Raw genomic sequence first — 55815 nt, 5'->3', positions numbered from 1 at the left:
GGCAGCCGTTCGATGGCGACCACGCATTCCGCCCGACGGGAGCGGATGTTCACCTCGACGCCGTAGTCGGTGGAGCCGGCGACCACGACCGCATCGGGTCGCTCGCGCAGCAGCTGCAGCGTTTCGGCCAGGGTGTCCCTCCGCAGGAACGTGGCGCCGTCCTGCGTGTACTCGGTGGCGACCGGCGCGGGCGGGTCCTGCTCGCGACGCTGCGCCAGCGGGTCGTCCTCGGTGGGCTCACCGACAGCGAAGGCGGCGTCGCGGATCGGGCGGTAGCCGGTGCAGCGGCACAGGTTGCCGCTCAGCGAGTGCAGATCGAAGCCGTTCGGACCGTGCTCGGCGTCGTGGGCGTCGCCGGTGTCGGCGGACCCGCCGTGTGCGCAGCGGTCGGGCCGGTAGTACTCGGAGGCCATGCTGCAGACGAACCCGGGGGTGCAGTAACCGCACTGGGAACCGCCGCGGACCGCCATCTCCTCCTGTACCGGGTGCAGCGTGGGCCGAGTACCGGGTTCGCCGACCGTGGCGAGACCTTCGGAGGTGATGATCTCCTGGCCGTCCAGTGCCGCGGCCGGCACCAGACATGCGTTGACGGCCACCCAGTCGGTGGGCTTGTTCACGCCGGGACGGGCCACCAGGACCGAGCAGGCGCCGCACTCACCCTCGGCGCAGCCCTCCTTGGTGCCGGTGAGGCCACGCTCGCGCAGGAGATCGAGCACACTGGTGTGGGGTGCAGCCGGGGAAAGCGGTGTCTCTTTCCCGTTGACGGTGATCCGCGCCGCTACCATGGCACATCCTCATTTCCGCGCCTGGTCGAGCTGATTTTGCCAATGGCCATTTCATGGGCTTTCTATTTCGCTGGCGCAGCCCGGGGGAAATCCGGGTGCGACTCGGCACACGACGACGTGCCGCAGGCGGTGTGAGAAATCGAAAGGTACCGGGGTCACGGAAGGACACGCCGGAGAAGAGGGCTGTTCAGCAGCCGTGTGCTACGAGACCCGGAGTCCAGGCGACCTGATGGGCGGGGCGGTGCAATTCGGAGATGATCGACATCCGACTTCGCCTCCTCCATCAGTTCACGGGCCGGTCGGCTCGAAATTACGTTGCCGCAGGTCCATCGGTCAAGCCGCCGTGCGCAGAGCATTCGGGTCCGCCCCGATCCGGGCCGCCGGCGGACGCGGCCCGAAGCCCGGTCCGATGGATCGAGAGGCTGTCCGGTCATCGACCCGAAGGCCTGGGCGATCGAGGACATATCGCTGCCCAAGGACGGACGAATGTCGGTCGCAGGGGCTCCGCGGTACTGCGGAGCCCTGGGTAGGTGCGCCAACGGCCAGGTCGCGGTCAGCGTCCATGCGGCTACCGGCACCGTCTCATGCCCGCTCCGGTGGAGGTTCTTCCTGTCTCGGTCGTGGGGCAGCGGACGACGATCGCAGGACGTTCACCCGCGTCCCACCCGCGGTCGCACACCGTGAAACGGCGGTTGGCCCTGCATGTGCTCGACGCTGATGGCACTCGTTGCACTTGGCTGTGGCGGACAAACGTGAGAACGGTGGATGCGTCATGGGTCACGGAGGCTTGGTCGTCGAGGTCACCGAGCAGCGGGAGCCCCTTACAGGCCACACCGATGGGGTCAACGCGGTGGCGGGGGTCCGTCGGCAGCGACATGACGGTGCGGACCGGTAACCCCGCCACCGGTATCGTGCACTGGTCACCCCTCACACGGCCCGCTCGTTCAGCGGTCGTTCGGTGACGGCTGCGGGGTGGCGAGACCGAAGGGGTGCGCGGGGTCCAAAGCCCTGGGGCGGAGCTCGGGGAGGCCGCCGAAGTCGCCGAGGGCGAGTGGCTCGTCGAACGCGAGGAACCGGTCCAGCAAGCCTCGTTGGGCCATGATCTCGACGGTACGGACGTGGAATCCGCGTCCGCGGGACTCGCCGGTCGGTACGGTCAGCTTCTCCAGGACGACCGTCCGCACCCCGGCCAATCGCAGCTCGGCGGCCAACATCTGACCAGTGGGGCCACCGCCGGTAATGGTCACAGTGTTCGTATCCGCAGGTCCGGGCTTCGATCGCCTGATTCTGCGGTAGGCGGGGGCCTTGCCGGAAGACCTCTCCCACGCCATGAATTGATCATGACAATGAGGCGGCAACCCTTCCACCGCCTGACCCCTACTCCGCGAGCCACGGCGCGTCGAGCGGCTGCGTCAGCTCCGGCGATGGCACTTGGATCAAGATTTCAAGGAATCCTGACCAACGCATCCATCGTCATCCACTCCGCGAGCTCAGCAAGGAGCCGTCAGACACTGCCCTGGACCCGCGTACTGCCGGCTTCGCGCCGGCACGCCACGCAGCGGAGCAGGGCCCAAATCGCGGCGCCGTTGACGAGGGCGCTGACCAGGACCGCACCGTAGAAGCCGACTTCGGACCACATGTCGAGCTTGCTGTCGATGGACGAGGTGCCACCCGGCCCGCAGGGAGCAGGTCCGACTCCGAGGGGTAATCCGCGGGCAGCTTCGTGGGCGGCTGCGCGCCTTCGTAGACGGGCCCCTCGACCGGGGCCGGCTCGTCCAGGGCGGCCGCAGCGGGTCCGAAGCTGCTCAGCAGGAGCAGGCTGACCGGCGCGGTGGCCAGGATCGGCCAGACTCCGAAAACCCGATGTCCCCGGTCCGGTTGACGACCGCGACGTGGACCAGCATCGCGACCACCAGCGCCAGATATCCCCCGGGCACCCACATCTCGGGCTTCGACCAGCGCCGCACCATCACGTTCCCCGTCCTGTTCCGCTTCGTTCGTTCTGGTGCCAGTCTCGAAGCTGCCGTGCCGCGCCACCTGAGTACTCCTACTTATCCTTGTCGGCTCCACGTACCTGGTCACAGCCGTGCACGGCGATCACGCTCGATGCCCGGGCAGTGGTCACAGGGCCGATGAGGTCCATCGGCGCGGGTGGGTACACGTACATCGGGTCGACGAGCCGGCGCTGCCCTTCCAAGTCGCCCCGGCCACGATGCCGATCGGTCTGCTGCTGCGGGCAACGCCCACCAGGTGCTGCGCCCGGACCCCTGCCACGCGAGGGCAGTACAACACCACCACCCGCGGTCGGCCTCCTTCGCCCCGGAGGAGGGCTGAGGCTCCCGCCCGGCCGTCGGTGTCGGTGGGGTGACCGGCCTGCCCGGCCGGCAGTGGTTCGGCACGCACGCCTGTCACGCCAGACGCCCCTGACGCAACTCGCCCTCCACCCCGAGGGGTTGCCCCCACACCCCCGCACGGATCTCAGGGTGCGCCCTTCCCTCATCATCTGGCTCCGAACATGATCCGAGAAAGCGCCTAATCACCGGCAAAACGCGACCGGACCGGACAGCCACGCGCGAAGTCCGCTACTGACCTTGAAGGCGGGTTGCCGTAGGGGCTGACGACCGGTGATCGTCGCGGCGTGCCGGGTGTATGAGGTATCCGCTGAGTGGGGTCTGACCGCGGAGAGGCAAATCCGGATGGAAGCAGCGGTGATGCTCGGTCAGGCCGGGCGGTACAAACATCGCGAAGGAGTTACGGGTCAGCGTCCCGTCGGTCCCGCAGTGACGGCAGGCGTGGAAAGCAGCCCACCCGCGCGGTTCGATCCCGTCGCCCTGCGTCCCGGCCCGACCGGGGCCTGCAGCAGGGCCGGCTCGCCGAGGTCCTGCCGGTGGTACTCGCGCTGTCGAACTCCGGAGTTCCACTGCTGCGAGGGTCCCGCTGTGACGACGTCCAGGTCGCGCTCCAGGTTTCGGGCGAATCGCTGGAGGATGGGCAGGTCGGCGGCGGTTGCGGCTTCGACCCATGCCGGCAGCTGATGGCCCTGCAATGGGTGAGCACGTGAGCGAAGGAGCGGACGTGCCCGGCGAGTGCGTCCCGAGCGCGGACCAGCAACGATCGATCCGGTCCAGGCTGCCTGATCCGGAGAACCGTGCATCTACAGGCCGGCACGGGTGAGAAGGTCCTCTGCTTGCTCTCGCGTGAGCCTGGGTGCAGCAGGTGGCGGGGACCTGTGGGTGTTCCTCTGGAACGACAGGCTCCATTCGGTCAAGGGGTCGTCAGTCGCCAGGGTGGCCACGAGGCTCTCACGCAGAGCCGAGGGGGTGTCCGGGCGGGCGGCAATTGTGTTGCGGACGAAGACTTCCACGTCTGCGGCCAGCACGTCCCGCAGCTCAGCGAACAGGCTCGGATGGGCTGCCACGGCCCTGCGAACGCCGGAATCCGGATCGCGGGCCAGCTCCGGTGACGGGTCGACATGGCGAACGGCGACAGCGCGGGTCTCCGGATCGGCAATGAGAACCGGCAGCAGGTACGCCGGCGGTGAGTACGCCGAAGCGGCAGACCTCCGAGTGAGCCGTAGCGAGGGGCACGCCTGGATCCGGTACTGCGACAACAAGACGCGGGCCTGGGCCGACGTGACGGATACCAAGGCGGACGGCAGGTGCCCGCGGCTGTCGGCCAGCGGATGTCCGGCGTGTATGCCCACTCGGCGGGAGTGGGCCCCAAGGGTCGACCCAGTACCGGGCAGTTCGCGCTTCCACCGCCAACCCGATCTACGTGGCCGGGCTCAGCTGGGCATACCGACCTCGTGGTGGCTTCCATCGCGGACACCGGGGGGCCGGCTCCAGGCATCGGATATAAGTCAGCCGGCAGTACTCACAGTTCTGACCTGGAGTGGGCTCGGTCTGCGGATCCGGCGCGCAGCGCCTTCCGTCAACCCGCCGCGAAGCCCGGTGTGGTCAACCGGGCTGAGGCCGGGTTGACGCCCTGGCGCGCGGCTTCCGTCCGAGCGTTCGACGATGATGCCCGCGCCCGCTCGTACCCGTGACCGGCCAACCGGAAGTGCCGGCAGTCCCCGAACGGGCACCGCTGGCACTGATTCACAACCGCATTCAGACTGAGTTCCTCAGGCCGCATGGTCGCGGCTTTTACCCAACATGGAGACAGGCCAACAATCTGAGTCACTTCGAGCCCTCCGGCCGCGACTTCGTGCGGAAAATCTCGACCTTGCTCAGAGCCAGAGCATAGAGACCTCCCAAAAGAAACGTGGCCAGGTATTGCGCCCAGGCCGTGTCGTGGAGGAGCCGGTTGACGAGGACGCGGACCGCGAGCCAGAAGACAGTGAAAACGAGCCCGCCCCCGAGCTCTGCGTTGGCCGGCGTCTGGCCAGGACAACGGCGTGGCCGTTCGACCAGCCGGCGTCTCGGGATCCTGTCCATCCGTACAAGATCATCTCGGGATGCGCCTGCCATAGCCTGCCTGCGGGGCACGGCAGTGGAGACTTGGGGGAAGCGCATGTTCACGGTGGTCTCGTCGGACGGCACGCCCATCGCCTGTGAGCGGCACGGCGAGACGGGTCCGCCGCTGGTGCTCGTCGGCGGCACGTTGATGACCCGGGCGCGGCACGCGCCCCTCGCCTCGCTGCTGTCGCGGGACTTCACCGTCTACAACTACGACAGGAGGGGACGCGGCGAGAGCGGTGACCATCCGCACTACGACGTACAGCGCGAGATCGACGATCTGGACGCCGTGATCGGGCGGGCGGGCGGGTCGGCGCTGGTGTTCGGGATGTCCTCCGGTGCCGTTCTGGCCCTGGAGGCCGTCGCCAGGGGCAGCGCGGTCTCCGCGCTCGCCCTGTACGAACCGCCGTTCGTCGTCGACGGGACCCGCCCGCGACTGCCGTCTGGGTACGTCGACCGCATCACGGCCCTCGTCGCGCGGGGCGACACCACGGGAGCCCTCACCTGCTTCCTGACCGAGGGCCTGGCCATGCCGCCGGCAGCCGTCGACGACCTGCGGCACACTCCCGTCTGGGCGGCGTGGGAGGCCTCTGCCCGCACCCTTGCCTACGACGGCCTGCTCATGGCCGATTTCATGTCCGGCCGTCCGCTGCCCACCGGCCGCTGGGCCGAGGTGGCCATTCCGGTCCTCGTCGGCCGCGGCGACGCGGGCGAGACGTACATGGTCAACGCGGCAAAGGCGCTCGCCTCCCGCGGAGACCGCTACACCCTCCACACTCTCGCCGGCCAGAACCACAACGTCGATCCGCATGCCCTCGCACCTGTACTCACCGCCTTCTTCGCAGCCGCGAGGCCGACGTCCTAAGGGCTGTCCCGTAAGTGCTGGTCATGGGAGATGCCGCTATGTTGCTTGGGCTGGCTGCCCTGCGGGGCTCTCTGGACGGTCGTGTTGTCAGCGGCTCGGGATACGGTGCGGCGTGATGGGTCGGACGGAGATCTTATGGGACTCGCGACCATGGGGGGTGGGTGGGAAGGTCCCCGGCATTCCGCCCGGGACTGGATTTAGTATCCGTGGTCCCACCCCCCCAACTCCGCACGCCAGTCGGGCCATGCGGTGAGGGGCCCACCGAAACGGCCGACTCAACGAACAGCCGCTCGCGGTGACATGATCTTGGTGTGGCTGGTGTGATCACGGCGTCGGAGCCGTCCTGGATAGGCCCGTTCACTGGGCTGAGCCCGCGTGCCTTCGGGAAGCTGATGACGGTTCTGCGGCGTCAGGGGGCGGATGCGGTCCGCAAGGGCCGGCCGTGGAGCCTCCTGCTGGAAGACCGAGCACTGCTGGTCGCGGCGTACTGGCGCACGAACCTGACCATGCGCCAGCTCGCTCCGCTCTTCGGGGTCTCGAAGTCGGCGGCCGACCGCATCATCGACCACCTCGGGCCGATGCTCGCCCTGCAGCCCCGCAAGCGGTTCGCCAAGGACACCGTGCTCATCGTGGACGGCACCCTCGTGCCCACTCGCGACCACGCCGTGGCAGAGCAGTCCAAGAACTACCGGTACTCCACGAACCACCAGGTCGTCATCGACGCCGACACCCGACTCGTTGTGGTGATCGGCCGCACCCTCCCCGGTAACCGCAACGACTGCAAGGCCTGGGAGGAATCCGGCGCCAAAGCCGCCGTCGGCAGAACACTCACGATCGCCGACGGCGGCTATCCCGGCACCGGACTCGTCATGCCCCACCGCCGCCGCAAAGGCGAAGACCTGCCCGACTGGAAGCAGGATCACAACAAGTCCCACAAGCAGGTCCGTGCCCGTGTCGAGCACGTCTTCGCCCGCATGAAGACCTGGAAGATCCTCCGCGACTGCCGCCTCAAAGGCGACGGAGTCCACCACGCCATGCTCGGCATCGCCCGACTGCACAACCTCGCCCTCGCCGGATAGACGAGAGGATCGCACCACGACCGACCCTGCCCACGGCGATTCAAAGAGCATTTACGGGACAGCCCTTAGCCTCGCCGCTTCGGTTGGTGTGAGACCGGTTGCCGGCCGGGAACGCGAGAGCGTTTTCTGAGTTGGGACGATGAGCCCTGTCGAGGTTCGGAAGGCGCTTTCTGCGTGCAGGGCTTCGCGTCCCAGGCTCCATGTCTCCGCTGACGGTATGGGAGTGGTGGGTCACGCCGGGGCACGGTTGCCGGCGAATCTTGCCGATGTCACGGGGCTGACCACTGCGTACTCCACCGCATTGGTACAGGGTGCAGCCCCCATGTCAGGAGGTGTGAGTCCTGAGGCCGTCGAGGATGCCTTGTCGAGTCCGGCGTCACCATCCGCAACAGCATGCTCCTACCCGGGTCCTCCGGGGAGCGGTGCGGTATTCGGTCGGGCGCTGTAGGGAAATGCCACGAACACGGTGCCCGCGATCAGGAGCTTCCACCTGAACGTCGACTGAACCCCAACGGGGGCCTATAGGGCGGTCCGGCCCCCACATGAACTACACGCCGAACTCGACGCGGCGGCGATGGAAGAGTGCGAGCGCCGCGACGGACGGAGCGTCGCGGAACTCGCCCTCCGCGATCAGCCGCCACACCTCATCCTCGCTGAACCAGCGGCTGATCAAGTCACCCTCGGCTTCCTCCGGGCTCTCCTCGCCTGCGGCCAGGCTGGTGGCGAGGATGATGTGGACGCCCTGGTCGCAGTATCCGTATGCCTCGTACAGGTAACCGAGCCGGGTCATGGTGGCGGCGGTGAGAGCAGTTTCCTCTGCGAGCTCGCCCCGGGCGAGATCCAGCGGGTCGGCGTCCGGCCGCTCCTCCCACGAACCCTGCGGGAACTCCCAGTACCGCCCCTTGACCGGGTAGCGATACTGCTGAACGAGATGAAATCCGCCGTCAACATAAGGAACGATCAGCGCGAAATCTGGTTTTTCCACCACGCCGTAAATTCCGGTGGCCCCGTTCTGGCGGATGGTCTTGTCCTCCCAGACCGTCATCCAGCGGTTCTCGTGGACGATCTCACTGCTGGTCGCGCGAATCTCGGCATCGATATCTTCCGCACTGCTGGTCATATTCATGCGCGAAGATTGTCCCGGGGCCGCAAGACGGCCACGCTCGAAGCTGCGCAGCGGGTCTCGGACCTGTTCTTGTCGAGCGACCCGTGCCGGCTGCTGCGTACTCCCTGTCAGGACGAGGTGCAGATCCTGGTCTACGCGGACGTCGACCGGCGGCCCGACGAGGGCGGCTACCTCGGCCTGGCCGACGGGGAGGGCGCAGGCGCGTTTCTGCGGTGAATCCGGCCGTCCGCACGGGTGGATTGGCCACCGAAGTCCTGTCGGAGCGGGTGTCCGCCCTGCGGCATGCGACCGACCTCGACCGGGCGAACGGCCCGCGGCTGACGGACATCCGCCCTCCGGCCGGTTCAGGAAGGCGCAGGACTGCGCGGGCCGCGGCCGGAGCAGCTCGCGGTCACCCCGAACTGAAAGCCCGGATGAAGGCGAGTGGCCTTTCGACTGGTAGCGGCCCTACCGCCACCTCACCCAGCTGCTCGCCGACGCCGCTCTGCTCTGCGACGTCGTGCCCAGGTCACCCGGCACGACGATGACATCGGCCGCCGGTTTCGGCGCCCAACACCGGGACTTCAGCAAGAGGGACGCTGAGCAGCAGCACCTACTCGGCGAGCTCGTGGGCGAAGACGGCGTGGTGCTACGGGTGTGCGCGCAAGTTGTCCACACTCCGGCGGCGGCAAGCGCGCCGCCTGCGCTCCGGACCGCAGAAACGGGCGTCCGCACGGCCGAGCGCGCCCCCTCTTCCGCGGCCCTTCACGGAAGAGACCCCGAACCCGATAGCATGATCAGGCCATGACAGGCATGGACTGGTAAGGCCGGTACCGACAACTCCTGGCCGTCGTGGCGCTGCTGGCCGCCCCCGCACCCAACCAGTTGGCATGGCTGGGGAAGCACGCCGTCCCGGTGGACGAGATCGCACTGGACTTCGACGACGCGGCCGTGATGGCACGACATCTCAGCGACGAGGGCTGGCTCACTCCCAGGGCGCTGGCCAAGATCCGAAGGGTGGACGACCTGCTGGGCCGCCCGATGGCGGCCAAGAGTTCCGCCAAGTGGACCGTGCGGGGGCTGAGGACTCAGGAACTGTGGGCACAGGTCCGTCAGGGAGCCGACCGGTTCCTGCGTGCAGAAGGCGAAACGGAACGTGCACTGCCGCTCACCGAGACGATCCGCTGACCGAATCACCACTGTCACCCGCCTTTCCCGCGAAGTGGCCGGACCCGTCGATGTCCTTGTGAACTCGCATGCCCATGGCAGGCAGCCGGCGTCCGATGGCGGGAGCATCGTCACGGCAGGGCAGGGCAGGGCAGTCATGGTCACGGCTTTCCCACGGCCATCCCGGCCGGAGCCACCGCGGCCGATAGACGTGCGACCCGGCCCGGTGCCAGGAAGGGGTGACTGGGCGGGCTGGGGGGCGCCCCACGCTCAGGTGCGGTTCTCGTCGACGAGCCCGATCAGGGCGTCCATGTCCGGTACGTCGAGTGCCGGTATGCGCAGCCAGTGGAACGGGAACCCGTACGCGCCACCCTCGGACGCCCGGTACTCCATGCGCAGCAGCGCGCCCAGCTCGTCCTCGTCCTCGTCGGCGATGACGACGCTTTAGCGGCATGAGGTGATGCTGTGCCAGGAGATGTCCTTGCCGTCGTGGCGCAGCCCGTCCGCGGTGGCGGTGAGCGGGCCGAACTCAACCTCCTCGCCGGCTGCGAGGGACCCTCTGGCCCGGGCCAGGTGCAGCGTGGTCACCGGGCCCCTGATCCGGTCCACCAGGGTTGCGATGGCCGAGGGCGGAGACGGGGACATGCGGCCCGAGAGGAAGACGGCCTCCGGTGTGGCGATGGGGGCCGGTCATCCGCGAGGCGAAGACCGTGCCGTCGGTGGCTCGGGGACGGAGGCTGAGCCGACGGCGCGGGGTGGGTGCGATCCGGTGTTCTGATCCCGGACGGCGCGGGTAGCCGGTGCTCCGCGCCACGGGCGAGCGCGGGGGCGGAGAACGACGAAGGCGGCGACCACGGCTCGCGCTGTGGTCGCCGCCTTGATGTTGAGGCCGACTGCGGCATCCCCGGCCGCCTACAGGTCGATGGCCGGCTCGACCGCGAAAGTGGCACCGGACACGCAGGACAGCGGGGTGTGTCCGTCAACCGCGGGGACACCTTGCTCACGGCCCCGATCACCTCGGCCCACTCCGATGCTCAGCGCTCCCCTGCGATAAACGCGGCCGGCAAGCACACGAGAGAGCGGCGAACAGCCATGCGGTAAAGCCTGCGTGAGGACGGAAGGAGGGGGCACACGCCCCTCACCTACCGAAAGGAACAGTGATGCTGGGTATAGCGGCCGCAGTCCTGTTCTTCATCGCGTTCTTGATCAACGCGGCGGAGATCTCGACGAACCACGTGTTCTCATCAGGCAATGTCATGATCCTCGGACTGATGCTACTGGCCCTCCACGTCGCCGGCATCGGCAGCGGCTGGAGCACCCGCTCCCGTCGTCGCTGACGATCCGGGCTGTCCCGCCCCGCGCGCGGGACAGCCCCTTCGGCTCCCCCGGGAGCGGACTCGCCATAACGACAGTTCGGATGGCGGCCGGACGCTCGTCCCCGTTCTGCCGCAGCGCATCGCAGACTCCCCGTGAGGAGACCCGGACTCGCAGATCCGCCGGACCGATCTCGCCCTGGCGAATACCCCGCAGCTCGTGCACCCCGAGGTCGTGCACACCCCCCCCGTACGGCACTGTCCGCCGCCCTACGATCGCGCCGCGGTGCACCGCTGCACGGGGTGAGCGGAACCGAAGTTGCCGTACTCCCCATCCCAGAAGGAGACTTCATGCTTACTACCGTCCTGGCCGCCGAGAACGAGACGGGCCCCCTCCTGCTCATCATCATCGGAGTGGTCGTGGCCGCGCTCCTCCTGGCCGGCTTCTGGTGGGGCAGCAGGCGCGCGGCCCGACGACGCAAGCCGCCCGTCGAACCCCTCCAGGGCACCCAGCCCCGCCAGGCCTCCTGGCAGACCCCGCAGGACGACCCGGCGCAAGGCCACCCCCGGCGCTGACCACCCCATCCGCACCACGCTCCATCCGTCATGCCGATGAAACCCCTGTTCGGGCGGCACGATGCACGGAACAGGACGTCTCCTACCCGCCCTCGAACAGCACGCGTCGCGCCGCTCTGCGGGGTTGCGGTGACACCGCTGTCGACGCCGGCCAAACCGGCAGGTGGACAGCTGAAACCCGTCCTGCGCGAGACGCCGGTGTGGGGGGGTACCACCAGGAGACCTCGGTGTGCGGCCACTCGTCACCCACCGGGTGTACCGGGGCGGTGGTCGTGCGGGGCGGTGATCGTTGCGGGGCTCGGGTCGGCTCGGACGGCCCAATCCAGCGGGCCATGCGGGGCCAGTACCCGTTACGTCTGTCTGGCGGTGCGCGGTGCGGGTACACGCCTGCGGGGCGGCGCGGCGCCGCCCGAGGGGTGACCGAGGCGAGGAATGCCCGTGGACGCAATCGTTCTGCTCAAGGAAGACCACAAGACCGTGGAGAAGCTCTTCAAGCGCTTCGAGAAGGCGGGCAACAACGCACACGCCGAGAAGCGGAAGATCGCCGATCAGGTGATCGAAGAACTCACCACCCATACCTGGATCGAGGAGAAGATCTTCTATCCGGCAGCACGCGAGGCCGCCCCGGATACCTCGGAGCACGTCCTCGAAAGCGTCGAGGAGCACCACATCGTGCTGTGGATGCTCTCCGAGCTCAAGGACCTGGACGCGGCCGACGAACGTTTCGACGCCAAGATGAGCGTCCTGATGGAGAACGTGCGCCACCACGTCGAGGAGGAGGAGAAGGAGTGGTTCCCCGACGTCCGCAAGGCCATGGGGCGCAACCGTCTCACCGAACTCGGCGACCGGATGGACGCCGCGAAGAACAAGGCCCCCAACGAACCCCTCGCCGTCCCCAGCGCCCACCAATAGCAAGTCAACCCCTTGTGCCCGGGCCGCCCGATGCCCGGCACCCACCGGCAGGAGAGCCCCATGGCTGTTCGTCACCAGCTTATCCGGCGCGCACCGCAGGCGGTGTGGGCGGTCCTGGCAGATCCCACCCGATACGGGGAGTGGGTGGTGGGACCCTCGCAGTCCGTGCCCCTTGACGAACACTGGCCCGCTGTCGGGTCTCGGCTGCGGTACATCGTTCGGCTGGGGCCGTGGTCCGCGAAGGGCGTGACCACCGTCCGGCACAACGAACCGGGCCGCGAGCTGGAACTGGAAGCCATGGCCAAGGGCCTGGGCACTGCCCGGATCTACTTCCAGCTGAGGCCCTGGGGAGAGGAGACGCTGGTCGTCTGCGACGAACACCCGCTGCGTGGACTGGGCGGCACCCTGCACAATCCCGCGAGCGAGGCACTGCTGCAGCTCCGCCACCGCGGCATGCTCCCCCGGCTCGCCAGGACCGTCGAGGCCGACCACACCACTGCCGGAACACGCCGTGCCTGACGCAGTGGTCATCGGCTCCGGCCCCAACGGCCTGGTGGCCGCGAACCTGCTGGTCGACGCGGGCTGGAGCGTGGAAGTACTGGAGGCCCAGCCCGAGCCCGGCGGCGCCGTACGCAGCGACCGGGGCGTCCACCCCGACTTCGTCTCGGACCTCTTCAGCGCGTTCTATCCCTTGGCCGCCGCCTCCCCGGTCCTCGCCGGGCTCGGTCTCGCCGCCGAAGGGCTGCGGTGGAGCCATGCGCCACGCGTCCTGGCCCACCCCCTGCGCGATGGGCGATGCGCCGTTCTGGAGCGCCGGCTGGAGGAGACCGCGGCCGGACTCGACGGATTCGCGGCGCACGACGGGTCGGCGTGGCAGGGGATGTACGACGCGTGGACGCGCGTGGGGCCGGACGTGGTGGGAGCCTTGTTCACGCCGTTCCCGCCGGTGAGGTCCGGGTTGCGCCTGGCGGCGGGACTACGCGCCGCGGGCGGACTGCGACTGGCCCGCAAGCTCGCTCTTCCCGTGCGGCGGCTCGGCGAGGAGGAGTTTGCCGGAGAGGGTGGCAGGCTCCTGCTCGCGGGTAACGCACTGCACGCGGATCTGGCGCCCGAGGCCGCCGGAAGCGGAGGATTCGGATGGCTGATGTCGATGCTCGGCCAGAGCCACGGCTTCCCGGTCCCCGTCGGCGGAGCCGGCGCTCTCATCCAGTCGCTCGTACGCCGTTTGGAGCGCCGCGGCGGCGTGGTGCGCTGCGGGCAACGGGTCGTCTCCGTCGTCGTGCGCAACGGGCAGGCGGTCGGGGTCCGTACGGCCGCCGGGGAGGACGTCACCGTACGGCGGGCTGTCCTCGCGAACACCTCGGCTCCCTCCCTGTACCGGGAACTCGTCGGCGAGGAACACCTGCCCGGCCGTCTGGTGCGGGATCTGGAACGCTTCCAGTGGGACTTCGCGACCTTCAAGGTCGACTGGGCGCTGGCCGGCCCGGTGCCCTGGACCGCACCGCAGGCAACCGGGGCGGGCACGGTCCACCTGGCCGACGGCGTGAACGGGTTGACCCGGTTCGCCGCCCAACTCGCCTCGGAACACGTCCCCGACGAACCGTTCGTCCTGATGGGGCAGATGACGACGGCGGACCCCAGCCGCTCCCCCGCCGGCACCGAGTCCGCCTGGGCCTACACGCACGTCCCGCAGCACGTTGTCGCGGACGCCGGACCGGACAACATCAGCGGCTGCTGGGACGCCGGGGAACAGGAAGCCATGGCCGATCGCGTCGAGGCACAGGTGGAACGCTACGCGCCGGGCTTTCGCGCCCGGATCATCGCACGGCGCGTCCTCGCACCCCCCACACTCCAGGCCATGAACGAGAACCTCCACAACGGCGCCATCAACAACGGCACCACCGCCCTCCACCAGCAGCTGATCTTCCGCCCGACCCCCGGCACCGGCCGCCCCGAAACCCCCATCAGGGGCCTCTATCTCGCCTCCGCGGCCGCCCACCCCGGCGGCGGCGTCCACGGCGCACCGGGCGCGAACGCCGCCCGCGCCGCCCTGCGTGCCGACGGCCTTCGCGACCTCCTGCACCGCGCCCAGCGCATGTGACATGAAGGGGTCCGACGTCCGGCAAGTGCCGACGGGTCGTCCGAGAGGGGCTGCGCCGGTGAGCGGGCTGAGCAAGGCTCGAAAGGTCGCTCGGCTGATACGGCGTTGAGAATCGGGCCCGCGTCGAGGTCGAGTCCGTCGGCTCGTGTGGGCCGGCTCCGCACGGGGTTAAGGCTGTCGAGCCTGCCCTGGATCCGGGTGAGCAGGGTTGCGACGTGGTCCTCCACGTGCCAGTCCGCCTCGGCGTACATGCGCAGGAGGCCCGCAATGATGCCGGCCTCCGGCTCGGTGATCAGGGGAAGGACGGGTCCGGGGGTTTGCCTGAGGTCTTCGCGCTCTCCTCGGGTTCCGTCTCGGTGCGGAGCTCGGCCGCGATCTTCTTGCGCATCGACCGTGACGGGATGTGGGGGCCGGCCCGGTTCATCTCGAAGCTGCGTCCGCCCCGGTGGTGGACGAGGGTGCAGTCGTCGTCGGGTCAAGGGGATGGGTTTCGGGGCAGGCCAGCCAACTCTCAGTACGTGTCCAGGATTCATTCACGTGTGCGGTATGGCAGGGCATGCTGCCGGACGCCTCTGACATTCGCGGCTTGCACCCGCCTGACCCCGATCGGCATTCCAGCGGCGGGGCGGCATTGTGAGGCGGTCGAAGCGTTCGCGACGGCGCGCCGACCGAAAGCGCCCGTCGCGGGTGTGGGGTCGGTCCTTCGGCAGCGGGCCGGAGCCCTGCGATGGACGTCGTTGCGTATCCTCCTGGGGAAAACAGCAGAACAGCCGCCCCGGACTGCGCACACTCCGCCCGGTCGGCTCAAGGGCCGCCGTCGAGGGCTGGAGGCCGTTGCCCGTCCGCGCGGTTCGCGATGGCCGTCGCCCACGCACGGAAAGCCTCCCGTTCCGGCGGCGGGATCCGCAGCTCCTCGGGGACCAGCGTGCCGAAGGCCGCGTCCAGCAGGTCGGCCAGGCCGAGATGGTGGTAGTCCCAGTGCACGCAGTTGTAGGCCCTCATGAGCGGTCCGACGAGTTCCCGGATCCGGGCCGTCTCGTCGGCGTCGAAGCCCGCCTGCGCCAGACGCTCCAGCGTCGCCGCCCGCTCCCGATGGGTGAACGAGCTGTCGAGGAACGGTTCGAGCAGGTCGCCCCACACGTCCGGGCGGGCCCGCACAGCAATACTGTTCGCCGCGCAAAATCGCCGCAGACCGGCCAGATGGACGGCCGAGACGAACACGACCTCCCCGGCCGGCGTGCGGATCTCCGGCGGCACGGCATCCGGATCAGCTTCCCGTACGGCTGTCGCACTCAGCACCCGGGCAGGCACGTCAGGGTCCCGCCCCGACAGCAGGACGCGATCACCGTCGAAGAAGAGGTCGTGAATCACCAAGTCATCCTCCTTGACGGCGTCCCCGACCGGAAGGGACCGCCGAACACGGTGGACTCCCGAACGTCCCCAGCCATATCGCGGGCAGGAGATCCCTGAAGGTCCTTGGTGTCCCGTCTCTGGGATGCAGGGACCCTTCGAGGCAGCAGCCGCATCACGACATCTTGAACCCCGTTCACCCCCTGACGATGCAGAAGGGATGCCCTGCCGGATCGGTGAGGACCCGCCACCTGCTCTCATGTGGCTGGTGATCCGACCTGGCTGCGCCCAACTCCAGCAACCTCGCCTCCGCCTCGTCCAGGTCCGCGACGTCGAAGCAAAGATGAAGCTGCTGGGGAACCGCCGGGTCAGGCCAGCTCGGCGCCCGGTAGTCGTCAACCCGCTGAAAGCCGATGAGGAGTCCATCGTCACGGCTGAGACCGGCAAAGTCGACGTCCGACTTCGGGTGGGGTTCAAAGCCTGTCGCCTGCTGATAGAACGCCGCCAGAGCCAGTGGATCCGGGCAATCGAGTGTTATCGCGCTCAACTTCATCTGCAAGTGAATGGCCTCTCCGAGCCGATGAACGATCTTCCTGACAGACACCCTAGGAGGCTCTGGCGCAGTCGGTTCCTCAAAATGGCCTGTCAGGCCCCGCCGATGTCCCACTCGCCGGGCCTCGTCAGGACCTCAGCCCGGAGTATCGAATCGATCAGCGGCTCGAACCCACTCGCCGGCCTCGAAGCGGCGCGAACCTACTCGCCGGCCCCGAAGCGGCGCGGCAGGCTCATGGCCGCAACTCGGCCGGGACGGCATGGGCCACCGCCCACGCCTGCTCGTACAGCACGTTGGCGGGCGCGATCAGTCTGCCCATCCAGCAACTGTTCGTCCCCGACCCGCAGAACGGCCCCGGAACGTTGCGCCAGTCGCGGTTCTCCCGTCGGTCGGACCACGGCCTCCACACACCGCAAGGCGGCGGTGCGGAGTCCACGTCCCGTCCTCCCCGTCGGGCAAGGGTCTCCCTCCAGCTCCCGGGCGGCCGGTCTCGGGGCCCAGTAGGTCATGCCCGCAGCTCCGGCAGGCTCTCACCCGGATGCGCCGCTCGGCCTTCCTGGAGACGGAATAGATAGCCGCGCAGGTATCCACCGAGGTCCCCGTCGATATGGGCGACGTAGGCTCGCGCACCGGCCGCGACATCTCGGAACACCTCCTGCCCGGACGTCGCCCAATCCCCCCACCCGAGGGAGAACGCCTCTTCCCGCACCCGTCCCCGGTCCCGCCACCACGCCCGCACCAAGTCCGGCGTCCAATGAAGGTCACCGTCGTATCCATACCCGCAGCACGTCTCCTCGCAGGCCGCCTCGCGCAGACTCTCGACCTCCCCGGTGTCGCGGGGCTGGCGATACACGTACTCCTGGCCGCACTCGGCGTCGTACAACACCGACCCGGGAGCATGCAGACGGCCCGTCCAACACGTATCCGTCTCGGCACCGTAGAACGGACCCGGCACATTACGCCAGTTGCGGTCCTCCCACCGGCCGCCCCAATGGACATCGGCGTAGACCGAATCGTCGGGCAGCGCGGCCAAGGCGGGCAACGGATCCCAGTACGTCATGGCCGGCAGCCTCTCATGGCGTCATACGGCGAGCGGGCGGAGGTCCGCTCCCGTGTGGGACAGCCGGCTCCACGGGTGATCGTCCCAGGGCCTGTGCGGCGGATCACTACCCGCGGCAGATGAACCGGGGTGATGATCTACCGGACGCGACCGGGAAGGAAGTGTCAGACCATAGAGGGATGAACAGTTGGACGAGGAGCCAACCGTCCTGAGCCGGAGCAGCTCTTGTTTCCGGACGATGTCGGGACCGTGATTTGCTCGCGCGGCGTCGTTCGGCGCCCCATCGGCTCGGGTTCGCTCTCCGGATGTAACTGGGGGTGCGGCCGCAGGGCGAGCGCCGAAGCCTGTCAGCGGATGACGTCGAAGACGTTCTTCTGCAGGCCGTTGGCGTAGGCCGCGTGCTCGACCAGCTTGAGCTTCTGGGTGTCCTTGTCGGTGGTGCTGAAGAGGCGCTTGCCGGCGCCGAGGAGGAGGGGGAAGACGAGGAGGTGGTAGCGGTCGATCAGGCCGGCGTCGGAGAGGGACTGGTTCAGGGTGGCGCTGCCGTGGACGATGATCGGGCCGCCCTCGGTCTCCTTCAGGGCGGCGACCTCGTCGAGCGAGCGCAGGATCGTCGTGTCGCCCCAGTTCGACACCAGCTTGTCCTCGGTGAGGGTGGTGGAGACGACGTACTTCGGCATCGCCTTGTAGTCGGCGAAGTCCTCCATATCCGGCCAGACCGGGCTGAACGCCTCGTAGCTGGTCCGGCCCAGCAGCACGGCGGTGGCGTCCTGCTGCTCGCGTCCCTTGATCTCGAACGCTTCGGGGAGGAACTCGATGTCCTTGAAGGTCCACCCGGAGTTCCGATAGCCGGGCTCACCACCCGGGCCCTCCACGACACCGTCGAGCGAGATGAAGGCAGTGCTGATCAGAGTACGCATCTTCGGTCCTCGATATCTCGTGCTTGGTTCCGGACGGTCCACGACCACTAGTTGTGTACGATGTCCACATTCTGGGAGTGCAGCCACCCGCACCCCCGGTGATCAAGCAGGACTCTAGACGAGCCATGTGGATGCTGTCCACATCGGAGGCGGAAGCATGACCGGGGCCAGGGACGGCAAGTCGAAGCGGGACACCTATCGCCATGGCGACCTCCGTAACGCACTGATCCGGGCAGGCCTCGAACTCGCCCGCCAAGGCGGACCCGAAGCCGTCGTTCTGCGGGCGGCCACACGGCAGGCCGGGGTCGTCCCCAACGCCGCCTACCGCCACTTCGCCGACAGGGGCGCCCTCCTGCACGCCGTCTCCCAGGCCGCAATGGCCGAAGTCGCCCGGACCATGGAAGCCGAACAAGCAGCCCTGCCGGCCACCCAGGACAAGGCCGCCGCAGCCCGCGGCCGCTTCCGCGCCGTCGGCACCGGCTACCTGCGCTTCGCCCAGGAAGAACCCGGCCTCTTCCGTATCGCCTTCCACGTCCCCGGCGACATGACACACGCTACGGACAGCGACGCAGCCGGCCCCGACGGCAAATCCCCCTTCGAGCTCCTCGGCGCCGCCCTCGACGACCTCGCCGAGACAGGACTACTGCCCCAGGACCGCAGACCCGGCGCCGAGTTCCTCGCCTGGTCCGCCGTCCACGGCCTCGCCATGCTCCTCATCGACGGCCCCCTACGAGGCCTCCACCCCACCCAGACACACGACGCAGGACAACACCTCATCGACATGATCGAACGCGGCATCTGACCCACCACCGAACCCGACCCGCCACCCAGGACCAGTCAGATGCACACCACCCCTCACGGCACCGGTACCGCTGCGGGCGGTGCCGCCTCCGCATGAAGACCCGCCCGAGTCGACGGATTCGGAAGACCTCCGAGCCGGAGGAGCGGGACATAGCAGCCGAAAGTCCGGGAATGAGAGTGCTCTTGATTGCACTCAAGACCGCGAAGGAAGCAGGATGAGCCAGCAAGAGGAGCATCATGATGCTGTTCTCGCCGAGATCCTCCTGAGTAGTCGGGTCGGCGGGTCGCAGATCCGTTACCTCGGATACGTCATCTCCATTCGCGCACAAATGAGCACGGGGTTGAACGGACCGGCAACTCTCGATCTCGACGAATACATCGAGATGACGGAAAGGGTCCTTGAACTTCAAGGCGCTTACCGTCGTGCGTGGAAGGCAGTGACCAGCGCGACCGAATCCAGGAAGGCCCGGCTGAAACTTCCTGACCTTGAAGGCGCGCTGAAGGACTCCGCTGATGGGCTTCGCGAAATCGGTACCCGCCACGGCATCGGGTTCGACTCCTGACCCGACCCGCACCAGCGTCAAGAAACGCCCGCCCGGATCTTCCGGGCGAGGGCATCGTCTTGGTCGGTCGGATCAGACCGTCAGACGATCGAATGGGGGGCTGCCACCAGAGGCCGGCACAAGCGGCCCAGCCCTGGCCGTAGGGGCTGAAGCCACCGGCCGTCTTGACCTCTTGACCTAGAGGTGAAGGCCAAGGTCGTACCGACCGCGCCGTTGTACATGAACGGGATGTCACCCTCGGTGTCCCCGGAGGCCGGACCACCGGTCGAGGCGGAGTACCACTGGCCGACGATCCAGCTGCGGAAGTTCTCGAAGAGGTCCTCGGTCGACCAGTCCCCCGACCTCGGTTCCGACTTCACCCTCGTCGGCGTCACCGCCCGCTACAGCCGGCAGAAGCCCGAACAGGACCCGGCCACTTCAATGCTCCGGACCCCAGTTCCCCTGCCGCTACCTCGGCAAATAGGTCGCCACCAGGCACCGCTGGGCCTGCGTGGGCCGGCAGGCCCCGCGCAGGCCCTTTGCACCGTGTCGACGGCCGGAGGTTCACGCTTCACAGCGTGGTTCAGGGGGCGCACTCGTCAAGTGGCGTCGCCCGCTGCGTGCCCCCGGGCCGGTTCCGGGGCAAGGATGGAGGCCGGCGAGTGGGGTAGGACCTCGCGCGGGCCCAGCAACCGCAGTCCGTGCACCGCGCCGCCCGCGAGGCGGAGTTCGAGTCCTGCACCGTGCGTCGGATGCCGGCTTGCGGGTGAATTCATGCCCGCACCGTCTCCGGACTCCTCTCACAACGCACGCCTGAGCGGTGTACGACTCGCCGAAGGCCACCCGCCTGGAGTGGAGATGAGGGTGTCGCTCTGGACCGTGCGGGTGATGTTCACACGGGCGGCCAGTCCGGCGCAGCGATGGTGACGAATCCCCTATAAGCCCCCATTCGGGTGCGTTGAGATGAGGAGACACCATGCGAAACCGGATCATGATCGCTGTATCCGCTGCCGTGCTCGCCGGTCTGTGTGCGGCGCCGGCGCTGGCCGCGGTGGACACCGCGCCGCGGACCCTGTCGGCCCACGACCACAAGACACTGTCCGCGATCGGACTGACCGGCGACCGACGTCTGGTCGAGTTCGACGTCGACAAGCCTTCCCGGGCCCGGTCTCTGGGCAGGGTCTCCGGACTGACCGGCGACACCCGGCTCATCGGAATCGACTTCCGGGTGCAGAACGAGCGGCTCTACGGCGTCGGCGACAAGGGCGGCGTCTACACACTGAACACCACCAACGCCAGGGCCATGAAGGTCTCCCAGCTGACCGTCGCACTCACCGGGACCGCGTTCGGCGTGGACTTCAACCCGGCCGCGAACCGGTTGCGGGTCATCTCCAACACCGGTCAGAACCTTCGCCACAACATCGACGACGCGGCCGCCCCCCTCACCACCACCGTCGACGGCACCTTGACCAACCCGACCGTGCCGCCGTCGACCGCGATGGGGGTGACCGGTGCCGCCTACACCAACAACGACCTGAACGCCGCAACCGCCACGACCCTCTTCGATCTCGACACGATGGCCGACCGCATCTCCCTGCAGTCCCCGGCCAACGCCGGAACCCTCGCCCCGACCGGCAACCTCGGCGTGGACGCCGCCCTCGACGCGGGCTTCGACATCCACTACAACCCCACCACCGCGACCAACCACGGCTTCGCCGCCATCGCCACAGGCGGCTCGTACCGCCTTTACGCGGTCGACGTGCTGACCGGCAAGGCCACCGCCAAGGGCGCCTTCCCGACCAAGTACCAGGTCACCGACCTGGCGTTGCCCATCAACCAGAAGTAGCCGCGCCCCCGACACCCGGCCCCACGCGCCGGGCCCCGACGGGGGCCACGGCGCCGGGCCGGGCCGGCCGGCCGATCCACGTGAAGAGGCCGGTCATGCCGGTGGCCCCGTGTCCCTTCGGGGACGGACACGGGGCCACCACCTGATGTGTCAAGGGCCGTTCGGCGTGGGCTACTTGGGCATCAGGACGGTGTCGACGATATAGACGTTGGCGTTGGCGGTCTTGACGTTGCCGCACACCACGTTGGACGTGTCGTTGACCTTGTACGCCTCGCCGGAGCCCTTCGTGGTGACCATGCCCTTCTGCAGGGACTCGAAGCTGCCGTTCTCCAACTGCTTGGGGGTGAGCTTCTGGCCGACCACGTGGTAGGTGAGGATCTTGGTGAGCATCTCCTTGTCCGCGAGGACCTTGTCGAGGTCGGCCTTCGGGATCTTCGCGAAGGCATCGTTCGTCGGGGCGAACACCGTGATGTCCTTGGCGTTGTTCAGGGTGTCGACCAGACCGGCCTGCTTGACCGCGGTGACCAGGGTGGACAGGGCCGGGTTGTTGGACGCCGCGGTGGCGACCGGGTCCTTGGCCATGCCGTCGAAGGAACCCGCGCCCTCCTTGGGAACACCCGCGCAGGCCTGGCCGAAGGGCTGGTCGTCGGTCATCGCGTCGCCCGCGGGGCTGCTCGCGTCGGTATTGGCCTCGCCCCCGGCGGACGAGGAAGCAGAGGCCTTCGCGTCGCTGCCGGAGTCGGAGCACGCGGCCAGGGAGAAGGGCAGTACCGCGGCCGCGGCGACGGCGAGGGCGGTACGACGGATCTTCATGCTGTTCATGATCGATTGCTCCTTTAAAGGTGTTCTCGGGGGGGGTGTTGACGTATTGGTCGTGCTGCCCGACACGTGGCGCTGCGGCCGCGGCGGGTGGTCTAGGGGACGGTCACGAAGACGTTGTGCCAGCCGCTCGCACCGTCGGGAATGGTCCGCGCACGTTGCTCGGTCTGGACTTGGCCGGTCCCGTCGGTCGCGCGGACCGTGATCGTGTGCCCGCCCGGCACGGCGTTCCAGCGGTAGGACCACTGGCGCCAGGTGTCGATATTGGCTTGCGGGGCGAGGTCGGCGTCCTGCCAGGGGCCGTCGTCGACGCGGACCTCGACACGGGTGATCCCGCGATGCTGCGCCCAGGCGACACCCGCGATCGTGAGGGTGCCGGCGGCGGGGCGGGCGAAGGGCTTGGGGGTGTCGATGCGGGCCTGGGTCTTGATCGGTGCCTTGCGGGCCCATTTCCTTTTCACCCAGTACGGGTCGTAGGTGTCGAAGGTGGTGAGTTCGATGTCCTCGATCCACTTGCAGGCCGACACGTACCCGTACAGGCCGGGGACGAGCATGCGGACGGGGAACCCGTGGTCGAACGGCAGAGGCTCGCCGTTCATGCCAACCGCGAGGATGGCGTCACGGCCGTCCATCACATCCTCCACCGGGGAGCCGAGCGTCATGCCGTCGACCGACCGGGCCACCAACTGATCGGCCTTGCCGCCCTTGGACGGGGGCCGCACACCGGCTTCCTCAAGGAGGTCGGCGAGGGGCACACCGAGCCAGCGGGCGGTGCCGATGTAGGGGCCGCCGACCTCGTTGGAGACGCAGGTGAGCGTGATGTCACGTTCGATCAGAGGGCGGGCCATGAGTTGGTCGAGGGTGTAGGTACGCGGGCGGGTGACGCCTTTGCCGTGGATGCGCAGCCGCCAGGTGCCCGCGTCCACCTTGGGAACGCTGAGGGCGGTGTCGACGCGGTAGAAGTCGCGGTTGGGGGTGGTGAAGGTGGTGATGCCGGGCACCTTCAGCTGGACGCCGGCCGGGAGGGTGGGAGCCGGGGAGGCGGGCCGAGGCAGGACGAGACTCTCGCGGGAGGCGAGAGCGCCCTGGCCCTGCCGTCCGGTGAAGAACCTACCGAGCACACCCGCCGAGGTCGCCGCCACCGCGCTCACCCCGACGGCGGTCAGGAATCCGCGCCGACTCCACCCGCCGCCGTCCTCGTCGTCGGGTGCGGCAACGGGTTCGGCCTTGGCCGCCAGCACGTACAGGGTGCAGGCCCCCGCGACCGCCCCGGCGATCGAGGGCAACGCGTCGCCGATGCCCGCGGAGTCGGGTCGGCTCAGGGCCGCGGCGGCGCCGACGATGCCGAACAGCAACACGCCTGCGGCGCCGGCCCGTCGATGGGACAGGGCCAGCATGCCCAGGCCAACGGCGATCAGGGCGAGAATCGCGACGATCCCCAGCTGCAGGACGACCTTGTCGTTCTCGCCGAAGGTACGGATCGCAAAATCCTTCACCGCGGACGGGGTCCGGTCGATCACCGCGCCACCCACCACGGTGACGGGCCCGGCAGCGGGTCGCAGCAGTCCGGCGATCAGCTCTGCCACGGCGAGGGCGGTGAACGCGGCCAGAAGACCTGACAGCGCACCCCGTGCGGCGCGGATGAGTTTGTTGCGGTAGCTGCTCACACTTGGCATTCGACGGCAGCTGCCCGGCGGATTGGTAGCACCTCAGAAAATGTGAACGGCTCGCCTCTGCCATCCGCATGACGCGGACGTGGAGGCCGCGGATCGGTCATGGTCGCCGGTGTGCGGCGCCGGCAACCTGGCAGGTCGATCACCAGGAAGACACGTCGGCCACCAGATGCGGGGCCCGCTCGTGGTCACCAGTGCCCGGTGCACCCCGGCCGCCGTGCCGTGTTGGAGTGCTTCGCCGCGGACGCGGTGGACGAGGAAGACGTTGTAGTCCACCCCGAGCGCGACGAGGAAAACGAAGGAGAACAACACCACGGCAGATTCGGTCGCGAAGCTTCCCACAACCAGCTGACCGGAGCCGGGCCAGGGTGTCGCGGGCGCGGGCGCTGTCCGGTGCGTCGGTCAGCGTGGCCATGATCTGTGCCCTCCCTCCGGCCCCGACGAGACCGTGTGGGTCGCCGCTACGCCGTCGGTAGCCGTGACACGCCTGCGCACGTCGGAGGCGAGAGCGGCGGGAGCGACGATGGATGACCAGGGGGCCGGCCGTGCCCGCCGGGAAGTGGCGGGAGAGGACCTCCTGTCCGCGGACGGAGGGTGCGTTGGTGGGCAGGGCCTGGTGCAGGGGGGCGCCGGTCCGGGAGGGCAGCGGGGCGCAGGCGGCAACCGTGATCAGCAGGAGCATGCAGCCGCCCCACACCCGCCGGGGCCGCTGTGCGATGACCTGGCCGTGCTTCGCCCACCGGTCTCCCGCAGCGTGCGGGACATGGGGGAGCACGGTCCGGCGGGATCACAGCACGAGGAACGCCGGGCAGAAGGCCAGTGACACGGCGGCGCAGCAGTTCATGGCCATCGCCACCGCCGGTCCCGGGCGCTGCTCGGCGGGGAGGTCGCTGAGGGTGAGAGTCATCATGGCGCAGGCACTGGTGGCGGCGCCGGCGTCGACCGGGAGGTGAGGAGACGCCCGAGCCGGGTTGCCCGAGCCGACGCCGGACCAGTACGCGGGCACGCCTTGCGCGCCCGCATCGGTCGAGGTCATCGCGGCTCCTCCCCCACCACCGTGACGATCGCCATGGCCACAGGCGGACCTCGCAGCAGGCGAACCACGTCCCCTCCCGTCGCCGAGAACGCAAACCGGTCCCGTGCAGGCAGGGGAGAAAACCCCGCCATCGGGTTCGGGACCTCACACGAATCATCCGCAGGCGATTCCCCCCTGCTCGGCCAGGGCCCTCGGTTCCCTCCAACGGGTCAGGCACCTGGAAGTGGGTGACGCATCCTCCCATCCGTGGACCCATTCGCTACGAAGAACAGACACACCCGCACACGTACGTAAGGCCGGATCGTCCTCGGGGACGGTCCGGCCCGGCACGAGCGATGAAACAAGGACCGGCATGCGATGGACGCCCCGCCCCCCGACGGTCGACCCAGGCCACACCCGCGCCTCCTCGCCACGGCCGGAGCGGCACGGGTGAACCAACCGTTCCCCTTCACTGCGGGACGCTCCGGCGACCCGGACCGCAGCTATCTCACAGGGGTCTTGCAGAAGGTCGCCCACGGCGACGAACTGGCCAATCCGAGGAGGTCACCCAGGAGGTAATGATCGATCTGTGGCGGCAGGCAGCCCGCTACCGGTTCGGCGCCGGCCCGTCAAAACATGGGCGGCAACGATCGTCCACCGCCGGGCCGTGGACCGGGTGCGTTCCGCCCAGGCCGCAATCGACCGCTACCAGGCCCAAGTCGCCCGCGAACATCGCAACCGCCTTCGACGAGGTCTCCGAACAGGTCGAGACCCGCCTGGATGCCGAGCAGGTACGACGTTGCGTGCGCGGCCTGACCGAATTCCAGCGCCACCGTGACCCTGGCCTACTGCCAGGGGCTGACCTACCGCGAAGTGGCCGAAGCCCTTCGCACGCCGCTTCCCACGATCAAGACACGCATGCGCGACGGGCTCATCCGGCTCCGCGACTGCATGGGGGTGACCATATGAAACACCATGAACCCGACGCCCACACCCTTTCCGCCGCCTACGCTCTCGACGCACTCGACAACAGCGAACGCGCAGTCTTCCGTGCCCACCTTCAAGGCTGCGAGGCATGCCGGCAGGAGGCCGCGGGGTTCGCAGCGACCGCGGCCCGCCTTGCCACGGCGGTCTCCCGCACGCCGCCGGCGGCAGCCAAGGCACAGATCGTGGCCGCCATCGACGACGTCCGCCAATTGCCCCGCGGATTCCGGGCGCGGTACGGGCCTGGCGTGCCCGACACCACTCCCCCGACCGGCAGTCTCTAGAACACGTCGCGGAGTGTGTCCAGTAGGCGGGCGATGTTGGCCTCGTCGCGGCGGTAGTAGGTCCACTTGCCCCGCCGGGTGGCGATCACCAGACCTGCTTGTCGCAGTATCGCGAGGTACTGCGATGTCGTCGACTGTCCCAGGCCCGCGCGCTGCTGGATGTCGCTGACACAGACGCCGATCTCGATGTCGTCGGGTTCCTGGCCGGGGAAGCTCATCGGGTCCTTGAGCCATACCAGCATCTGGCGGCGGGCCGGGTTGGACAGGGCCCGGAACACAGCCAGCAACTCCGTCTCGGCGAACACATGCCGATCCTAGCCCATCTACATATTGACGATTCGCGATATGGCGATTTATGTTCACCGCATGCCAACTTCCATGCGTGCAACCGAACTCGTCCGCTTCGGTGATGCGGACACAGCGTTCACCACCCGAGACCTGCCCATCCCCGCCCCTGGACCCAGCCAGGTGCTGGTGCGTGTGATGGCGACCTCCGTCAATCCCCTCGACCTGCAGACCCGGCGCGGCGACTACCACGACCAACTGCAGCTGCCCGCCGTGATCGGCAACGACGTCTCCGGCGTGGTGGTCGACAACGGCCCCGGTGCGAACGACTTCCAGCCCGGTGACGAGGTCTGGTACCTCGCGCCGATCTTCGCCGGACAGGGCACCTACGCCGAGTACCACGTGGTCGACGAGGCCTTGGTCGCCCGCAAACCGGCCCGACTGTCGCACGTCGAGGCCGCCGGGCTCACCCTCGTGGGCATGACGGCCTGGCAGGCGCTGGTCGAACGCGCCGGACTACGAGTCGGGGAGCGGGTCCTGGTGCACGGCGGAGCCGGCGGTGTCGGCTCCGCCGCCATCCAAGTGGCCGGCGCGCTGGGAGCCGAAGTCGTCACCACCGCGCGGACGAAGGACCACGAGTTCATCACCGCGCTGGGAGCCACGACCGCGATCGACTTCTCCATCGGTGACTACGTACCTCAGGTCCGCGCGCTGGGCGGGGTGGACGTCGTCCTGGACACCATCGGAGGGGACACCCTCAGCCGCAGCGCGGAGCTCCTGACCGATCGTGGCCGCGTGGTGTCCATCGTGGACATCCCTCGCCCGCAGAACCTGCTTGCCGCGTGGGGTGTGAACGCGACCTACCACTTCCTCTTCGTCAGCCCGGGCCGCGCGAGGCTCGAAGCCCTCGGCCGTCTGGTCGACCAGGGCAAGCTGAAGCCCGTGATCGGCAGCGTGTTCCCGTTGTCCGAGGTCGCACAGGCGCACAAGCTGATGGAAGGCGGCACCACCGCCGACGGCCCTACACGCCCCACCGGCAAGATCGCCATCGCCGTCCACTCATAGACCGGGCCGGGCGCCGAAGGACGCTGCAGCACGAGACGACTCGGCCATCCCGGCCCCCCGGGCCCTACCAGGGTCCTTCGCCCGGCCCCGTGGCGGTACGGGCCCGTATGAGGGACGTCGAGGAGACCGGGGGGGGCCGGGCGTCACCCCGGTGAGGATGTTCGTGGTGTTGGTGAACCTGTGCGAGCACCGGAGCGAGGTGCACGGGGCGGATCCCGATGTGTTCGCCGGCGGCGCGGCCTGTGCGCGGTTCGAGGTTTCGCCCGGTGCCGATCCCGGAGGGCGGCCGGCAGATTCCGGGGGACGTACGAACGCACGATCCGTCGCGTCGCCCATGCGGTGGCGCCACACGTCGTCGCGGTGCCGCAGGCCGGTGATGCTGGGCCGTGTCAGTGATTCTCCGCAGCGCTTGGGCTCGAACCGATTTCCGGTCGTCGGCCGGCTCGTTGGGGCAGGAGCAGGAAACGAGTCGCTGGAAGGAGCCGACGTGGGCAAACGTGAGAAGGGCCGCAGGCACCGTCGAGTGAACCGGACACCCCGGCCGGTGGGCAGGCCCCGTGCGGAGGGAACAGCCCGGAGGGCGCTCTCCGCTCCGGCCGTACCGGTCCCGTCCGCCGATGCGGAACGCCCGGGCGGGGTGCTGCTTCCTTCGCAGGGCGCGGCGACCGCTGACGGGCCGGGGCCCAGTCCGCGGGCTTCGGTCTTCGCGAGCAAGGCGGACGGCGGTCTCGGCCAGTCCGCACAGCGCACGTGGAGGGCGCTGACCGCCGCCGAAGGCCGGGAGAGCGGGCTGGAGGAGCTTTGCGAGGCCGTCGGGTTCACTCGTCGCACCGTGGTCCAACACCTGCAGGGTCTGGCCGGGCGTGGGCTCGCCGTCCAGGGACCGGGGGGCCACTGGGTGGCCGTCGGCTCCGTTCAGAGGGTGCCGGATCCGCGGCCTGAGCAGAGGGCTCCGGCGCGGCCCGTGCGGTAGGCGGGGCCGCCACTCCACGAGGAGATGGGCCGGCTCCTGCGCCTTCCCCGGGGGATACCTGTGGTGGGATCCGGGGTGAATCCGTGTGGGCTGGACCCTGTGCACTACGGACTGTGCCCTGGATGAGACCCGCAGGGCGAACGGGTGGCGAGAGCGGGCTACTCCCCGCGGTTGGCGGAAGGGGGTCGATCCAGCCGTCGAGCCAGCCGGGGCTGACCATGCGGTATTCGTAGGCCATGACCACGACTTGGGTCCTGTCCCGGGCGTCGAGTTTGGCCATGATGCGGCTGACGTGAGACTTCGCGGTCAGTAGGGAGACCACCAGTTGCCTGGCGATTTCTTCGTTGGTGTGGCCGGCGGCGATCAGGCGCATGACCTCACGTTCGCGGCTGGTCAGGGCATCGAGGCGGTGGTCGGGTGTGCGGGCGCTGTCCGGACGCTCAGCGAATTCGGCGATGAGGCGGCGGGTGACGCAGGGGCTGATGAGTGCGTCGCCTTTCGCGGCGACGCGGACTGCGCGCAGGAGTTCCTCCGGTTCGGTGTCCTTGAGGAGGACGCCTACACGTGGATCATCGACATGGTGTGGCCGATGAGGTCGTGCAGTTCGCGGGCGATGCGCGGTCGCTCCTGGGTGGCGCGCAGTCTGCCGTGTTCCTCGGCGTAGGCGAGCCGGCCGTGGCGCATCGTGCCCAGCGCCAGCACGGCGATCAGCCATCCGGTGAGCATGAAGACCGCTGTGCCGGTGACGTCGCCGGGTCCGAGGAGCGTGGTCGCGCCCACGCCGATGACCATGAGCGCGGCCAGGGCGACCGACACCTGGGTCCGCCCCTGTGCCGCCAGCGCGTACAGCGCGGCGATGGGGATGATCACCAGGGGCCGTCGACCGTGCTCATCACGTGGTAGGCGCCGGTGCCGAGCACGGTGAACCAGCCCACCACCACCGGATGGAGGCGACGCAGCGGCAGAGCCGCGCACACCAGTACTGCCAGGAGCCAGGAGGCGATGAGGGAGGCGTTCGCGTGCCACCGTGTACCGAGCCGCTGCCCCTCGGCCACCCCGCACAACACGAGCACGACCCGGCGAGAGCCAGGTCGGCGTGCCGTCCCGTGGGCAGGCGAAGGCGGGTGGCATCGAGGGAGATCACTGGTTCATTCTGCCTGGTGCGAGGTGCCGCACGATGGGCTATGTGCCGGTTTGCGGCGAGAGTGCGTGCTGGAGAAGTAGGCGGCAGCCCGGGACGTACATCCGCTGGAGTAGTTCTGTCGTGGCCGAGTGCGTGCCGTGGGCCGACGCCCTGGCCTCCAGGGCGCCCGCATGATCGAGGGCATGTCGTCGTCCATTGATCCCACCCGGATCAGTGCTGCCCTCGTCGGCGCGCTGGTGGGTACCACGGCCGGAATTCTGCTGATCACCGCCGCCGGAACGTTCTCGATCACGGTCAGTGGTGTGTTCGCCGGACTTTGCCGTCGGTGTTCCCGCGCTGTCCGGGGCGGTCGTGGGTGTGGCGATGGCTCCCGGTAACACCCGCTCGAATTCGAGGTAGGCACATGTCTTCCCCCCGCGGCTCCACCGCGCCCCTTGTCACACCGCCGCCCGGTACGTCGTCCGCGCCCGTCGGCCGGTCCGGCGCCCTGGCGGGGTGGGCGCAACGCCATCGCTGGGCCGCCCTTGTCCTGCGAGTGGCCGTCCTCGCCGCCATCACGCTTGGCTCCACCGCGGCCGGGTCCGCGTACAAGAACGATTTCACGCTGCCCGGCACCGACTCCCAGGCCGCCACCGACCTGTTCAAGGAGCACGGCAGCGACCAGGCGGGCGACAGCGTCGAGATCGTCTTCAAGGACGCCGCGGGCATCAAGAGCGCCAAGGCCCGCATCGCGCCGATGTTGGCCCAAGTGGAGCGGATGCCGGGCGTCGCCGACGTGCGCAGCCCCTTCGCCGACGCGTCGGCAATCTCGAAGACGGCACGATCGCCTACGCGTCCGTCACGCTCGACGGCAAGACCGAGGAGGTCCCCAAGGAGGACGTCGCCAAGGTCATCGACGTCGCACAGCACATCGCCACCGACGGCCTCCAGGTCGAGGTGGGCGGCGAGGCCGCGCGCAACGCGCAGGACAAGGATCCGCCGACCGCGGAACTCGCCGGGATCGTCGCCGCGCTGGTCGTCCTGGTGCTGCTGTTCGGCTCACTGCTCGCGGCCTCGCTGCCTCTGATCACGGCGTTGTTCGCGGTGGGCGGCGCCGTCGGCCTGATCGCCCTGGCCTCGCACCTCTTCACCGTCGCCGACTTCACCCCGCCCATCCTGATGCTCGTCGGCCTCGGCGTCGGCGTCGACTACGCCCTGCTGATCTTCTACCGGTACCGCCACGAACTCCTGGCCGGTGTACAGCCCGACGAGGCAGGCCGCGAGGCCCTCGACTCCGCGGGCCGCACGGTCTTCTTCGCCGGCTGCACGGTCATCGTCGCCCTCCTCGGCCTGATCGCCCTCGGACTCGGCTCCCTGCAGGGCATCGCCCTCGCGGTGGCCATCACCGTCCTGGTCACGATGGCCGCCTCCCTGGTGCTGCTGCCCGCGCTCCTCGCCCTGTTCGGCGGACGCATCCAGCGCCACGTCCTCAAGCAGCAGGCCAAGGCCACCGCGAAGGGCAGGGCCGAGGGCAACCGCTGGCGCGCCATGGCCCGCGCCGTGCAGCGCCGCCCCATCCCGACGCTGCTGGTCGGCGTGATCGCCCTCCTGGCCCTGTCCGGCCCGGCTCTCGGCATGCGCCTGGGCTTCGCCGACTCCGGCAACACCCCGAAGGACACCACGTCCCGGCAGGCGTACGACCTGCTTGCCGAGGGTTTCGGACCTGGCTTCAACGGTCCGCTCATCGTGCTGGTGAAGGGCGACCAGGAGGCGGGGAAGACCGTCCAGGCCGAGCTCGCCGCGACCGACGGCGTCGCCGGGGCCAGTCCCGCGATGCCCTCGCGGGACGGCGCCCTGTCCACCGTCTTCGTCTACCCGACGACCTCCCCGCAGGCCGAGGGAACCGCGGACCTCGTCCATCGCCAGCGCGACGACGTGGCTCCGCCCCTCGAACACGCCACCGGCGCCGAGGTGCTGGCGGCGGTGCCACGGCTGCCTCCCAGGACGTCTCCGAGACACTCGCCGACCGGCTGCCGCTGTTCGTCGCCGTGGTCGTCGGCGTCTCCTCGCTCCTGCTCCTGCTCCCGCTCCTGCTCCCGCTCCTGCTCCTGCTCCTGCTCCTGCTCCTGCTGGTCTTCCGGTCGATCTGGATCCCCGTCAAGGCGGCGATCCTGAACCTGCTCTCCATCTCCGCCGCGCTCGGCGTGGTCACCCTGGTGTTCCAGCACGGATGGTTCGGAGCACAGCCGGGCCCCATCGAGGCGTTCATTCCCGCGCTGATCTTCGCGATCGTCTTCGGGTTGTCCATGGACTACGAGGTCTTCCCTGTCTCCCGTAGCCACGAGGAATGGATGCGCACCAAGGATCCGGCGCAGTCCGTACGAGAAGGACTCGCGTCGACCGGCAAGGTCATCACCGCGGCCGCGGCCATCATGATGTTCGTCTTCGGAGCTTTCATCCTCAGCTCGGACCGCATGCTCCAGCAGTTCGGCCTCGGCCTGGCCGTCGCGATCCTGCTCGACGCGGTGGTCATCCGCTGCCTGATCGGCATCGGCGTGCAGGAGGCCGCCGACCGGGTCAACGACCTGCTGACGTCCCGGCTTCAGCAGTTCGAGGACACCACGCTCACCGCGCTCGGCCCGCTGCTCGCCGACCACGGCCTCGGTGGCGACGACACCACCCGAGTCGCGGCCTACGTCAAGGGACTGCAGGACTGGCAGGCAGGCGGCCACGAGTGGAGCCTGCGCTCCAGCCGTTACATGAACGGCGGCCCGCAGACCGGCTCGCCGCTGCCACTGCCACTGCCACTGCCACTGCCACTGGGTGCGCTCGGCACCTCGGCGATGGACATCAAGCGCGTGATCAGCACAACCGGGGCCAAGCGCCTGCGCAACTTCGCCTTCGTCCCGCACCAACCCACCGGCCCCTCCCAGGTGCCCGAAATGCGACTCCCGGCCCGGGTGCGGGTCAGCCCCCACGTGGACCGGGTCCGACGGGAAGTGCCTGCATGGGCCGGCCGGATGGGCATGTTCGCCCCGGAGCCGCGGGCCGGCGGCCGACGGGTGTGAACCGAGGAGACACTCGCCCATTTCGACCTGGGCCTGCTCGGAGCGTGCACCATGCCCGACCTCACCGCCGAGCAGATGATCGCGGCCACCTCCCTGATCGCCTGGGGCTGCTACGGGGACGACTTCGACGCCGCCTACGGATGCCGGCGCGACCTCGCCGGGGCCAAGTTGGCCTCCGCCCGGCTGATGGAGATCACCGCTCCCGAGCCGACCGTCCCGGTCGTGCCCGCCGATGCTCTGGAGCGTGGGCTCACCGACCTCTGGTCCCGGGTCGGCACCGGCCTCACGCCCGCCGCCCGGGAGACCGTGCGTGGCCTGCTCGCCGAGTTGTTCGAGGGCTGGCTGACCGAGATCGCCAACCTCGCCCACCACCGTCTCCCCGACCCGGTGGACTTCCTCGAACTGCGCCGCCGGACCGCCGGCGGCGAATTCCTCACCACTGTCCCGGCACTGCTGCGCGGCGGGGTGCACCGGTCGCTGCCCGACGCCGTCCGGGACAGCGGCACCATGCGATCCCTGGAACGGACGGCCGCCGACCACGCCGGCCTGGTCAACGATCTCTTCTCGTACCAGCGGGAGATCGAGTTCGAGGGGGACTTCCACAACGCCCTGCTCGTGGTGCAACACTTCTTCGACTGCGGATACCCGGAAGCGGCCCGGGTCGTCGCCGACCTCGCCACCGCACGTCTCGACGAGTTCGAGCACCTGGCCACCGCCGAACTGCCCGTCCTATGCGACGACCTGGACCTCGACAGCACAGAACGGCGGACCGTCGCCGAACACGTCGAACGGCTCAGGACCGCCATGACCGGCAATCTGCGCTGGCACGCCATCAGCGGCCGCTATCGCGAGGCCGACCTGCGCCACCATCATCGCCGCACCCTTACCGGCCCCACCGGCCTCGGCACCGCCGCCGCCCGCCTCCCCCGCCTGGCCGGCTGAGTCCTGCGGGCGGCCCACCGGCCCGGCGGTCCGCTGCTGCTGGTGCCGACTACTTCCGCCAAGGAGCGGTGGCGCCGAGCACCGCGTCGCCGCCTCCCGGGCTGCCGGGCTGCCGGGCTGCCGGGCTGCCGGGCTGCCGGGCTGCCGGGCTGCCGGATCGTACGGTCACCCACGTGACACGCTCCGGGGCGGCAAAGGAGATCGGACGTTGATCCGGAGAGGACTCCATGTCCGCGTACCAGCCGCCCGAATCCGGGCGGTAGCGCCGGGGCCCTACGACAGGCGGCCCGACGAGGGCGGCTACCTCGACCTAGCCGAGGTGGAGGGCGCAGGCATGTTTCTGCGATGAATCCGGCTGTCCGCACAGGTGAATTGACCACCGAAGTCCTGTCGGGGCGGGTGTCCGGGCCACTCCACATGCCGGTGTGATCAAGACGTGATGCTGTGCGGTGTGCCCGCGCTCGCCCCTGCGGGCACCGCTGCCGCTGTTCGAGGCGATCGACCGGCTGCCGGTGGCCGTCGAACACCGCGACGGCTACAAGCGGGACCTGTCCAAGCACTGGAACCAAGGCCTGAACTCCGGGGACGGATGCGACACCCGCAAGGAAGTGATCCTCGCCGAAGCAGTGGGCCCCCGCAGGTCGCGGCCGTGTGCAAGCTGACAGGGGGTTACTGGCGCTCGGCTTACGACAACGTCGTCGTCTCCCGCTCCGCCCCCCTGGACGTCGACCACTGCGTGCCCTTGGCAGAGGCGTTCACTCCGAACGGGTTGCGTGGTCAGCAGCGCGGCGGGAGGCGTACGCGAACGACCGGAGCAGCCGAACTCGCTGATTGCGGTCTTCGGACTGGTCGACGGACAAACCGACCGGCGCTCCGACTCGCTGGGAGGACGGTGGTGAAAGTCCCGACATCGCGGCCAGATCGCCGCGCATTCGTGGGCATCGCCCCGCACGAAGCGATCCCGGTGTTCGGGCTCCGGACGAGGGATGGGTTCGCAGTGACGTTGAACGCAGCCGAGGGCGGCACCCTCACCCTCGACCACACCCTCGCCTCCGGAAACCAGCTCATCGGCGCCCTCGGACAGAGCGCGGGCATCGCCGCCAACGGGGACTCCGCCGCCACCCTCGATCTCCGAAACAGCACGACCGTCGCCGGCAACCTCGCCTCCGGCGACGACTCCGCCGGCCGGGGCCTCTAAACCGAGGCCAACGACGCCCGGTCACCGTCTCGGTGACGGACCTTCACATCGACACCAACCAGGTCGCCGGCTCTCGGCGCGGCCCGGCGCGGGGCCCGTACACGGCCGGGGCCGCCGCACCCTGCGCAGCGACAGTCCCGGCCACAACCCACCCGGCCGGCGCCGGGCCCTCCGAGCCGTCACGGCATCAAGGCTCTGCCGAACCCCGGGACGGTTCCGTGAGGCGCACCTGTCCACGGGCTGTGTCTGCATGGCAGTTCAGGGAGCGGGGACCAGGACGTCCTCCAACAGGGTCCCGTCCCCGTACAGGGCGGCGTGGAATGCCGCTGCCAGCACACGGGCCCGACCCTCGCCCTCAATGCCGTGGAGCAGCAGGCCGTCCGGGCCCGCCTGCGACAGCCGACCGAGTGCGCCGTCGGACATGAGGTGTTTCACCGCCCGACGGACCGAGCGCGCCGCGGTGTGGCCGACGATGTGCACAGGATGGCGGTCGATCCGCACCGTCCAGGCGCCGGCCCGGCGGGCGATCCCGACGAAGGAGACGCCCGCCTCCTGGGCGGCGCGGGACGCCGCAGCACGATCCGCGGCATCAGTCGTGTCCGGTACGAGGCCGGGCGGGCAGGGCACAGGCAGGACTCCCATGGCCGGTCATCCTCCCACGCACCCCCACAGCGTTCACCAGAGGTTTGTGAGCCAACCACCTGGCGGCCACGATCAGGACGCCGGTCCCCGCGCGAGCAGTCGGATCCCGGCCGCCCTTGTGGTGCCGGCAAGCCACGGCCGCGCACACCCCGGACCCCGCGAACACACCGCCTCCACCGCCTACTCCAAGCGCTGGAAAAGCAGGGAGACGACTGCCTGCGGGAAGGCCGATCCCGGGGAGTCCGAGGCCTTCGACATCGTCGGCGTGGGCTCGGTTCCGCTCAGCGGCAGTCGACGTCCGATACGGGCACGAAGCCCTCCATGACACGGCCCGTCCACGCGTCGGAGACAGCCACCTTGTGCTGGACGGGACCGATCAGCGGGATCACCGTGCCCTTGGACCACACGGACTGCCCGGCGTTCAGGACGCCGACGATCGTGCCGCTGGTGGGAAAGACGCGCACGACAGTGTCCACACGGACGACGCACTCCTTCACCGCGGATCCACCCCCATCCGGGAGGGCCGCCTGGACCGGGTCGGCTGCCGCCACGCCCGCACCCATCACACCGGCAACCACGGCACCCGCCACGACCGCAGCAAGACGCTTCATCATCATGAACCTCACAGAAAGTCAGACAACATATGGGACGAGGCGGACAGATCGCCGCCCCGCATCTTTCACGACCTGAACCATATAGAGCTCAAGACTTGAACTTGCAGATAAACGAAAGCAACCAGCCAGGCACTCAAGACCTTCGACCCGAAGGAATCCGACCCCTTAAACCTGTAACCATGCTGCTGCGATCCACCAAAGGCGACATATACGACTCCGAAGATCGCTGATTACTGACCAGTAATCACCCCTGTCGTCCACACACCACAGCACCCGCATCCATCAGCGCCGGGGCCGTCAAGGCGGACCGTGTCCTCCCCACCTCCACGCGACCCTTTTGCAGGGCAGTCCGGGACATGGGGACCAGGGGGCGCTCCCACCGGGGCCCAACCCCGCACAGGGCGCCGGGGGTACCGCGCACGGAGAGGACGCGTCGTCGCCGGTCCCGCCGCCTCGCCGCCTGCTCCGCCCCCGGCCCGACGACCGCACCCACCGGCGCCCCTGCACGCGACAGCGTCCGAAGACATGCCTCACATGGCGGTGGCCGCCCACCCGAGAGTGCGTCCACCGCCATGTGACGGGCTGTCGGCCTCCGGACGGGGCCGCGAGAGCGAATGACCGGACCACACACCAACGGACGGCCCCGCAGGGAACTGAAGCGGGACCCGTCCAACTCCAGAACGGTCTTCTACCTGGCACAGACGATGCGCGACATGGGAGACCGCGAGCAGGCCGTCGGACTGCACAAGCGCCGCGCGGAGATGGGCGGCCGGCCCGAGGAGGTCCACTGCAGCCTCCTGCAAGTCGGGGTCCTGCACGCGGAATCCTCCGACTGGCCGTTGGCGATGGATACCTTGACCCGTGCCAGGGAGTCCAGGTCCCAACGACTGGAAGCCATCTACGAGATGGCTTCCCGGCTGCGGCCGCGCGGACAACACTGAACTTCACGGGCCTTGACAGGACCCGTCCTCGATCGCACCGCCCCCGACGACCTGTTCTTCGTCGATTCGTGGACCTACCACTGGGGTCTGCCCTTCGAGCGCTCCATCACGTCCTACTGGACCGGAGAGCGCCTGAGCGGCGTCAGACCCTGTGACCGCCTGACGACCCTACCCAACCTCCCCGCAACCTACCGGGAACAGACCCTGGCCAACCGGGTGTGCGCGCTGTGCGAACTCGCACCCCTCCCCGTCCGACACACCCCATGCGGGGAGGGGCACGACGGCTCGGGAAACCGGGAGCCGACCCGAACAACGGCCCGTCGCCTCGGTGGCAGCCTCCAGCTGGCTCGACGGGGGTCAGCTTCGTGATGTCGTCGCACAGCGGCAGGAGTCCACCCATGCAGGCACCGTAGGCCGCTCTCCGACAGCACTGTCCGGAACGGGGGGGGACGCACCGCGCACGACAAACCGACTGCTATCCGGTACGTCTTTCCGTCGTTCGTGCACCCTGGTCGGAGGACACGGCCGGACGAAGGCTGCCCCACGTCCGGCGAACGCCCGGATGAGCAACCCAGTTCGAAGTTCAGTTCGTCTTGTCGATAGCGTTCGTCCTCATGACGCGCGCTTGGATCCTGCCGATACTGCTGGTGCTCTGCGGCTCGGTCCTTGCGGCCGGGCTGATCGTCAGCGGGGCGACCGGCCAGGCCGCAGCCTTTCTGCTGGTCTTCGTGCTGCTCGCAAGCGTGAACTCTCCACTGATCTTCCCGAAACCGATCAGTGCGCTGGAAGCACAACGCCGCAGCGCGGCAGACGGCCGGCCGATCATCTTCTGGCGACCCGGCTGCAAGTACTGCATCCGACTGCGCATCCGGCTGGGCCGTAGTGCCCCTCAGGCCCACTGGGTCGACATCTGGCGGGACCCGGCAGGAGCCGCAGCGGTGAGGGCGGCCAACGACGGCAACGAGACCGTACCGACCGTCATCGTGGCAGGCCGGCCCCACACCAACCCCGATCCCGTATGGGTGCGCGAGCAACTCTTCCGTTCCGCGTGATCGGCACGAAGCCGACGTCACAACACGCTGAGGTCTGCGGCGAAAGGGACTGACGGTGCGGGGGTTCTGTCACAGACTGCGGATGGCCTCGGCAAGGTCGGATCCGTAGGAGGCCCAGCAGATCGCCGAGCCGTCATCGCCTAGTTGCCCCATGAACCACTCGCCGTCGTCTCGCACGAGGCACAACTCGTGGAACGCAAGGATCACATCCGGCCGGAGCGGCTCGTAGTCCCCCTGCCCCGCTGCCTCGATCATTACGGGCCGATCGAGGGAAAGAAGGACGGCGCTTGGGTCTCCGGAGACGGCACGCACGCGTTCGATCGTCCATCCGGCGGGGAGTTCTGAGTTCACCGGCGCATGGTCTCAACAGGAGGCCTGCCACAGCCACTCGTGAACGGTGACCAGACCGGTCGCTTCATAGCGGACGGCGACCTTCTCATATCCGATGGCGACAGCGCGGGGCGACTGGGTCGGTTGACTCCGCACTCGACTGCATGCCGCTGCTGCTGGTGGTCGGCCTTTCTCGAACACCTCAGCCAAGCTGGCCTCGGCCCGACCAAATCGCCCCGCCCGACGACGGCCTGGTCGAGTGGCGCGGTAGCGGACCGGCTGTCCGGGTCCCGGACACCGTCGAGCCAGCAGGCAGCGGTGCGGGCCGTCATCGGGCGGTGGCGGCCCGCGTTCCGGCATCGCTACGGCAGGCGCCCACCGGAGAGCCGGGACCTGTCCCACGACCTGGCGGTGATGGACGGGGACGAGTCATCGCTTCGGCTCCTCGCATGGCTTTCAGGAGACCTTGCCCCTGCCTACGTGAACGGCTTCACCCAACGCCGCCAGTGATCCTCACGCTGGTAGCCGGCGGCGGCCCATGCCCGCTGCGCCGTTTCGTTCGCCTCAAGGACCATCGCGTCACCCCGACGGCCCCCGACTGCCACGAAACGCCGTTCGGCCGCATCAAGGAGCGCTGAGGCAATCCCCTGCCGACGATGGGAGGGCAGCACGGCGAGCCGATACAAGGAGGCGCGCCAACCATCCCAGCCGGCGATCACGGACCCCACCAGCAGCCCGTCGGACTCCGCGAGGATCAGAGCCTCTGGATCACGTGCCATGAGCCGTGTCACGCCGTCCACGTCGTCAGTGATCGACGTGCCCTCCGCCGCTCCCTTCCAAAAGGCCAGAACCTCTTCGGCATCGGCCGGTGCAGCAACCCTAAGGTTCAACTCAGTCATGATCGGGAGCCAAGCACGTCAGGGCGATGGCACGCCACGGACTTCCAACCCGCGAGACATCGCCACCCCGGCCCGGCAGGTACACCAAGGCCTGCCGGGCCGCCGTGGCTACTCCGGGGGCGGCGGCCGGCCCGGTGAGCGGCCCCGGCCGTCACCCGGTGGGCACCTGCTCCTCCCCCACCGCGCAGATGCTCACCACAGGGCCACGACGTCGCGATGGGCACCTCCGACCGCTCCTCGACATGCCCAGCAGGACCGGCCTCCCCCACCGCGGAGAGGGTATCCTCCAACCGGCCGACGAACCGGCGGGCCACCTCCGGGTCAGAGCCGAGGAGGGACGCCCACACCGCGTGCGCGTTGCGGGCGGTCCGGCGGGTGTCCATCCAACACTCGGAATCATTGATCATTTGGGGCTGCGATCACCCTCATGACCAGGCGTACTACCCGCTGTTGTTCTCGCCGGGCCGGCCGGCCTCCCATGAGCACACCCGGGACTGACCGCGGTCACCCACAAGTGCTTGATGCTCAGAACCCGTCGCCCCATCCGAAGGTGACGTTGTACGCGCGCTGGAGTGCATGCCTGCCATGGTCCCCATCTACGTAGGCCCACGCGAGGGCTGCGGAGAACCAGAGCAGAAGGATCCCGCTCACGACGCCCAGAGCGACCAGCTTGCCGTACCAGGCGAGAAGGACCAGGGCGACGGTCACGATGGCGGCGCCGACATGTGCACCCCATAAGTCGAGTGACGCAGCCTTGCGTGCCGCTCTGCCTTCAGCTCGTTCGGCGGCGAAACGCTCCTCCCGAACAGACTGCGGTTCGTTCTCATCGAAGTTCATCCCATCCCCCTGGTGCTGACGCTACATGGACCCGGACCAAGACCGACAGGGCCCACACCCGGGCCTTCGACCACTCGGGAAAGCACCGACGGGCGGTCGCTCCGGAGGGTCCGAACGACGCCGAGTGCAGCTGCTGCCAGGTGCAACCCGAAGTGGCGACGAACACGATCGCCGCGAGCACTTCCCGGTCTCCATGCCGACGCCGACCGCCACCCTGAGGCCGCGACGGCGTATCAGGCACCACCCGCTGGAACGGCTCCCACAACTCATCCGGACCCAGCCGCTCAACGATCCCCACCATGAACGACACCCCAACCAAACCGCCAAATGAGATGAGTTCCTGACTCTTGTGCAGGCGCCGTCCGAGCCGGTAGACCATGCATGTGACTGACCGGTCAGTAAGTTCCTGCCGTCCAAGCCGTTGGCAGGGGATACGCGGCCGGGTCCGGCCGCCGGGCGTGGCCCGCCCTCCTCAGCGCCAAGCCCGAAGTCTCATCGATTTACCGCAACAGATGAGCCATCACCTTCCAGCAGGGGGCAACTGCCGCCCCCTCTAGCTACGCTCGGAGGTATTTCGATCTTGAACATGTCGATCTGGGGTGTCAGGCCCGGCCGCGCCCGAACCGCCTTCCCGCAGAGTGCCGCCGGACGACTCTCCTTCGTCATCCTGCTTCTGCTGAGCCTGCTGGCCGCACCGGGCCTGGCGACCGCTGCACCGCCTACCGCACCCGCGCGCGCGGCCCTTCCCGTAACCCTGGCCGCGAACGCGAACGACGCCGCCGCGGCCCAGGCCCGAACACGCTGGGGGGACCGCCGGCTCGACGAGGTCTCCTTCCTGGCCACCCACAACGCCTTCACCAACTACGAGGACTCCCGCTGGACTTCGGTGGCCCAGTCCGAGTCCATACGCCACCAGCTCGACAACGGGGTGCGCGGTCTGAGCCTGGACACGCACTGGTACGAGAAGAGTCGGTGGCTCTGCGTCGTCAGCTTCGGCAGCGACTGCTACCAGAGCGATGTCTACCTATGCCACGGCGAGTGCAAGACCTTCGCCGGGGTCACGTACGCGCTGCCCCGACAGTCCTTCCACGGCAGCATGCAGACCGTGGTGGACTTCCTCGCCGCGAACCCCCAGGAAGTGGTGAGCATCTTCCTGGAGGACTACGTCACGGCCCAGCAGCTCGGCAACTCGCTCAACCGGGTCCGCGGCCTCGAACAGGTTCTCTTCCGCCCCGACGCCTGGAACGTACGCCAGCAGGGCTGGCCGAAGATGACCGATCTCGTCGCGTCCAACAAGCGCCTGCTGATCTTCAGCGACGAGGGGGACCGCGAGCACCTGGGGGTCATGTACGACAAGGCCTGGACCGTCAGCAACTACTGGAGCCTCGGCGACCTCGGCAACGACGTCTCCTGCGTTACCCGTTGGGCCGACGTACCACTGGATCGTCAGGAACCGGGCTTCCGGCGGCTCTTCACCATGAGCCACCAGCGGAACGTACCCACCGTCATCAACGCCGTCCTCGACAACGGGGGCAAACTACGCGACCGCATCAACCAGCAGTGCCGCCCGGCCGCCGGTGGCCGGGACCCCAACTTCGTGTCGGTCGACTTCCACAAGCTGTCCGATACCAGCGGCCACACCCCAGCCTCGATCGTCGCCGAACTCAACGCCCGCAACTGAGCCGGCCGTCCTCCCTGCTGCCGGACCGACCGCGTCGCTCCCATGCCCATCTCACGCATCGGGAGCGCCGCGGCCGACGTCTGGGTATCCACCCCGTTGGCCCCGGGCTGCAAAAGGCAGGCGATGCAAGTCCGATCATGGTGGGTGGCGCTGTGAACAGCGAGAACATGGTGACTCCGTCCGAGACGGAAGCAGCGTCGGCGGGCTGGATGACCGACAACCTGCCACGTGCCCGGGACCGGTTCAGTGCCGAGGAGCGGTATGAAGCGAATCCCAGCCGCAGCCGGTGGAGCGGGCCACCAAGGCGCCTGGTCGAGCGTCGAGCCCGGGGCATAGCACCAGCCGAACGGCCGCCCCGCGAACCGATGCGATGCCCATCCAGATCACCACGGCCGAGACCCCCAGGCCCCTCACCCGGACAGGTGATGAAGCCGTCGAGGCCCTCACCGGCGCACAGAACCAATGCGGACACGAAAGCAAACGTCTGACGCACCGCCTGCGAGGCCATGGGCACATGACGAACAACAGCAAGAGGTACGCCGAAGCGAACCCGGCAGACGTGCCGGTCGCAGGCACCCAGACTCCGCACGTCACCCCTGAACCAACACATCAGGTGATCTTGTGACAGACTCCCGCCCGCTGTGCGCCATTGATGAGCTGTACCGAGCAAACCTTGCCTTTCCGCATGTGCTTGCGAGGGTGGATCGCGAAGCCGTCGCCCCAGGTACATCCATTCTGGGTTTGGCGGGTTTCCTGGTGGTAGAGGCTGCCGGCTGTGTCGTAGAAACGGATGGCACCTTTCGCACCACACGTGAACGAGGACAGGGGTGATTGAAAGTCCACACGATCGACGTAGGTTCCACTACCGCTGACGGAGGCGCACAACACCCGCACAGGCGGCAGCGGCCATGGATCGCATCCGCTCGCCGAGGCCTGGGCCGATGAGGGATAGGCGATCAGGCCGAGTGAGAACAGTGCGGCTGCGGCGAGAAGAGACACCGAACGTCTCGGGCGGATCGAGCGGTTCACGATGAGCTCCCATCTGCGTCCGGCCCCGTCATCCTGCGGATGACAGGGGGTGGGCAGCCCAGCATGTTCGGGGCGTCGCCCACCACACAACCCTCGGAACAATGGGAACGAATGCACGAAACCCCTCGTACCTCCGGATGACCCCACGCCGGCCGGTCCGCCGATCCGGCCCACACGGCTGCGTAACTCCCCCCGACATTCCCGACGAACACGGCCTTGGGCAGGGGGTACACCTGCCCCGGCACCGCCTGCAACGCCGACACCTCGCTCAACCTGGAATCGGTACGGATATCACCAACGGCACCCCGGACACGATCGATCTCAAGGGCTGGCCCCTCACCGACGTGCCGGCCACCCACACGTCATCACCACCCTCACCCTGGCGCGAGCAAGACCCGCACCGTGCAAACCGGGAGGGGCATCAACACCGCCACCAGCGTGCTCCAGCTACGCGCAGCCCACGTCTGGAACAACGGCAAAGGAGCGTCTGCCAAGGTGACGTGGCGGTCCAGGACCGGGAAGCCGCGGCCACACCGATGCCGCGAGATTGCTTTGGAAGGGCGTCGTGGCGCGGCAGCCGCCGGCGTGAAGGCGAACAGGTCTCCTGCTGCAGCACGGCAGCCGCCCCGACATCACGCCAAGTACCCCACTTCCCCATCCATCCCTACCCGGCTCCTCCGCACCACTGCACACGGACGCGCCTGCTCCAGCCCGGAAGCACACGTGCCGGTGGCCCCCCGGAGGGGGCCACCGGCACGTGACGGGCTGTCGGGGCGGCTACCAGCGGTACCAGCGGCCGCTACCGCCCTTCGGGCGGGCGACGAACCCGACCAGCCACAGGACCAGCACCGCGATCGCGACCCACCAAAGGATCTTCACCGCGAAGCCGGCGCCGAACAGGATCAGAGCGAGCAGAAGAACAAGAAGCAGGGGAACCATGGTTATCAACCTCCGAGGCAGCGACTGCCCCGCACTCCCCCACCCATGCACATGATCCTTATTTGTTTCTTATCCACGCAGACGGGCATACGCGGGCGCCCCCATCCAGCCCCATCGCAATGCCCCACCCGCCGGATCGGCCGCCTTCCACCGGCAGCAAGGGACTCCGGCTTCGACCGGCCGCGGGGCCGCGGGTCCTGGGGTTTGGACCCGCAGATCGTGAGCAGGCGAGTCATCACGACCAACCCGGTACTACACGAGGAGGTCCCCATGTCGGGCACCGAGAAGACCAAGGCCCACGCCGAGCAGGCCAAGGGCAAGGTCAAGGAAGCCATGGGTCGCATGGCCGGCAACGAGCGCATGACCGCCGACGGCCAAGGCGACCAGGCCAAGGGCAACGCCCGCCAGGCCAAGGAAGACATCAAGGACACCTTCCGCCACCACTGAACCACACACCACACACAGCCCTCGGCTGCTGCGCCCGCCGGGCCCCGACCACTCCCCCCTGGTCGGGGCCCGGCCCAGTTTGAGGCCCTCGGCGTCGGACGTGTGACTACAACGGCACCACGGACGCGGCCTCCGTCGGGCGGCGCCGCCGTCCTGGCCACGGTTCGGCGACCCTGGTGGAGGGCAGCCGGATCAGCTGTATCGGGTTCCAGCCGCCGAGGGCGGGCAAGGACAGCGCGGGGGGCGTCCTCGTTGAGGCCCGGTGCAGCCACTGCCTGTTCTGTGGTCAGATCGGCCCGGGTTGCGCTCGCGGCCCAGCAGCCGCCCCGCCCGGAGGGGCCCACACGTACTTGTCAGCAAGGGAAAGCCAAGGGCCTGGGCCGTGGCCGGTCACGGCCCACCCCGACCCCCGCCGGCCGCTTGGTACGGTGTGCCAGGCGAAGGTGCCTGCGCGCGCACCGCCGTACCTCCTCCCCTTGGGCAACCGGGCCTGATCACGACGTGCGGCCCGCTGACGGCGTGCAGGCCAGGTGCTCTCCTCCGTTCGTCGAATCCCGCTGGAGTTCTCGCAATGCCTCACCGCACCGGCCTCGTCCTCGACTTCGGAGGGGTGCTCACCACGCCGCTGCTGCCGGCGGTGCTCGCGTTCGAACAGCGTGAAGGGCTGCCGCAGGGCGCGTGCATCAACGCGCTGTACATGGATGCCGAGGGCGTGCGGCTCACCCACGAGTTGGAGCGCGGCGGCATCATCCAGACGGAATGGAACGAGGCCGCCGCTCCCAAGCTCGGCGTCTCCCCGGACAACCTGATGGGGCGGATCTTCGCCGACCTGCGGCCCCAGCAGGCAATGATCGACGCGGCCGCCGCCGCGAAGCGCGCCGGGATCACGGTCGGGATCCTCTCCAACAGCGTCGGGCTCGCGCCCTGGGACCTGTACGACGGGTACGACCTCGACCTCCTCTACTCCCACGTGGTCATTTCCGAGCTCCACGGCATGCGCAAGCCCGACCCGGACATCTTCCGAGTCATGCTCAAGACGATGGACCTGACCGCCGAACAGTGTGTCTTCGTCGACGACACCGAGGACTACGTCCGGGCCGCCGACGCCCTCGGCTTCGCGGGAGTCCACGCGAAGCAGCCGAAGGAGACGATCTCGCAGCTTGAGGCCCTTCTGGGCATGCCGTTGGACGAAGCGGCCTGACCGTACGGAGACGGAATCGAAGCACCGACCCACCGAGGGATCGAACGTGGGCGGGAAGCGGGGCAGCGGCGGCCGGTCAGTCGGTGGACATGGCCGTGTCACTCTTGTCCCCCTTCGAGGTCCAGTCGGTGGCGGCTTCCTTCCTTTACCTCAGGGAATTGCTCTCTGCGCCGTCAGGGAGCTGCGATTGACGTCCTGGCGGGGCTACTCGCACCCTTTGAGGTCCGTCTCCTCCAGATCGGTCGTTAGTCTTTTGGCATGTCTGAGCGTGTTGTCCCGGGCCGAGCAGATGGTCTGGTCTCTCTGTCCGTCGCCGACGGTATTTGGGCCGAGCTGACGGCCGGTCACGCGATACCAACGACTTCCGCGGTGTTCACCTGCTTTCCTACCGCTGTCCGGCCGGTGCGGTACGTCGTCCTCGGTACGTGTGTGGTGGAACTGCTCATACCGGGCGACGGCCAGTGCAGGGTTCCTGAGGCCGAGGTGCGTAGGGCGGCGGCGGCATGGAACGCTGTGGAGATGGACCCACGGCACCTGGTTCGTATCGGTCCCTTCCGCGGTGTGCCGAAGCCGGAGCGCACGGTTGGAACGCTTCGTGGTTGGCGCCGGCGCGTCATCCGGGAACTGCAGGAGGCCGATCGCCCTGGACGCCACGCCGGCCATACGCACGAACCGCGGTCCCATCTGGCCGGGGTCGACTGGAGGCGGCTGCTGGTGCAGCGGTCCCGTGACGGGGCGGAGCGGTCGTGGTGGCTTCCGCACGCCGTGGTCAGACTGCTGGACTCCGCCGAGCACACCGAAACCGAGTGGCTCAACACCACGCCGGCTTGGCGGCCGGACCCGGCTCCCACCGAACAACACCGCCGGGAGCCCAAAGCCACCGACCGCCGGTCCACAACGGGCATGAGCGGTTCAGTCGTCCCGCCACGCCCGTATACGGGGGAACTGCGGGGTCAGTTGTACTCGGTGCTGAGCCGCAAGCCGGGTATGTCCCGCCAGGTGACCGGCTGGGTGTGTGCCGTCTGCGGCACGGTGCCGGCGGCTGTGCTGGATCACTGCCATGAACACGGCTACGTACGCGGCCCACTCTGCCCGTCCTGCAACACACTGGAGCGCCCGGACCACCTGTACGACAACGACATCCGCGTCGCGACCCGCTACCAGCGCCTCTTCGACACCGACACCATCGACTGGCTGCGCCACTGGCACCGCTGCCCGGGATGCCGCACCCGCACCACCCTGCCCCTGCCCCACCTCGCCGCATGGACCGCCCACACAGCCACCCGCACCCTGCGCCCCACCCATCCCGGAGCTCGCGGACGCAAGCCCTGCGGAGTGCTGCGCGTCTCGTGGACGGGCAGCCAGAACACACCCCGCTCCTGCCTGCTCACCGTCTCCGTCGACTTCTGCCCCTTCGGCGAGCACCGCGTCCTGGCACGGGTGCCCTACCGGGAGGCCGCCGAGCGGTTCGGCGCCTGGCTGACGGAAACCGCCCCCGAGATAGCGGCGGCGGCCGGTCCCGACCGTCTGGACGGCCTTCCCGCCGTGCCTCGGCCCGTGATCGCCGATACCAGAGGCGAAGGCCTGGAGCTCTTCTGACCGAACACCAGCAGAGCAGTTGAAGACGGGTGGCCCCGGACCGTGTCCGAACGCCGCCTTTGCCCGAGGGCCGTGTCGGACGCCCGGCGGGAACTGGTCAAGCCGCCCCTGGCCACGTGGCGGTCCGAGCGCCGCAGCCGCGGGGGCTACGCCTGCCGACGGGCCGACCACGATCTGCGGAGCCTGCTGGACGCGGTTCCCTACGCGAACCGGACCGGCATCCCCCGGCGCCACCTCCCCCACGACCACCCACATTGGAACGCCGTCCACGCCCCTCGCCCACCGGCAGGAACAGTTCATCTCAAGCAACTCAACACTCGGTCCGGCGGACGGTCGGCCAGTTGTCGGTCGACGGGCCTGGCCGATGACGATGGGGATCCGCGTCCAGGTCATCAGCAGTCCGGCCTCAGCAGGACGCAGACGCCCGCGTCGATGCCGATCGGGAACACCAGCGAGGAGCCGAAGCCCTTCTCCAGGAGTCTCCGGGCGGGTCGCCGGACCGATTCTCAGGGACTCTGCTCACCGGGCCAAGGGTCGTCGGCACTGATCCCGGCCACCGGATCAGCCCCGACCGGCGTGAGCGCCCCGGGTGTTGACGCAGGCGGCGCCGGCGGTGCGACGCCTCCCTCAGCCGGTTGCAGTGTTCTGCGCCGCTACCCGCGCTTCCGTGAGGGCCCGCTGCCGGATTTCGCCGAACAACTGAATCGTGGTGGCGGCCAGGATGTCCTCCCTCCCGATGGTCCGCCCGTCGCCGCTACGGACGGCCAGATCTTCGAAGGGGTTCCCCAGAACCGGGGACGCGACCGGTTGACCCGGCATCACGAGGGTGACCGAACCGAATCGTTTGATCCCGCCTTCGCGGACGACCATGGCCGCGTCCCGGGCAAGAGCCGTCAGGAACACGCTCGCGATCCCGTCCAGGTCTCGGACCATCGCCGGAACGGCCGTCACTCCCCTACTCCGCAGCAGCTTCTTGATCCCGGCTTCGAACCTATGAGCGCCCGCGACAGCACCCGGCTTGCGTGATCTGCCGCGTCGGGGAGGAGACGTGATGACGTCATCGGCGTCGTCCATGACACCGTTGAGGTGTTTGAACGTCGGGCTGTGGTCATACCAATCGCACGCCACCTCAAGCTCGACGTTGCGGTCGATCGCCCGCACCAGGTCCTCGGGGCACAGCCTTCTCCGCGCTTCCTCCGCAGCCGATCCCCTCGCCCCGTCGATGATCCCCGTCAAGACTGTCCGCGTCACCGACGCGGCGGCCCACGTGGCCGATCGGGAGACCTGCATCGAGGTCACCTCCCGGAATACCGCCTTGACGAGAGAAGGCTTGAACGGCTCAACAACCATGGCGGAGAGGGAAGCTGAACCTCTGCGTCCAGGACGTGCGGGCTGTGCAGTCATGGGGGACTTCTTCCTGCCGTCGAAAAATGTCTGAAGGCCCACACCTCAACATGCAGACCTCACCTCCATCCTCCTCGACGGCGGCCCACGCTCCCCGGGCGGGCCATCCACGGAAGTACGGAGAAGCCGGCGTTCGGCGTCGGCCGGCTCACACGGGTCATGGCCGAGCCGGCAGAACTGCGGCATACGCCGCAACGTCCCGGCCCGCATCCGCAACCCGGCGGGGGGAAACATGCCACGGGCGACGGCGCTGTTCACCTCATGCGGGGAAAAGGCACGGTCAGCCATTTGGTCAGGCACGACAAGCGCCCGGGCCCTGACAACCGCCCGGAGCGTCGACGACACCGGCGGTGCCCGCCAGGAGGCGGAACAACCTGGTCCAGGGTCCTCATTCGGCGCCGGTGGCGCGCCCGGTCAATGCAGGCAGAGGCAGAACGGATGGCCTGCCGGGTCGGCGTAGACCCGCCAGTTCGCCTCGGGACGGACCTGGTCCGTCCGCTCCAGCAGGGTCGCCCCGAGGGCCAGTGCGCGCGCCTCCTCGCCGTCGAGATCGTCGACGTCGAAGTCCAGGTGCATCTGCTGCGGGCGCTCCTGACCGGGCCATTCGGGCGACCGATGGCCGTCCACTCGCTGGCATGCCAGAGGCGTCCCCTCGAAGCCGTGCACCTCGACCCAGTCCGGTTCGTCCGGGTCGATCACGACCCGGCCGCCGAGGAGGGCGGCGTAGAACTCCGCGAGCCGTACCGGATCGGCACAGTCGAGCGCGACCGCCTGCAGCTTCCGAATCACCTACATCATCCTTTCGGTTCCGGGGCGGCGTCACCACGGCCCTCATCTGCGGAAGGGCCTACCCCCCGCCCCGCCTCCCATGCCCCATACCGCCGGGCCGGCGCTTGCTGCGGAAAGTTCGGCGCAGGCGTGTCGGGCCGGGCGATCCGCGTGCGGGTGGTGGTGTGTGCGTAAGCGTCGAGGAAGTGTCCCCCGTCGGTGCTCGGGTCGCCACCGTTCAGGGTTCGTCCCGGCGCTGTTCTACGATCACCGTTACGTGGGCGACCATGCGGGACGTCGTACGAGGACTGGACGGACTGGGGAGCGGAATGGCGATCGACAGGCCCGGCCGGCCGGAGGACCTGCCGGCGGCAGAGGTGTTGTGGGCGCGTTGGGCCTTGGCCTCCGTGCTGGAGGCCAAGGCGGAGGCGGAGGGCCGGGTCCGGCGCGTAGGCACGTGGATCGACGGCGAGGGTCTGCACCTCGACGACCGCGGTTGCACCTGGTGGACGTTCCAGCAGATGGGAGAGGGCCGCTACCTGTTGTACGGCGAGGACGAGTCCAGTGCCGTGAAGTGGCACGAGCCCGCGATCGACATGCTGGCGCAGGCCCCGGACTGGCTGCCGTACGAGCACCTGCGGGAGCTCTTGGAGGGCTGGGAGCTGGGCTGCGTGTACTGGTTCGAGAACGGTGTCTGGGCCCGCGCGCCCTACCCGGACGACTTGGACGACGACGGTCTCGACTGCGGAATGAGCCGTTTCGCGGTGCGCGAGGAAGCCCTTCGGGACCTGATCGCCTCGGAACGCGGCCTGCCCCGCGGACGGGCCGACGACCTGCTGGCCGCGGCCGAGGGGCGCAGTTTCACGGCCTCCGAGATCCGCGAGGTGCTGGACGCGGCCGCCGCCGCGGAGGAATACGTGCCGGCGGACCGCGAAGCGATCCTGAGGTCCCTGGAGCTCTCGGCCCTGACGGCCTCCGCTTCCGTCACTCCGGCCCCCGGCGGACCGACCCGGCTGACGCCGGGGCATGAGGCAGAAGCAGTCGTCGTGCACCCAGGGCCCCGAGCGGGACCGCCGATGGTGGGCTCAACGGCTACGCATTCCGTCGCGTCCCGCCCGGGAGAATTCGACACCAAACACCCCACCCTTGTCGAAGCCAACGCCGTCTCCCCGCACCGGGCATGAATCTGGGGTGCCTGCGGCCGAACAGTGTGTGAGACTCCTCCCTCTGCATGATCACTCGGGGGAGTTTCGCATTGAACGCGCTGTTGAAGAGGGTGTGGATCGGGCTGGCCACGACCTTGATCGTGAGTCTGGCCGCCGTGCTCCTGCCGGACCACGTGCAGATCGGCGACGACGGGCGCGTCCACCTGGGGGCGCCCGTGGCCGATCCCACGCCGTCCCTGTCGACGGCTGCGCCCGCACCCGAGTCCACGTCACCGCCCCTCACCCGGGACGCCGTGGACGAAGTGATCCGGACCGCGGTCGGCGCGGCGCACCTCGACCCGGCGCAGGGCATCCCGACCGGTGCCGCCGGCGCCGACTCGAAGAGGACGGGATGGATCGTCGTCCGCGAGAAGACCGCGGCGCAGTCGGAAATGAACGCGATCTGCGCCGACCTTGAGCGCCAGGGGTGGACGCTGAACCCGAACCCCGATGGCTCGACCGACTCCCGCAGCTACAAGCGTGGGGGCTGGTTCCTGGTGGTGAGCACGCGCGCACGGACCCAGACTCCGTCCGACACCCCCTTGGCCGACTCGCAGACCCACCTGTCCTTCACGGGCATCCAACTGAACCTCGCCGACATTCCCCTCCCCCAGGTCACCGTCCGCATCGGCTGAACCTCACCGAAGGCGGGGAAAGAAGGTCTGTGCGGGTCTGCCTTCTCACCGCGGGCGTCCGGGCCCGCTGCCCGGACCGGAGGGCGAGCCGCCCTTTCGTCACCCGAGCGGCTCATCAGGATCTAAAGTGTGCGCGTGACCGAGCAGAATCCCGAACTCATCGCCGGCCGGTACCAGCTGGTCGAACGCATCGGCCAAGGCGGTATGGGCCGGGTCTGGCGTGGCCTGGACCAGCAGCTCTTCGGGCGCGAGGTCGCCGTGAAGGAGATCCTCTTCCCGCCGGGGATGGACGACGGTGACCGCGCCGCACTGCTGCGGCGGTTCACCGGCGAGGCCCGGGCGGCGGTCACTCTCAGCCACCCCGGAATCATCACCATCCACGATGTCGTGGAGCACCACGGATCTCCCGTGATCGTCATGGAGTTGATCCGCGGGGAATCCCTGGCCGCGGCGATCCGCAGCCGGGGCCGGCTGCCGGTGCGACGGGTGGCGGAGATCGGGGCGGCCGTACTCGACGCGCTCACCGAGGCGCACGCGGCACGGATCATCCACCGCGACATCAAGCCGGACAACGTGCTCCTCGTCAAGGACCGCGTCGTCCTCACCGATTTCGGCATCGCGCACCTCGCCGACGCCACGACCAAGTTGAGCCAGAGCGGCATCGTCATCGGGACGCCCCAGTACATGCCTCCGGAACAGTTGGAGGGCAAGCGTCCGACGCCCGCCAACGACCTGTGGGCATTGGGCGCCACCCTCTACCACGCCGTCGAAGGTCACCCGCCGTTCGCCGCGGACGGATTGCACGCCTTGGCCGTGGCCGTCTTCACCCGCCCGTACCGGCCGCCGGTCCACGCGGGACCGCTGGCGCCCGTGTTGGACGCGCTCCTCACCAAGGATCCGGCGAAGCGTGTGGGAGCGGCGGAGGCGGCGCGGATGCTGGCGTCGGTCCTGAATCCCTCGGGGTCGGGTGCGGACGCCTCCGCCGGACACGGTCCGGACGAAGAACCGGAAGTGACGCCCCCGCCGCCGGTGGAGCCGCAGGTGACTCCCGTTCCGGTCCCGGACGGATCAGCGGGGTCGGCGTCCGGTCCCGTTCCGGACGGGCCCTCGGGGTCCGGTTCCGCTCCGAGCCGGCCCGAGCCGGTGTCGACGGGGACTCCCGTGCCCCGGACCGCGACGGTCCTGGATTCCGGATCCGGCGGCGACGTGCCGCGGCGCCCGGCTCCGGACCGACCGTCCGACCCTCCGGCCCCTGAGCCCGAGCGCGTACCTCGGGTGGAGGATTCCGTCACGCTGGGGACGGCGGAAACCGAACGCGACCGTGTCGGCCGTACGTCCACCGGCCGGGGAGCCTACACCCGGCGCTCGGTGGTGCTGGGCGCGGCCCTGGCCACGCTCGCCGTCGGTTCCGTGCTGACCTGGACCCTCAACGCCGACGAGGACTCACCTCGTGGGGGCGGGGCCACGGGGAACGGCAAGGCTGTCTCCTCGACCACCGTGGTGATCGGCGTGGACGCGGCGCTCAGCGGCGGGATGTCCGCCATGGGGGTCGGCATCAAGAACTCCGCCGACCTCGCGGTCAGGACCGCCAACGAGACCCGGCACGTCCCGGGCGTGACCTTCGAGATCCAGGCTCTGGACGACGCGGGGGATCCCGCCAAGGGCGAGGCGAACGCCGCCCGGTTCGTGTCGGACCGGAAGGTGCTCGGGGTCGTCGGTCCCCTCAACTCGGTGGTTGGCCGGACGCTGGTACCGCCCCTCGCGCAGGCGAACATGGCCGTCGTTTCCCCGGCCAACACCAATCCCGTACTGACGCTGGGTCCCGACTGGGCGGCGGGTACCACGTCGCGCCCGTACTCCACGTACTTCCGGACAGTCGCGTCGGACGTCGACCAGGGCCCGATGGCAGCCCAGTACCTGCACGACAAGGCGAAGAAGACCAAGCTCTACGTGGTGGACGACACGAGCGCCCACGGCACCGCCCTCTCCTCGGGATTCACCGCCGAGTTCCGCAGGCTCGGCGGGACCGTCGTCGGCAGCGAGCAGGTACACCCGGCGGAACTCGTCTTCGCGGGGCTCGCCGAGCGTGCCCGATCATCGGGGGCCGACGCGGTCTACTTCGGTGGCTACTACGACACCGCGGGTCGGCTCTCCCAGCAGCTCAAGCAGGCTGGGGTGGCCGTCCCCCTGATGGGCGGCGACGGCATCTACGACCAGCAGTACCTGACGGCGAACCCGAAGGCCGAGGGCGACCTGGCGACCAACATCGGGGTGCCCGCCGAGGAGTCGGCGGCGGGCCAGGACTTCCTCGCCCGGTACCGGAACGCGGGCTATCCGCAGGCTGCGGGCTGGTACGGCCCGTACGCCTACGACGCGACGTGGGCCCTGATCGAGGCGGTGAAGTCCGTCGTCGCGGCCAACGGAGGAACCCTCCCTTCCGACAGCCGGGCGAAACTGCCCCAGGCCGTGGCCCGGCAGTCCTTCGACGGTGTCACGGGCCGTGTCGCCTTCGACGGGAACGGCGACACGGTCAACCGGCGACTCACGGTGTACGCGGTGAAGAACGGTGCCTGGGCGTTGGTGACGAGCGGGGCCTCCCCCCGCTGACGCGTTCGGCACGCTCTTGAGTGCCGGGCGCGCTTCCCGCTCCCGACGGGGCCGGTCAGCGTACCGGTCGGGAGGGGGCTCTCTGTTCCGGATCGTGCCGGCGGCGCCGTTCCGTCGTGCCCGTGGTGGTGGACGGGTCGGCGGCGCGCACCCGCCGCCTGAGGGCAGGCACGGCCAGCAGTCCGAAGCCGATGACTGCCGCTGTGAGATGGCCGATGGTGGTGAAGTCCGGTAGCGGACCGCTCCATTCGATGCCGCCGAGGGGCCAGGCGAGCACGAACACGGCCCACGGAAGGCGGCCGCGGCGCGGCAGGGCGAGGGTACCGAGCGCCAGCACGGTCTGGGCGCCGTAGCTGACCCCGTAGTCCAAGGACTGCCGTACGGACGTCGGATACCAGCCGTTGCGGAGCGCGATGGTGATGACGACGGCGGTCAGCAGGGTGGCGGCGATGTGTCCGCCGAGGAACACTGCGATGGCGCGCGCCTTACCCCATCGGTGTTCCGCCCAGGCCAGGAAACAGCCGACGCCGAGTCCGAGGGTGATCAGGGTGCCGACGAAGTCGGCGGAGGTGACGTCCGTCAGCGTGCCGTCGAAGAAGAGGACGCTGCCGAGCAGCGCGGACAACGGATGGTCCCGCAGGTTGTCCACGTTGGTGCTGACGTGGCCCAGCACGGTGGCGGCCCGATCGGTCGACAGCACGTGAACGACCCAGACGTGGCCGACGAGTAGCAGGCAGACGTAGCCGAGGGTCAACGGCGCACGGCGCGGGTAGTCCCGCAGAGCCCGGAGGAGCCTGCCCGAAGGGGTGGACGGTGAGGGGGAGTTCATACCGTCGTATTCTGCAGGTCGAGTCCGGGGTGGGGGCCGGCGGGTGCCTGGAGCCGTCGCGGTCGGGGCAGCGCTGCCGGCCTCACCGTCGTGGGCCGGCCGCGGGTGCGGTCGGATGGCCTGCGCTCACGGTGGGGACGACGCCACCGGGGGGTTCGAGCAGGGCTCCGGGGTGAGCGGCGCGAGCGTCGGCCTCGACGCGCGCGCCGTCACGGTCGGCGGACCCGGACGGGTCAGCCGAGGACGGCGGTCACCTCTCGGCGGGCCGCATCCGAAAGGAGGGGGGTCCAGCGTGTGAAGAGTTCCAGCAGGCCGGCCCCGTTGCGCTCGCGGAACGAGGCGTTCACTCGGGCCAGGTCGAGTTCGTTGGCGACCGTGAGCTCGGCGAAGTCACGACGTTGCTGCGCGGACGGGGTGAATTCCGCGCCGCTGAAGCGGTCCCGGAAGGTCACGGATGCCCCTTCCGGGGCGGCCATGGTGGGGTAGGAGGCCTTGCGGTCGCAGCTCGCGTAGAAGTACACGAGCTCCTCCGCCTCGGTGCCGATCGCCTCGACGAGGCGGGCGCGGTCGGACAGTTCCAGGAGGGCGAGGGGCAACCCGTCGGTGCCGTAGAAGGCATGACAGAGGGCCGCGGTCCGCAGCACCGGCCGGGCTCCCCAGTCGGCGAGCAGCCCCTCGACGCGCAGCAGGTGGGCCAGGAGCGTACCGCCGGAGTGCTTGGTGGTCTCGGCCCCCAGCTCCTTCAGCAGTGCTATCGCGGGCGAGTCGGTGTGGGTGTCGTCGCTGTGCATCATGCGCCCATCATGACGAGGTCGCGCACGGAACGTGGGTGAGGACCGGTATGCGGACACACGGCTCATGCCGGCGGGATCCCCCCGCGCCCCGCCCGCAGCCACCGTTCTTCGGCGGCCGGATGCACGGGGTCGGCGACCGTTGGGCGCGTGCGTGCGCGGCTGACGGGGGCACGATCGAATGGTCTGCGTTGGCCATGAGGAGCAGGGTCGGGCCGGTGTCGGGTCGGTGTCCGCCGATCTGGGTGGGGGCGGCCCGGTATCCGGGCCGAGAGGGCCGAGGGCGGAGGGCGGAGGGCGGGCAGGAGCCTCAGGGCCGGGCCCGTTGGATGACCCGGCCCCGTCGCCGCCTCAGTCTTGTCGAAGCGACCCCGAGGTATCTCCACGATCGAGGGAGGTTGGTGTGAAGGGACTGTCGGCGCCGGCGGCCGCCGGTCGTGGTGCGCGGGCGGGGCAGCAGCCCACGGCGCACAGGTCGTGGGCGGGTCCGAGCAGGCCGAGTGC

The 55815-nt window shown here is 69.1% G+C and carries 52 protein-coding genes and 8 pseudogenes (1 of these 60 only partly in view); 30 read left to right on the top strand and 30 right to left on the bottom strand.

Annotated features, from left to right (window positions below; all coding sequences use genetic code 11):
* Positions 1-785, bottom strand: the 5' portion of a protein-coding gene (locus ACZ58N_RS36450) for a xanthine dehydrogenase small subunit (protein ID WP_471169152.1). The gene continues 688 nt to the left of window position 1, outside the view; 785 of the gene's 1473 nt are visible here — the first part of the coding sequence; the start codon lies at positions 783-785; its stop codon lies off the left edge, out of view.
* A 432-nt stretch (positions 786-1217) separates the two neighbouring features.
* Here ACZ58N_RS36450 and ACZ58N_RS36445 point away from each other — a divergent pair.
* Positions 1218-1498 (top strand): annotated as a pseudogene (locus tag ACZ58N_RS36445) (transposase); the annotation flags it as partial.
* A 217-nt stretch (positions 1499-1715) separates the two neighbouring features.
* Here the strand turns inward: ACZ58N_RS36445 and ACZ58N_RS36440 are convergent.
* Together ACZ58N_RS36440 and ACZ58N_RS36435 are read right to left on the bottom strand one after the other, a co-directional pair.
* Positions 1716-1999, bottom strand: a pseudogene (locus ACZ58N_RS36440) (FAD-dependent monooxygenase); the annotation flags it as partial.
* A 290-nt stretch (positions 2000-2289) separates the two neighbouring features.
* Positions 2290-2424 (bottom strand): hypothetical protein, encoded by a 135-nt coding sequence (locus ACZ58N_RS36435; protein ID WP_471169149.1) that lies wholly within the window; start codon positions 2422-2424, stop codon positions 2290-2292.
* Positions 2425-5297: 2873 nt separating this feature from the next.
* On the opposite strand from ACZ58N_RS36435, the gene ACZ58N_RS36430 reads away from it, so the two are divergent.
* Together ACZ58N_RS36430 and ACZ58N_RS36425 are read left to right on the top strand one after the other, a co-directional pair.
* Positions 5298-6107, top strand: a complete 810-nt coding sequence (locus tag ACZ58N_RS36430; RefSeq protein ID WP_471169146.1) for an alpha/beta fold hydrolase — start codon at positions 5298-5300, stop codon at positions 6105-6107.
* A 311-nt stretch (positions 6108-6418) separates the two neighbouring features.
* Positions 6419-7186: a transposase gene (locus ACZ58N_RS36425; protein WP_471169143.1), complete on the top strand. Its 768-nt coding sequence runs from the start codon at positions 6419-6421 to the stop codon at positions 7184-7186.
* Between the two features lie 547 nt (positions 7187-7733).
* Here the strand turns inward: ACZ58N_RS36425 and ACZ58N_RS36420 are convergent.
* Positions 7734-8312, bottom strand: a complete 579-nt coding sequence (locus tag ACZ58N_RS36420; protein ID WP_471169141.1) for an NUDIX domain-containing protein — start codon at positions 8310-8312, stop codon at positions 7734-7736.
* A gap of 69 nt (positions 8313-8381) precedes the next feature.
* Here ACZ58N_RS36420 and ACZ58N_RS36415 point away from each other — a divergent pair, with 69 nt between their 5' ends.
* Positions 8382-8528: a hypothetical protein gene (locus ACZ58N_RS36415; RefSeq protein WP_471169139.1), complete on the top strand. Its 147-nt coding sequence runs from the start codon at positions 8382-8384 to the stop codon at positions 8526-8528.
* Positions 8529-9143: 615 nt separating this feature from the next.
* Positions 9144-9479 carry a hypothetical protein gene (locus ACZ58N_RS36410; RefSeq protein WP_471169137.1) on the top strand — a complete coding sequence of 112 codons (336 nt, stop codon included), beginning with the start codon at positions 9144-9146 and terminating at the stop codon, positions 9477-9479.
* A 249-nt stretch (positions 9480-9728) separates the two neighbouring features.
* On the opposite strand, the gene ACZ58N_RS36405 is transcribed toward ACZ58N_RS36410, so the two are convergent.
* Positions 9729-9851 carry a hypothetical protein gene (locus tag ACZ58N_RS36405; RefSeq protein ID WP_471169135.1) on the bottom strand — a complete coding sequence of 41 codons (123 nt, stop codon included), beginning with the start codon at positions 9849-9851 and terminating at the stop codon, positions 9729-9731.
* 51 nt (positions 9852-9902) lie between these two features.
* On the bottom strand, positions 9903-10103 hold the full coding sequence (locus tag ACZ58N_RS36400; RefSeq protein WP_471169132.1) for a hypothetical protein: 201 nt from the start codon (positions 10101-10103) through the stop codon (positions 9903-9905).
* 515 nt (positions 10104-10618) lie between these two features.
* Here ACZ58N_RS36400 and ACZ58N_RS36395 point away from each other — a divergent pair.
* From ACZ58N_RS36395 to ACZ58N_RS36375, 5 genes are all read left to right on the top strand, one after another.
* The gene (locus ACZ58N_RS36395; RefSeq protein WP_471169129.1) at positions 10619-10795 is read left to right on the top strand and encodes a hypothetical protein; all 177 of its coding nucleotides are present in this window, start codon (positions 10619-10621) and stop codon (positions 10793-10795) included.
* 327 nt (positions 10796-11122) lie between these two features.
* Positions 11123-11347 carry a DUF6479 family protein gene (locus tag ACZ58N_RS36390; RefSeq protein WP_471169127.1) on the top strand — a complete coding sequence of 75 codons (225 nt, stop codon included), beginning with the start codon at positions 11123-11125 and terminating at the stop codon, positions 11345-11347.
* Between the two features lie 438 nt (positions 11348-11785).
* Positions 11786-12259: a hemerythrin domain-containing protein gene (locus tag ACZ58N_RS36385; RefSeq protein ID WP_471169124.1), complete on the top strand. Its 474-nt coding sequence runs from the start codon at positions 11786-11788 to the stop codon at positions 12257-12259.
* A gap of 30 nt (positions 12260-12289) precedes the next feature.
* On the top strand, positions 12290-12778 hold the full coding sequence (locus ACZ58N_RS36380) for an SRPBCC family protein (RefSeq protein WP_471169121.1): 489 nt from the start codon (positions 12290-12292) through the stop codon (positions 12776-12778).
* Positions 12771-14360, top strand: coding sequence for a phytoene desaturase family protein (locus ACZ58N_RS36375; RefSeq protein ID WP_471169118.1), 1590 nt, complete (start codon positions 12771-12773; stop codon positions 14358-14360). Before ACZ58N_RS36380 ends, ACZ58N_RS36375 begins: the two co-directional genes overlap by 8 nt.
* 804 nt (positions 14361-15164) lie before the next feature.
* On the opposite strand, the gene ACZ58N_RS36370 is transcribed toward ACZ58N_RS36375, so the two are convergent.
* The 4 genes from ACZ58N_RS36370 to ACZ58N_RS36355 all read right to left on the bottom strand — a co-directional run bounded on the left by ACZ58N_RS36370 (position 15165) and on the right by ACZ58N_RS36355 (position 18243).
* The gene (locus ACZ58N_RS36370; protein WP_471169115.1) at positions 15165-15734 is read right to left on the bottom strand and encodes a hypothetical protein; all 570 of its coding nucleotides are present in this window, start codon (positions 15732-15734) and stop codon (positions 15165-15167) included.
* A gap of 172 nt (positions 15735-15906) precedes the next feature.
* On the bottom strand, positions 15907-16263 hold the full coding sequence (locus tag ACZ58N_RS36365) for a VOC family protein (RefSeq protein ID WP_471169180.1): 357 nt from the start codon (positions 16261-16263) through the stop codon (positions 15907-15909).
* A gap of 505 nt (positions 16264-16768) precedes the next feature.
* The gene (locus ACZ58N_RS36360) at positions 16769-17323 is read right to left on the bottom strand and encodes a ferredoxin (protein WP_471169112.1); all 555 of its coding nucleotides are present in this window, start codon (positions 17321-17323) and stop codon (positions 16769-16771) included.
* 347 nt (positions 17324-17670) lie between these two features.
* On the bottom strand, positions 17671-18243 hold the full coding sequence (locus ACZ58N_RS36355) for a dihydrofolate reductase family protein (RefSeq protein ID WP_471169110.1): 573 nt from the start codon (positions 18241-18243) through the stop codon (positions 17671-17673).
* Between the two features lie 157 nt (positions 18244-18400).
* On the opposite strand from ACZ58N_RS36355, the gene ACZ58N_RS36350 reads away from it, so the two are divergent.
* The 3 genes from ACZ58N_RS36350 to ACZ58N_RS36340 all read left to right on the top strand — a co-directional run bounded on the left by ACZ58N_RS36350 (position 18401) and on the right by ACZ58N_RS36340 (position 21432).
* Positions 18401-19045, top strand: coding sequence for a TetR/AcrR family transcriptional regulator (locus tag ACZ58N_RS36350; RefSeq protein ID WP_471169107.1), 645 nt, complete (start codon positions 18401-18403; stop codon positions 19043-19045).
* Positions 19046-19259: 214 nt separating this feature from the next.
* The gene (locus tag ACZ58N_RS36345) at positions 19260-19607 is read left to right on the top strand and encodes a hypothetical protein (RefSeq protein WP_471169105.1); all 348 of its coding nucleotides are present in this window, start codon (positions 19260-19262) and stop codon (positions 19605-19607) included.
* 955 nt (positions 19608-20562) lie between these two features.
* Complete coding sequence (locus tag ACZ58N_RS36340) at positions 20563-21432, top strand: DUF4394 domain-containing protein (RefSeq protein WP_471169102.1); 870 nt, start codon at positions 20563-20565, stop codon at positions 21430-21432.
* 171 nt (positions 21433-21603) lie between these two features.
* On the opposite strand, the gene ACZ58N_RS36335 is transcribed toward ACZ58N_RS36340, so the two are convergent.
* From ACZ58N_RS36335 to ACZ58N_RS36320, 4 genes and pseudogenes are all read right to left on the bottom strand, one after another.
* Positions 21604-22254 carry a fasciclin domain-containing protein gene (locus ACZ58N_RS36335; protein ID WP_471169101.1) on the bottom strand — a complete coding sequence of 217 codons (651 nt, stop codon included), beginning with the start codon at positions 22252-22254 and terminating at the stop codon, positions 21604-21606.
* A gap of 92 nt (positions 22255-22346) precedes the next feature.
* Positions 22347-23927 carry a sulfite oxidase gene (locus ACZ58N_RS36330; protein WP_471169098.1) on the bottom strand — a complete coding sequence of 527 codons (1581 nt, stop codon included), beginning with the start codon at positions 23925-23927 and terminating at the stop codon, positions 22347-22349.
* A 174-nt stretch (positions 23928-24101) separates the two neighbouring features.
* A pseudogene (locus tag ACZ58N_RS36325) lies at positions 24102-24269 on the bottom strand (MMPL family transporter); the annotation flags it as partial.
* A gap of 442 nt (positions 24270-24711) precedes the next feature.
* Positions 24712-24960, bottom strand: coding sequence for an MMPL family transporter (locus ACZ58N_RS36320; protein WP_471169096.1), 249 nt, complete (start codon positions 24958-24960; stop codon positions 24712-24714).
* Positions 24961-25478: 518 nt separating this feature from the next.
* On the opposite strand from ACZ58N_RS36320, the pseudogene ACZ58N_RS36315 reads away from it, so the two are divergent.
* A pseudogene (locus ACZ58N_RS36315) lies at positions 25479-25908 on the top strand (sigma-70 family RNA polymerase sigma factor); the annotation flags it as partial.
* Positions 25905-26207 carry a zf-HC2 domain-containing protein gene (locus tag ACZ58N_RS36310; protein ID WP_471169094.1) on the top strand — a complete coding sequence of 101 codons (303 nt, stop codon included), beginning with the start codon at positions 25905-25907 and terminating at the stop codon, positions 26205-26207. The pseudogene ACZ58N_RS36315 and the gene ACZ58N_RS36310, both read left to right, overlap by 4 nt.
* On the opposite strand, the gene ACZ58N_RS36305 is transcribed toward ACZ58N_RS36310, so the two are convergent.
* Complete coding sequence (locus tag ACZ58N_RS36305) at positions 26204-26512, bottom strand: ArsR/SmtB family transcription factor (RefSeq protein WP_471169092.1); 309 nt, start codon at positions 26510-26512, stop codon at positions 26204-26206. The two genes, ACZ58N_RS36310 and ACZ58N_RS36305, sit on opposite strands and share 4 nt — an antisense overlap.
* A gap of 61 nt (positions 26513-26573) precedes the next feature.
* Here ACZ58N_RS36305 and ACZ58N_RS36300 point away from each other — a divergent pair, with 61 nt between their 5' ends.
* Positions 26574-27557, top strand: coding sequence for a zinc-binding dehydrogenase (locus ACZ58N_RS36300; protein WP_471169089.1), 984 nt, complete (start codon positions 26574-26576; stop codon positions 27555-27557).
* A 1172-nt stretch (positions 27558-28729) separates the two neighbouring features.
* On the opposite strand, the pseudogene ACZ58N_RS36295 reads toward ACZ58N_RS36300, so the two are convergent.
* The 3 genes and pseudogenes from ACZ58N_RS36295 to ACZ58N_RS36285 form a co-directional block, all read right to left on the bottom strand.
* Positions 28730-29089 (bottom strand): annotated as a pseudogene (locus tag ACZ58N_RS36295) (response regulator transcription factor); the annotation flags it as partial.
* The gene (locus ACZ58N_RS36290; RefSeq protein ID WP_471169086.1) at positions 29089-29400 is read right to left on the bottom strand and encodes a histidine kinase; all 312 of its coding nucleotides are present in this window, start codon (positions 29398-29400) and stop codon (positions 29089-29091) included. The pseudogene ACZ58N_RS36295 and the gene ACZ58N_RS36290, both read right to left, overlap by 1 nt.
* A complete protein-coding gene (locus ACZ58N_RS36285) occupies positions 29397-29603 on the bottom strand; it encodes a hypothetical protein (RefSeq protein ID WP_471169083.1) in 207 nt (68 codons plus the stop codon). Before ACZ58N_RS36285 ends, ACZ58N_RS36290 begins: the two co-directional genes overlap by 4 nt.
* A 474-nt stretch (positions 29604-30077) precedes the next feature.
* Here ACZ58N_RS36285 and ACZ58N_RS36280 point away from each other — a divergent pair.
* The 4 genes and pseudogenes from ACZ58N_RS36280 to ACZ58N_RS36265 form a co-directional block, all read left to right on the top strand.
* A pseudogene (locus tag ACZ58N_RS36280) lies at positions 30078-32229 on the top strand (MMPL family transporter); the annotation flags it as partial.
* Positions 32230-32772: 543 nt separating this feature from the next.
* The gene (locus tag ACZ58N_RS36275) at positions 32773-33663 is read left to right on the top strand and encodes a terpene synthase family protein (RefSeq protein WP_471169080.1); all 891 of its coding nucleotides are present in this window, start codon (positions 32773-32775) and stop codon (positions 33661-33663) included.
* A gap of 449 nt (positions 33664-34112) precedes the next feature.
* Positions 34113-34325, top strand: coding sequence for a hypothetical protein (locus ACZ58N_RS36270; RefSeq protein ID WP_471169077.1), 213 nt, complete (start codon positions 34113-34115; stop codon positions 34323-34325).
* A gap of 335 nt (positions 34326-34660) precedes the next feature.
* Complete coding sequence (locus tag ACZ58N_RS36265) at positions 34661-34861, top strand: hypothetical protein (RefSeq protein ID WP_471169076.1); 201 nt, start codon at positions 34661-34663, stop codon at positions 34859-34861.
* Between the two features lie 258 nt (positions 34862-35119).
* Here the strand turns inward: ACZ58N_RS36265 and ACZ58N_RS36260 are convergent, their stop codons facing one another.
* Both ACZ58N_RS36260 and ACZ58N_RS36255 read right to left on the bottom strand, forming a co-directional pair.
* Positions 35120-35503 carry a hypothetical protein gene (locus ACZ58N_RS36260; RefSeq protein WP_471169073.1) on the bottom strand — a complete coding sequence of 128 codons (384 nt, stop codon included), beginning with the start codon at positions 35501-35503 and terminating at the stop codon, positions 35120-35122.
* Between the two features lie 281 nt (positions 35504-35784).
* The gene (locus tag ACZ58N_RS36255) at positions 35785-35979 is read right to left on the bottom strand and encodes a hypothetical protein (protein ID WP_471169070.1); all 195 of its coding nucleotides are present in this window, start codon (positions 35977-35979) and stop codon (positions 35785-35787) included.
* Positions 35980-36731: 752 nt separating this feature from the next.
* Here ACZ58N_RS36255 and ACZ58N_RS36250 point away from each other — a divergent pair.
* Both ACZ58N_RS36250 and ACZ58N_RS36245 read left to right on the top strand, forming a co-directional pair.
* A complete protein-coding gene (locus ACZ58N_RS36250) occupies positions 36732-37058 on the top strand; it encodes a tetratricopeptide repeat protein (RefSeq protein WP_471169067.1) in 327 nt (108 codons plus the stop codon).
* A gap of 614 nt (positions 37059-37672) precedes the next feature.
* On the top strand, positions 37673-38110 hold the full coding sequence (locus ACZ58N_RS36245) for a glutaredoxin domain-containing protein (protein WP_471169064.1): 438 nt from the start codon (positions 37673-37675) through the stop codon (positions 38108-38110).
* Between the two features lie 69 nt (positions 38111-38179).
* Here ACZ58N_RS36245 and ACZ58N_RS36240 read toward each other — a convergent pair whose 3' ends face one another.
* The 4 genes and pseudogenes from ACZ58N_RS36240 to ACZ58N_RS36225 form a co-directional block, all read right to left on the bottom strand.
* Positions 38180-38461: a hypothetical protein gene (locus ACZ58N_RS36240; protein WP_471169061.1), complete on the bottom strand. Its 282-nt coding sequence runs from the start codon at positions 38459-38461 to the stop codon at positions 38180-38182.
* 455 nt (positions 38462-38916) lie between these two features.
* Positions 38917-39339 carry a GNAT family N-acetyltransferase gene (locus tag ACZ58N_RS36235; RefSeq protein ID WP_471169058.1) on the bottom strand — a complete coding sequence of 141 codons (423 nt, stop codon included), beginning with the start codon at positions 39337-39339 and terminating at the stop codon, positions 38917-38919.
* 525 nt (positions 39340-39864) lie between these two features.
* The gene (locus ACZ58N_RS36230; protein WP_471169055.1) at positions 39865-40176 is read right to left on the bottom strand and encodes a hypothetical protein; all 312 of its coding nucleotides are present in this window, start codon (positions 40174-40176) and stop codon (positions 39865-39867) included.
* A gap of 49 nt (positions 40177-40225) precedes the next feature.
* Positions 40226-40477, bottom strand: a pseudogene (locus tag ACZ58N_RS36225) (transposase); the annotation flags it as partial.
* Positions 40478-40762: 285 nt separating this feature from the next.
* On the opposite strand from ACZ58N_RS36225, the gene ACZ58N_RS36220 reads away from it, so the two are divergent.
* Positions 40763-41857, top strand: a complete 1095-nt coding sequence (locus ACZ58N_RS36220; RefSeq protein ID WP_471169052.1) for a PI-PLC domain-containing protein — start codon at positions 40763-40765, stop codon at positions 41855-41857.
* A 609-nt stretch (positions 41858-42466) separates the two neighbouring features.
* Here ACZ58N_RS36220 and ACZ58N_RS36215 read toward each other — a convergent pair.
* Both ACZ58N_RS36215 and ACZ58N_RS36210 read right to left on the bottom strand, forming a co-directional pair.
* Entirely contained in the window at positions 42467-42886 is a 420-nt protein-coding gene (locus tag ACZ58N_RS36215) for a hypothetical protein (protein ID WP_471169049.1), read from the bottom strand.
* A gap of 777 nt (positions 42887-43663) precedes the next feature.
* The gene (locus ACZ58N_RS36210) at positions 43664-43825 is read right to left on the bottom strand and encodes a hypothetical protein (RefSeq protein ID WP_053676175.1); all 162 of its coding nucleotides are present in this window, start codon (positions 43823-43825) and stop codon (positions 43664-43666) included.
* Positions 43826-44095: 270 nt separating this feature from the next.
* Here ACZ58N_RS36210 and ACZ58N_RS36205 point away from each other — a divergent pair, with 270 nt between their 5' ends.
* From ACZ58N_RS36205 to ACZ58N_RS36190, 4 genes and pseudogenes are all read left to right on the top strand, one after another.
* Positions 44096-44272 carry a CsbD family protein gene (locus ACZ58N_RS36205; protein WP_471169047.1) on the top strand — a complete coding sequence of 59 codons (177 nt, stop codon included), beginning with the start codon at positions 44096-44098 and terminating at the stop codon, positions 44270-44272.
* Positions 44273-44843: 571 nt separating this feature from the next.
* Positions 44844-45473: an HAD-IA family hydrolase gene (locus ACZ58N_RS36200; protein WP_471169045.1), complete on the top strand. Its 630-nt coding sequence runs from the start codon at positions 44844-44846 to the stop codon at positions 45471-45473.
* Positions 45474-46376: 903 nt separating this feature from the next.
* Positions 46377-47072 (top strand): endonuclease domain-containing protein, encoded by a 696-nt coding sequence (locus ACZ58N_RS36195; protein ID WP_471169042.1) that lies wholly within the window; start codon positions 46377-46379, stop codon positions 47070-47072.
* Between the two features lie 42 nt (positions 47073-47114).
* Positions 47115-47330: pseudogene (locus ACZ58N_RS36190) on the top strand (IS5 family transposase); the annotation flags it as partial.
* Between the two features lie 369 nt (positions 47331-47699).
* Here ACZ58N_RS36190 and ACZ58N_RS36185 read toward each other — a convergent pair.
* Together ACZ58N_RS36185 and ACZ58N_RS36180 are read right to left on the bottom strand one after the other, a co-directional pair.
* Positions 47700-48476 carry a hypothetical protein gene (locus ACZ58N_RS36185; protein ID WP_471169039.1) on the bottom strand — a complete coding sequence of 259 codons (777 nt, stop codon included), beginning with the start codon at positions 48474-48476 and terminating at the stop codon, positions 47700-47702.
* 414 nt (positions 48477-48890) lie between these two features.
* Entirely contained in the window at positions 48891-49265 is a 375-nt protein-coding gene (locus tag ACZ58N_RS36180) for a VOC family protein (RefSeq protein WP_471169037.1), read from the bottom strand.
* A gap of 308 nt (positions 49266-49573) precedes the next feature.
* On the opposite strand from ACZ58N_RS36180, the gene ACZ58N_RS36175 reads away from it, so the two are divergent.
* The 3 genes from ACZ58N_RS36175 to ACZ58N_RS36165 all read left to right on the top strand — a co-directional run bounded on the left by ACZ58N_RS36175 (position 49574) and on the right by ACZ58N_RS36165 (position 53691).
* Positions 49574-50428 (top strand): hypothetical protein, encoded by an 855-nt coding sequence (locus tag ACZ58N_RS36175; protein WP_471169034.1) that lies wholly within the window; start codon positions 49574-49576, stop codon positions 50426-50428.
* Positions 50429-50499: 71 nt separating this feature from the next.
* Positions 50500-51084: a hypothetical protein gene (locus ACZ58N_RS36170; RefSeq protein WP_471169032.1), complete on the top strand. Its 585-nt coding sequence runs from the start codon at positions 50500-50502 to the stop codon at positions 51082-51084.
* A gap of 135 nt (positions 51085-51219) precedes the next feature.
* A complete protein-coding gene (locus tag ACZ58N_RS36165; protein WP_471169029.1) occupies positions 51220-53691 on the top strand; it encodes a bifunctional serine/threonine-protein kinase/ABC transporter substrate-binding protein in 2472 nt (823 codons plus the stop codon).
* A gap of 55 nt (positions 53692-53746) precedes the next feature.
* On the opposite strand, the gene ACZ58N_RS36160 is transcribed toward ACZ58N_RS36165, so the two are convergent.
* Complete coding sequence (locus ACZ58N_RS36160; RefSeq protein WP_471169027.1) at positions 53747-54520, bottom strand: rhomboid-like protein; 774 nt, start codon at positions 54518-54520, stop codon at positions 53747-53749.
* A 233-nt stretch (positions 54521-54753) separates the two neighbouring features.
* On the bottom strand, positions 54754-55314 hold the full coding sequence (locus tag ACZ58N_RS36155; RefSeq protein WP_471169024.1) for a DUF6817 domain-containing protein: 561 nt from the start codon (positions 55312-55314) through the stop codon (positions 54754-54756).
* Positions 55315-55815 lie beyond the last annotated feature (501 nt).

Source organism: Streptomyces sp. NPDC040432 (assembly GCF_055595445.1).
The sequence above is the reverse complement of the archived record's forward strand: the minus strand, read 5'-3'. Positions and strand labels throughout refer to the sequence as shown.

Coding starts and splice junctions, on each gene's coding strand:
- ACZ58N_RS36435 (WP_471169149.1), bottom strand. CDS start 2,424: ATGTGGTCCGAAGTCGGCTTCTACGGTGCGGTCCTGGTCAGCGCCCTC.
- ACZ58N_RS36430 (WP_471169146.1), top strand. CDS start 5,298: ATGTTCACGGTGGTCTCGTCGGACGGCACGCCCATCGCCTGTGAGCGG.
- ACZ58N_RS36420 (WP_471169141.1), bottom strand. CDS start 8,312: ATGAATATGACCAGCAGTGCGGAAGATATCGATGCCGAGATTCGCGCG.
- ACZ58N_RS36405 (WP_471169135.1), bottom strand. CDS start 9,851: ATGGAGTACCGGGCGTCCGAGGGTGGCGCGTACGGGTTCCCGTTCCAC.
- ACZ58N_RS36400 (WP_471169132.1), bottom strand. CDS start 10,103: ATGTCCCCGTCTCCGCCCTCGGCCATCGCAACCCTGGTGGACCGGATC.
- ACZ58N_RS36395 (WP_471169129.1), top strand. CDS start 10,619: ATGCTGGGTATAGCGGCCGCAGTCCTGTTCTTCATCGCGTTCTTGATC.
- ACZ58N_RS36390 (WP_471169127.1), top strand. CDS start 11,123: ATGCTTACTACCGTCCTGGCCGCCGAGAACGAGACGGGCCCCCTCCTG.
- ACZ58N_RS36380 (WP_471169121.1), top strand. CDS start 12,290: ATGCCCGGCACCCACCGGCAGGAGAGCCCCATGGCTGTTCGTCACCAG.
- ACZ58N_RS36365 (WP_471169180.1), bottom strand. CDS start 16,263: ATGAAGTTGAGCGCGATAACACTCGATTGCCCGGATCCACTGGCTCTG.
- ACZ58N_RS36360 (WP_471169112.1), bottom strand. CDS start 17,323: ATGACGTACTGGGATCCGTTGCCCGCCTTGGCCGCGCTGCCCGACGAT.
- ACZ58N_RS36355 (WP_471169110.1), bottom strand. CDS start 18,243: ATGCGTACTCTGATCAGCACTGCCTTCATCTCGCTCGACGGTGTCGTG.
- ACZ58N_RS36350 (WP_471169107.1), top strand. CDS start 18,401: ATGACCGGGGCCAGGGACGGCAAGTCGAAGCGGGACACCTATCGCCAT.
- ACZ58N_RS36345 (WP_471169105.1), top strand. CDS start 19,260: ATGAGCCAGCAAGAGGAGCATCATGATGCTGTTCTCGCCGAGATCCTC.
- ACZ58N_RS36340 (WP_471169102.1), top strand. CDS start 20,563: ATGCGAAACCGGATCATGATCGCTGTATCCGCTGCCGTGCTCGCCGGT.
- ACZ58N_RS36335 (WP_471169101.1), bottom strand. CDS start 22,254: ATGAACAGCATGAAGATCCGTCGTACCGCCCTCGCCGTCGCCGCGGCC.
- ACZ58N_RS36330 (WP_471169098.1), bottom strand. CDS start 23,927: ATGCCAAGTGTGAGCAGCTACCGCAACAAACTCATCCGCGCCGCACGG.
- ACZ58N_RS36320 (WP_471169096.1), bottom strand. CDS start 24,960: ATGACCTCGACCGATGCGGGCGCGCAAGGCGTGCCCGCGTACTGGTCC.
- ACZ58N_RS36310 (WP_471169094.1), top strand. CDS start 25,905: ATGAAACACCATGAACCCGACGCCCACACCCTTTCCGCCGCCTACGCT.
- ACZ58N_RS36300 (WP_471169089.1), top strand. CDS start 26,574: ATGCCAACTTCCATGCGTGCAACCGAACTCGTCCGCTTCGGTGATGCG.
- ACZ58N_RS36275 (WP_471169080.1), top strand. CDS start 32,773: ATGCCCGACCTCACCGCCGAGCAGATGATCGCGGCCACCTCCCTGATC.
- ACZ58N_RS36260 (WP_471169073.1), bottom strand. CDS start 35,503: ATGGGAGTCCTGCCTGTGCCCTGCCCGCCCGGCCTCGTACCGGACACG.
- ACZ58N_RS36250 (WP_471169067.1), top strand. CDS start 36,732: ATGACCGGACCACACACCAACGGACGGCCCCGCAGGGAACTGAAGCGG.
- ACZ58N_RS36245 (WP_471169064.1), top strand. CDS start 37,673: ATGACGCGCGCTTGGATCCTGCCGATACTGCTGGTGCTCTGCGGCTCG.
- ACZ58N_RS36235 (WP_471169058.1), bottom strand. CDS start 39,339: ATGACTGAGTTGAACCTTAGGGTTGCTGCACCGGCCGATGCCGAAGAG.
- ACZ58N_RS36230 (WP_471169055.1), bottom strand. CDS start 40,176: ATGAACTTCGATGAGAACGAACCGCAGTCTGTTCGGGAGGAGCGTTTC.
- ACZ58N_RS36220 (WP_471169052.1), top strand. CDS start 40,763: ATGTCGATCTGGGGTGTCAGGCCCGGCCGCGCCCGAACCGCCTTCCCG.
- ACZ58N_RS36210 (WP_053676175.1), bottom strand. CDS start 43,825: ATGGTTCCCCTGCTTCTTGTTCTTCTGCTCGCTCTGATCCTGTTCGGC.
- ACZ58N_RS36205 (WP_471169047.1), top strand. CDS start 44,096: ATGTCGGGCACCGAGAAGACCAAGGCCCACGCCGAGCAGGCCAAGGGC.
- ACZ58N_RS36200 (WP_471169045.1), top strand. CDS start 44,844: ATGCCTCACCGCACCGGCCTCGTCCTCGACTTCGGAGGGGTGCTCACC.
- ACZ58N_RS36195 (WP_471169042.1), top strand. CDS start 46,377: ATGAGCGGTTCAGTCGTCCCGCCACGCCCGTATACGGGGGAACTGCGG.
- ACZ58N_RS36185 (WP_471169039.1), bottom strand. CDS start 48,476: ATGACTGCACAGCCCGCACGTCCTGGACGCAGAGGTTCAGCTTCCCTC.
- ACZ58N_RS36175 (WP_471169034.1), top strand. CDS start 49,574: ATGGCGATCGACAGGCCCGGCCGGCCGGAGGACCTGCCGGCGGCAGAG.
- ACZ58N_RS36160 (WP_471169027.1), bottom strand. CDS start 54,520: ATGAACTCCCCCTCACCGTCCACCCCTTCGGGCAGGCTCCTCCGGGCT.
- ACZ58N_RS36155 (WP_471169024.1), bottom strand. CDS start 55,314: ATGATGCACAGCGACGACACCCACACCGACTCGCCCGCGATAGCACTG.